Annotated in this window: 46 protein-coding genes (1 of these 46 running past the window's edge); 9 read left to right on the top strand and 37 right to left on the bottom strand. The window is 45.3% G+C overall.

Annotation, left to right across the window (positions count from 1 at the left end):
* A protein-coding gene (locus MKY19_RS03830; RefSeq protein WP_339800495.1) for a hypothetical protein crosses the window boundary here: on the top strand, nt 1-355 show its 3' portion. It extends 104 nt beyond the left edge of the window; 355 of the gene's 459 nt are visible here — the last part of the coding sequence; its start codon lies off the left edge, out of view; its stop codon occupies nt 353-355.
* Between the two features lie 109 nt (nt 356-464).
* Here the strand turns inward: MKY19_RS03830 and MKY19_RS03825 are convergent, their stop codons facing one another.
* The 18 genes from MKY19_RS03825 to MKY19_RS03740 form a co-directional block, all read right to left on the bottom strand.
* Nucleotides 465-1,700: an MFS transporter gene (locus MKY19_RS03825; protein ID WP_339800492.1), complete on the bottom strand. Its 1,236-nt coding sequence runs from the start codon at nt 1,698-1,700 to the stop codon at nt 465-467.
* A 99-nt stretch (nt 1,701-1,799) separates the two neighbouring features.
* The gene (gene gcvPB / locus MKY19_RS03820; RefSeq protein ID WP_149647709.1) at nt 1,800-3,359 is read right to left on the bottom strand and encodes an aminomethyl-transferring glycine dehydrogenase subunit GcvPB; all 1,560 of its coding nucleotides are present in this window, start codon (nt 3,357-3,359) and stop codon (nt 1,800-1,802) included.
* A 26-nt stretch (nt 3,360-3,385) separates the two neighbouring features.
* Nucleotides 3,386-4,786: an aminomethyl-transferring glycine dehydrogenase subunit GcvPA gene (gcvPA, locus tag MKY19_RS03815; protein ID WP_339800483.1), complete on the bottom strand. Its 1,401-nt coding sequence runs from the start codon at nt 4,784-4,786 to the stop codon at nt 3,386-3,388.
* 54 nt (nt 4,787-4,840) lie between these two features.
* Nucleotides 4,841-5,623, bottom strand: coding sequence for an SDR family NAD(P)-dependent oxidoreductase (locus MKY19_RS03810; protein WP_339800480.1), 783 nt, complete (start codon nt 5,621-5,623; stop codon nt 4,841-4,843).
* A gap of 14 nt (nt 5,624-5,637) precedes the next feature.
* Nucleotides 5,638-8,793: a glycoside hydrolase family 2 TIM barrel-domain containing protein gene (locus MKY19_RS03805; RefSeq protein WP_339800478.1), complete on the bottom strand. Its 3,156-nt coding sequence runs from the start codon at nt 8,791-8,793 to the stop codon at nt 5,638-5,640.
* A 73-nt stretch (nt 8,794-8,866) separates the two neighbouring features.
* Nucleotides 8,867-9,679, bottom strand: coding sequence for a carbohydrate ABC transporter permease (locus tag MKY19_RS03800; protein WP_339800476.1), 813 nt, complete (start codon nt 9,677-9,679; stop codon nt 8,867-8,869).
* A complete protein-coding gene (locus MKY19_RS03795) occupies nt 9,676-10,629 on the bottom strand; it encodes a sugar ABC transporter permease (RefSeq protein ID WP_339804150.1) in 954 nt (317 codons plus the stop codon). Before MKY19_RS03795 ends, MKY19_RS03800 begins: the two co-directional genes overlap by 4 nt.
* Before the next feature lie 62 nt (nt 10,630-10,691).
* Nucleotides 10,692-11,957: a sugar ABC transporter substrate-binding protein gene (locus tag MKY19_RS03790; protein WP_076286143.1), complete on the bottom strand. Its 1,266-nt coding sequence runs from the start codon at nt 11,955-11,957 to the stop codon at nt 10,692-10,694.
* A gap of 115 nt (nt 11,958-12,072) precedes the next feature.
* Entirely contained in the window at nt 12,073-13,293 is a 1,221-nt protein-coding gene (locus tag MKY19_RS03785) for a response regulator (RefSeq protein WP_076286142.1), read from the bottom strand.
* The gene (locus MKY19_RS03780) at nt 13,271-15,019 is read right to left on the bottom strand and encodes a sensor histidine kinase (protein WP_339800472.1); all 1,749 of its coding nucleotides are present in this window, start codon (nt 15,017-15,019) and stop codon (nt 13,271-13,273) included. The genes MKY19_RS03785 and MKY19_RS03780 overlap by 23 nt, the downstream gene beginning before the upstream one ends.
* 139 nt (nt 15,020-15,158) lie before the next feature.
* Nucleotides 15,159-16,865, bottom strand: coding sequence for a trehalase family glycosidase (locus tag MKY19_RS03775; RefSeq protein WP_339800468.1), 1,707 nt, complete (start codon nt 16,863-16,865; stop codon nt 15,159-15,161).
* 278 nt (nt 16,866-17,143) lie between these two features.
* Nucleotides 17,144-18,841, bottom strand: a complete 1,698-nt coding sequence (locus tag MKY19_RS03770) for a hypothetical protein (RefSeq protein WP_339800466.1) — start codon at nt 18,839-18,841, stop codon at nt 17,144-17,146.
* Between the two features lie 61 nt (nt 18,842-18,902).
* A complete protein-coding gene (locus tag MKY19_RS03765; protein ID WP_339800464.1) occupies nt 18,903-19,748 on the bottom strand; it encodes a transporter in 846 nt (281 codons plus the stop codon).
* 145 nt (nt 19,749-19,893) lie between these two features.
* Complete coding sequence (locus MKY19_RS03760; protein ID WP_339800461.1) at nt 19,894-21,474, bottom strand: hydantoinase/oxoprolinase family protein; 1,581 nt, start codon at nt 21,472-21,474, stop codon at nt 19,894-19,896.
* The gene (locus MKY19_RS03755) at nt 21,474-22,589 is read right to left on the bottom strand and encodes a DUF917 domain-containing protein (RefSeq protein ID WP_339804147.1); all 1,116 of its coding nucleotides are present in this window, start codon (nt 22,587-22,589) and stop codon (nt 21,474-21,476) included. The genes MKY19_RS03760 and MKY19_RS03755 overlap by 1 nt, the downstream gene beginning before the upstream one ends.
* A 1-nt stretch (nt 22,590) precedes the next feature.
* The gene (locus MKY19_RS03750; RefSeq protein ID WP_339800459.1) at nt 22,591-23,901 is read right to left on the bottom strand and encodes a cytosine permease; all 1,311 of its coding nucleotides are present in this window, start codon (nt 23,899-23,901) and stop codon (nt 22,591-22,593) included.
* 37 nt (nt 23,902-23,938) lie between these two features.
* Nucleotides 23,939-24,520: a TetR/AcrR family transcriptional regulator gene (locus MKY19_RS03745; RefSeq protein WP_076300294.1), complete on the bottom strand. Its 582-nt coding sequence runs from the start codon at nt 24,518-24,520 to the stop codon at nt 23,939-23,941.
* 190 nt (nt 24,521-24,710) lie between these two features.
* Nucleotides 24,711-25,160 carry a VOC family protein gene (locus MKY19_RS03740; RefSeq protein ID WP_339800456.1) on the bottom strand — a complete coding sequence of 150 codons (450 nt, stop codon included), beginning with the start codon at nt 25,158-25,160 and terminating at the stop codon, nt 24,711-24,713.
* A 96-nt stretch (nt 25,161-25,256) separates the two neighbouring features.
* On the opposite strand from MKY19_RS03740, the gene MKY19_RS03735 reads away from it, so the two are divergent.
* Nucleotides 25,257-26,195 carry a YafY family protein gene (locus tag MKY19_RS03735; protein ID WP_339800453.1) on the top strand — a complete coding sequence of 313 codons (939 nt, stop codon included), beginning with the start codon at nt 25,257-25,259 and terminating at the stop codon, nt 26,193-26,195.
* A gap of 2 nt (nt 26,196-26,197) precedes the next feature.
* Here MKY19_RS03735 and MKY19_RS03730 read toward each other — a convergent pair whose 3' ends face one another.
* The gene (locus tag MKY19_RS03730) at nt 26,198-26,872 is read right to left on the bottom strand and encodes a MarR family transcriptional regulator (protein ID WP_339800450.1); all 675 of its coding nucleotides are present in this window, start codon (nt 26,870-26,872) and stop codon (nt 26,198-26,200) included.
* A gap of 168 nt (nt 26,873-27,040) precedes the next feature.
* Here MKY19_RS03730 and MKY19_RS03725 point away from each other — a divergent pair, with 168 nt between their 5' ends.
* Nucleotides 27,041-27,664, top strand: a complete 624-nt coding sequence (locus MKY19_RS03725) for an NAD(P)H-dependent oxidoreductase (protein WP_339800447.1) — start codon at nt 27,041-27,043, stop codon at nt 27,662-27,664.
* A gap of 1 nt (nt 27,665) precedes the next feature.
* On the opposite strand, the gene MKY19_RS03720 is transcribed toward MKY19_RS03725, so the two are convergent.
* Genes MKY19_RS03720 through lpdA form a run of 3 tightly spaced genes read right to left on the bottom strand, consistent with a single transcriptional unit; the run spans nt 27,666 to nt 30,833 of the window.
* Nucleotides 27,666-28,826: an ABC transporter permease gene (locus tag MKY19_RS03720; RefSeq protein ID WP_339800445.1), complete on the bottom strand. Its 1,161-nt coding sequence runs from the start codon at nt 28,824-28,826 to the stop codon at nt 27,666-27,668.
* The gene (locus MKY19_RS03715; RefSeq protein WP_339800443.1) at nt 28,810-29,442 is read right to left on the bottom strand and encodes an HlyD family efflux transporter periplasmic adaptor subunit; all 633 of its coding nucleotides are present in this window, start codon (nt 29,440-29,442) and stop codon (nt 28,810-28,812) included. Before MKY19_RS03715 ends, MKY19_RS03720 begins: the two co-directional genes overlap by 17 nt.
* Nucleotides 29,439-30,833, bottom strand: a complete 1,395-nt coding sequence (gene lpdA / locus MKY19_RS03710; protein WP_339800440.1) for a dihydrolipoyl dehydrogenase — start codon at nt 30,831-30,833, stop codon at nt 29,439-29,441. The genes MKY19_RS03715 and lpdA overlap by 4 nt, the downstream gene beginning before the upstream one ends.
* Nucleotides 30,834-31,029: 196 nt before the next feature.
* Between lpdA and MKY19_RS03705 the strand changes: the two genes are divergently transcribed.
* From MKY19_RS03705 to MKY19_RS03695, 3 genes are all read left to right on the top strand, one after another.
* Nucleotides 31,030-31,596: a TetR/AcrR family transcriptional regulator gene (locus tag MKY19_RS03705; protein ID WP_339804144.1), complete on the top strand. Its 567-nt coding sequence runs from the start codon at nt 31,030-31,032 to the stop codon at nt 31,594-31,596.
* An 85-nt stretch (nt 31,597-31,681) separates the two neighbouring features.
* Nucleotides 31,682-32,674 (top strand): DUF4003 family protein, encoded by a 993-nt coding sequence (locus tag MKY19_RS03700; protein ID WP_149647722.1) that lies wholly within the window; start codon nt 31,682-31,684, stop codon nt 32,672-32,674.
* A gap of 20 nt (nt 32,675-32,694) precedes the next feature.
* A complete protein-coding gene (locus MKY19_RS03695; protein ID WP_339800435.1) occupies nt 32,695-33,153 on the top strand; it encodes a GNAT family N-acetyltransferase in 459 nt (152 codons plus the stop codon).
* A gap of 120 nt (nt 33,154-33,273) precedes the next feature.
* Here the strand turns inward: MKY19_RS03695 and MKY19_RS03690 are convergent, their stop codons facing one another.
* Together MKY19_RS03690 and MKY19_RS03685 are read right to left on the bottom strand one after the other, a co-directional pair.
* A complete protein-coding gene (locus MKY19_RS03690; protein WP_339800433.1) occupies nt 33,274-35,919 on the bottom strand; it encodes an FtsX-like permease family protein in 2,646 nt (881 codons plus the stop codon).
* A gap of 13 nt (nt 35,920-35,932) precedes the next feature.
* Nucleotides 35,933-36,634, bottom strand: coding sequence for an ABC transporter ATP-binding protein (locus MKY19_RS03685; RefSeq protein ID WP_042184895.1), 702 nt, complete (start codon nt 36,632-36,634; stop codon nt 35,933-35,935).
* A gap of 238 nt (nt 36,635-36,872) precedes the next feature.
* Here MKY19_RS03685 and MKY19_RS03680 point away from each other — a divergent pair, with 238 nt between their 5' ends.
* Together MKY19_RS03680 and MKY19_RS03675 are read left to right on the top strand one after the other, a co-directional pair.
* A complete protein-coding gene (locus MKY19_RS03680; RefSeq protein ID WP_339800428.1) occupies nt 36,873-38,684 on the top strand; it encodes an ABC transporter ATP-binding protein in 1,812 nt (603 codons plus the stop codon).
* Nucleotides 38,671-40,446 (top strand): ABC transporter ATP-binding protein, encoded by a 1,776-nt coding sequence (locus MKY19_RS03675; protein ID WP_042184891.1) that lies wholly within the window; start codon nt 38,671-38,673, stop codon nt 40,444-40,446. The genes MKY19_RS03680 and MKY19_RS03675 overlap by 14 nt, the downstream gene beginning before the upstream one ends.
* Before the next feature lie 80 nt (nt 40,447-40,526).
* Here the strand turns inward: MKY19_RS03675 and MKY19_RS03670 are convergent, their stop codons facing one another.
* The 12 genes from MKY19_RS03670 to MKY19_RS03615 all read right to left on the bottom strand — a co-directional run bounded on the left by MKY19_RS03670 (nt 40,527) and on the right by MKY19_RS03615 (nt 55,368).
* Nucleotides 40,527-43,892 carry a HEAT repeat domain-containing protein gene (locus MKY19_RS03670; protein WP_339800426.1) on the bottom strand — a complete coding sequence of 1,122 codons (3,366 nt, stop codon included), beginning with the start codon at nt 43,890-43,892 and terminating at the stop codon, nt 40,527-40,529.
* 171 nt (nt 43,893-44,063) lie between these two features.
* A complete protein-coding gene (yaaA, locus tag MKY19_RS03665; protein WP_339800423.1) occupies nt 44,064-44,816 on the bottom strand; it encodes a peroxide stress protein YaaA in 753 nt (250 codons plus the stop codon).
* 103 nt (nt 44,817-44,919) lie between these two features.
* Nucleotides 44,920-45,171: a hypothetical protein gene (locus MKY19_RS03660; protein ID WP_339800420.1), complete on the bottom strand. Its 252-nt coding sequence runs from the start codon at nt 45,169-45,171 to the stop codon at nt 44,920-44,922.
* 31 nt (nt 45,172-45,202) lie between these two features.
* Nucleotides 45,203-46,759, bottom strand: coding sequence for a glycosyltransferase family 39 protein (locus tag MKY19_RS03655; RefSeq protein WP_339800417.1), 1,557 nt, complete (start codon nt 46,757-46,759; stop codon nt 45,203-45,205).
* A 170-nt stretch (nt 46,760-46,929) separates the two neighbouring features.
* A complete protein-coding gene (locus tag MKY19_RS03650; protein WP_339800414.1) occupies nt 46,930-47,802 on the bottom strand; it encodes an aminoglycoside phosphotransferase family protein in 873 nt (290 codons plus the stop codon).
* Between the two features lie 37 nt (nt 47,803-47,839).
* Nucleotides 47,840-48,226 carry a VOC family protein gene (locus tag MKY19_RS03645; RefSeq protein ID WP_339804141.1) on the bottom strand — a complete coding sequence of 129 codons (387 nt, stop codon included), beginning with the start codon at nt 48,224-48,226 and terminating at the stop codon, nt 47,840-47,842.
* 147 nt (nt 48,227-48,373) lie between these two features.
* Entirely contained in the window at nt 48,374-48,667 is a 294-nt protein-coding gene (locus MKY19_RS03640; RefSeq protein WP_042184881.1) for a hypothetical protein, read from the bottom strand.
* A gap of 293 nt (nt 48,668-48,960) precedes the next feature.
* On the bottom strand, nt 48,961-50,238 hold the full coding sequence (locus MKY19_RS03635; RefSeq protein ID WP_339800410.1) for a GHKL domain-containing protein: 1,278 nt from the start codon (nt 50,236-50,238) through the stop codon (nt 48,961-48,963).
* The gene (locus MKY19_RS03630) at nt 50,235-50,963 is read right to left on the bottom strand and encodes a LytTR family DNA-binding domain-containing protein (RefSeq protein WP_339800407.1); all 729 of its coding nucleotides are present in this window, start codon (nt 50,961-50,963) and stop codon (nt 50,235-50,237) included. Before MKY19_RS03630 ends, MKY19_RS03635 begins: the two co-directional genes overlap by 4 nt.
* A 129-nt stretch (nt 50,964-51,092) precedes the next feature.
* Nucleotides 51,093-51,998, bottom strand: a complete 906-nt coding sequence (locus tag MKY19_RS03625; RefSeq protein WP_339800404.1) for a GNAT family N-acetyltransferase — start codon at nt 51,996-51,998, stop codon at nt 51,093-51,095.
* 175 nt (nt 51,999-52,173) lie between these two features.
* A complete protein-coding gene (gene gnpA, locus MKY19_RS03620; RefSeq protein ID WP_339800401.1) occupies nt 52,174-54,336 on the bottom strand; it encodes a 1,3-beta-galactosyl-N-acetylhexosamine phosphorylase in 2,163 nt (720 codons plus the stop codon).
* 12 nt (nt 54,337-54,348) lie between these two features.
* Nucleotides 54,349-55,368, bottom strand: a complete 1,020-nt coding sequence (locus MKY19_RS03615) for a glycoside hydrolase family 88 protein (protein ID WP_339800398.1) — start codon at nt 55,366-55,368, stop codon at nt 54,349-54,351.
* A 421-nt stretch (nt 55,369-55,789) separates the two neighbouring features.
* Between MKY19_RS03615 and MKY19_RS03610 the strand changes: the two genes are divergently transcribed.
* Nucleotides 55,790-56,731, top strand: a complete 942-nt coding sequence (locus tag MKY19_RS03610; protein WP_339800396.1) for an AraC family transcriptional regulator — start codon at nt 55,790-55,792, stop codon at nt 56,729-56,731.
* A 16-nt stretch (nt 56,732-56,747) separates the two neighbouring features.
* Here MKY19_RS03610 and MKY19_RS03605 read toward each other — a convergent pair whose 3' ends face one another.
* Nucleotides 56,748-57,470 (bottom strand): MBL fold metallo-hydrolase, encoded by a 723-nt coding sequence (locus MKY19_RS03605; RefSeq protein WP_339800394.1) that lies wholly within the window; start codon nt 57,468-57,470, stop codon nt 56,748-56,750.
* Nucleotides 57,471-57,671: the final 201 nt, after the last annotated feature.

Raw genomic sequence — 57,671 nt, 5'->3', positions numbered from 1 at the left:
TAGTACTAATCGCATACCTGACTTCCTGTTCTTCTTTCCAAGAATATGGTTCATCTTTATATTCATTATTATCATATTTTTACTCTATCGATTGCTCAGTTCCAAGAGTATTTCACTTGGCGACAATTATATTATTTCTTTAAATAAGAAAAGATACGATGCGGATGAAATAAGTTCAGTGTTTATCGATGGTAAACGAATTGGAATTAAGACTGTTGACAAAAAGTTGGTTCCACTACATCTGTACTTTACTTTTAAAAAGGAGAATACGGCTAATGGCATAGAGGAAATTAGGGAGTGGGCAAAAAGAAACAACAAACCCATAAGATATAAGTTCTTCTTTGGATGGATTTAAGCAAAGGGGCGTCCTATATCCATTTTACATGGATTTTTGGACAGCCCCTTATATATTTATTCACACTGCTGTCCAGATTGAATTACTTATGAAAATTGTATTCAGCCATTCATTCTTTCAGCCTTTTATCCAGAATTGGGCGGATGAACCAGATATAATAAACCAGACAGAGAAGCAATACTACAGATGTCAGAAAAAAGGGGATTTCATAATCCTGTCCAATCAAAATCCATCCCGTAAGCAGAGCGGCGCCGGATGATCCGAGGCTCCGAAATACGGATCTCATCCCTGCGTAGAGATTCCTCTCCCGCTCCTTAAAGGCAGACATCAACTGACTATCCAGCAGATTAGACAGCATCGTAAGCCCTCCCCCGCGAACCAGAAACACGATTGTGAACATCCAGACCGGCATAGCCCAGGATAATAAGGCGAACACGAGTATGTTAACCAAAAAGACAGATACGATCGCCACATTGTGGCCGAAACGCTCTAATACGTAAGGCGTCATTAAAGAAGCTGCAAACAAAACAACTCCGCTTACCGCCAGCAGAATGGACACTTTATCATCCATCCAGTTCAGTCTATACTTCACAATTACATTAAGAAATGACCCAGTGATGGCTATCGCTCCTCCGAGCAGGGCCATGAATACCGAGAACAGCCAGAGTGTGCCGGAAGGCAGCTTTTTCCTCCAGCTAGAGACTTCACGGTTCACTTCCAGAACTTCAGAGGTTCTAACCGTTTCGCTTTCCTTCCCCTCAGAGGGAAGCCAGAGTCCTCTAATCATACTGTGAACAACGAAAACCAGTGCAGCAAGCAGCAGCGTTAGCCCATACCCATCCCCGCTATCAGCCGAATTCGGCAAGTATCCGGCAGCCAGGGTTCCTACTCCTGTAAAAGCCGTAAACACGGCAAACATCAGGGAGAAGGCACTTGCTTCTTCCTTGCGCGAGGCACAATAGTGAAATAGCAACTGCACCTCAGTCGTCTCCACAAGAGTAAGGCCAATCGAGACCAAAGTTTGAGCCAAATAGAATATGCAGGAATGATTGCCAATCGCATAAAGTGCACTTCCTGCCGCTATAAACATGATGCCGGATACTAGCAGCTTTTTACGACCTATACGGTTTGCCGATATGGATACAGGAATAGCCAATGCACCCATGATCAGTATACCTATGGACATGAGCAGCCCGATTTCATCCTCCTTCATCCCTTTGGACAGCAAGTGCAAATTAAGAACTAGCGAATACATACCGATGCCGATGCCATACATGGCTTCGGTCATAAGAAACCGGCGGACGCCGACAGACAGGCGCAGCAAGTTCCTCATATACCCAGACATACTCATAACCCCTTTCTTTGGTGATACAGTCAAATAGGAAGGGCTCCAAACGGAGCCCCTCTACTTTCAAATGTATATTTTAATTGTAGGGACCAAGCCCTATTCCGGCTGTGTCTTCTTTAGATAAGCCCGCCACGTAATACACCACTTTGCAGGATCATCAAGAGAAGATTCCACATTCCGGTGAACGGTACTGTTGTGCGGAGCTAGTTTGACGATATGCGGCTGCGTGTAAGCTTCATTCGAAATATGGGTCAGCGCCTCGATATATTCATCAAGATCTTCCTTCGAATAAGATTCAGTCGGCTCCAGGGTGAACGGCTGCGGAACGATGTACGGATGATGGGATGTCCAATAATGCAGGCCGAAATCACACATCCGGCGGGTGATGTCTTCTGTCGTTACCCCAGTCTCATCCGTAAGCTGCTTCCAGCTGTACCTTACCTGTTCAAGACGTCGACCTTTGATGTAAGGAGCGCTGGCTCCGCGGATTTGCAGAATTTTGTGATACAGGTAGTTATTATTCAGTACAGCGATTTGGGCCACATTCTTAAGACCGTCTGGCCCCAGGCTCATAATCCAAGCGTAGGAACGAAGTACAGTCTGGGCCACGCCGTGGAAGCTGCGGACTTTGCCGATGCTATCACCGCTTTGCTCTACAAGGACATAACGACTACCGTCCCAGTCAACAAGCGGACCGGGTAGGAAACGCTTAAGGGAATCGGTTACCCCAAGAGCGCCTGTAGCCGGCCCTCCGCACATGTGAGGTGCGGCAAAGGTCTTATGCAGGTTGAAGAAGCACATGTCAAACCCGGCTTCCTTGGCCCGGGTGATACCCAGCAGCCCATTCGCGTTCGCCTGATCGTAGAAGCAGATTCCTCCTGCTTCATGAACCACGTCCGTGAACTCACGGATACGATGATTGTATATACCTGTGTCTTCCGGATTGGCCACGACGAAACCCGCCGTGCGTTCAGAAATGGCATTCTTCAGCTTCTCCAGATCCGGGAATCCGTCTTCGTCAGGATGCAGTGTAATAATCTTATATCCTTTAACAGCTGCGGTCGCCGCTTGGGACGGATGTGAAAAGATCGTCGTAATGATCTCATCCCGCTGTTCTCCCTCGCCACGTGAATCATGATATGCGCGGACAATGGAAGCCATGGCCAGCAAGGCCTGGGTGCCACTGCTTGGCTGGAACGAGAAAGCATTCATCCCTGATATTTCACGCATCGCCTGATCCAGCCTATAGTAGATTTCCAGAATTCCTTGAACGGATCCAGCATCCTGCAGAGGATGCAGTTCCATCAGATTTGGGGTACGTATAAGCATTTCATTGATACGGGGAATATATTTCATCGTACATGTCCCCTGTCCGATCTCTACGTTAAGGTCGGAACCCAAAGTCTCTTGAGAGAGTCTTAAATAATGCCTAAGAACTTTGGCCTGACCGATCTCGGGCAGCGCCGGTGCTTCTTTTCGCCGCATCGCTGATGGAATTCGGGCAGAGCCTAGACCAACAACCTCGGCAATCCCAGCCTCGGTGCCCGGCGGGATCACTCCGCGCTCACCCGATCGGTGAAGCTCGAAGATCACCGGTTCATCCCATTTGGCCTGGTGAAAACGGCGCACCTTATGATCTCTACGAATCCGTTTCATGGCTTTCCTCCTACTCTTCTGTACTATTAATTCTTGCAGACAATGTTCTCGATAGCTGAGGCAAGCCGGTCCAGATCTGCCTGCATATGAATTTCAGTTACGCAGTATAGAGCACATTGTCCCCACTGGGGATAGGCGGAGGATAGATCCTTTCCTCCGAAAATCCCTACTTCCAAAAGACGCTTGTTAATCTCAGCAACAGATATTCCAGTCTTGTTGAAATCTAAGACAAATTCTTTGAAAAAGGCTGTATCTTTAAAGCGCAAAGAGATCCCGGGAATGGCACACAGCTTATTCGCCGCATATTGAGATTTCTGAATAATGGTCTCCCCTACTTCCTGCATCCCCACTGGTCCAAGCAGGGATAGATAGACTCCGGCGGTAATTCCCCACAGGGCTGTCTGTGTTCCCACCGACTCCTTCCCCTTCTCCCGTTGGGCAAAGGATGTACGCTCATAGGCTACATCACCGAAGCCATATTCACCTTCCACTTCAGTAGGAACAATACCGAACAGGCGGGACGGATATTCCATCACATAAGTCTCTTCATCCCGGGTAGCGATGAATCCGGCTTGCCCCCCACCATAGTTCATATGCATGCCCAGCGGCTGCAAATCCCCACAGACAATATCAGCGCCATAACGGCTTGGAGGTTCCAGTACGCCAAGGGAGATCGGATCAACGCCCACAATAGAGATAGCATTTACCGCGTGCACAAGCTCAGATATTTCAGCACCCTGATCCTCAATAATTCCGAGATAACCTGGATTCTCGAAGTAGAACGCCGCCGCTCCTTCCTCAAGCTTGCCCTGCAGATCATCCAAATCTATTTTTCCTGTCACCGAATCAATCTCCACGTACCTTATCTCCATTACAGGTGTACAGTAATTGGTAATGATCTTGGCTTTATCCGGATCGACGGATCTGGAGAGCAGCGCAATCCTGCGGCCTGTAATCCGACCTGCCATTCGGATGGCCGTAGAGGCTGCCTGTGCCCAGTCGAAGGTAGGGACATTAACTACGTCCATATCGACGAGTTCGGCCATCAGGCTCTGATACTCGAACAAGGACTGAAATCGGCCGTGGTCTTCGTAAGGCTCTCCTGCATAAGCCGTCACGAACTCCGAGCGCTGATTAATTTCGTCGCATACAGCCGGAACGAAATGCTGCCAGCAGCCAGCCCCGAGAAAGTTGATATAATCGGCGCCATGCTTGTTCTTCGCAAGCAGAGCCTCGATATGTCGACGAAGCTCATATTCATTCATAGCTGGAGGAAGATTCATCTCCCGCTTAAGCTTCAGACTGTCTGGAATTGCATCATGCAGCTGGTCGACGGAGCTCAGGCCGATTTCCTTCAGCATTGCCTCACGGACTTCCGGTGCTGTATTCGGGATATAGGGATGGGCATAAGTTCTGTGTTCAGACAAGGTTAACGCCTCCGTCCTTAAAAGGTTGATTTAAAGTATTTATTTCTTTAACCGTTAGGCAATGCCGCCGCCATCCACAACAAGTACGCTTCCGGTGACCCAGGAAGACAGATCGCTAGCTAGGAACAATACCGCATTTGCGATATCACGTGGTGTACCCAATCGCTCCAATGGACGTCCCCCAGCAGAGGCTACGAGGAAAGTAGCTTCGTCCTGTTGAAGCTGCTTGGCTTCATCGCGTAAAAGCGGCGTATCCGTGTCACCTGGGGACACGCAGTTCACGCGAATGTTTGCGGAACCGTGGTCAATGGCCATGGCTCGGGTGAGATTGACCACTCCAGCCTTGGCTGCACAGTAGGAAGCGGCACGGTCCCCGCCTTTAAGGCCCCAGCCGGAGCCGGTATTAATGATGCTGCCACCGCCTCCGCGCTCCATCACCGGGATTATATATTTGGAGAGTAGATAAACTCCCTTAAGTGATACATCCATTACCAGATCCCAGTCGGCTTCCTCAAGCTCGACAACGGTCTTACGGCGGATAATCCCCGCATTATTGAACAGAATATCGACCTTGCCGTACGCGTTCTCAATCTCTGAGGCAGCACGCTTACAGTCCTCCGAAGAGGAGACATCGCAGCGGTGGAAGCTTGCTTTCCTTCCCCGCTCTTTCATCTCATGAACAGCCTGCTCCCCTTGCCTTACATTGATGTCCAGCACAACCACATGTGCTCCGAAATCCGCAAGCAGTCCGGCCGTAGCAAGGCCAATACCTGAAGCACCTCCGGTAACAACAGCTATCTTTCCGCTTAAATTGAGTACATCCTGTGTGTGGAGCATTCTGACCCCTCCTCTCATTGATGCGATTGTGGTAACCCGTACAGCATTTGTCTAGCAAGCCACTCTGGCGTGGTATCTTCTGATAAAAACGGAATGAGCAGAATACGGAATGTAAAAGCTTCCGATGTTACCTTATGATTCGGCATCTGGGCAGGTCCACAACTGTTGCTGCCCAGCCCATTCTGCCGGTAATCCAGATTCAGTGTGACAAAGTCACGCGGAACAAGCTCGCTTGCATGTTGTGCCTCTTCAAGATCCTTATCCGTATAACGGCGCGCGCTGAATTCAAGTGTCGGAATACCCGCAGCAAGTAGACCAAGTCCGGATGCGTCTGTGACGGATATCCATCTGACATCCATCCGGTTCCCATTCTCCTGCGGATATATATATGGAGTGAATAGTCCATCAATTGAAGCTGTGTACACTCCAACACGGCATGCCTCTTTGCTGTCCGAATAATTCTCACCAGGTCCCCGGCCATACCATTTCACTCGATCCATGTCGCCTGGAATCTCCATCTGAAGTCCAATCTTAGGCAGCATTTCTGGCGGCTTGCCCTCCGGTGTGCCCTGCACATCCATAGTGATTTGCCCTATACTGGTTACGGTATAGGTGATTACACACCGGAAACCCCAATCAAAAACTGGCGGAGCAATCCTTGAACTCACAGTGATGCGGATGTTCCCTTCATCAAGCCGGGCCCAGCTAACCTCATCAACACGTTCTGTTAGCCGGTCCAGGTGTGCTTTGCGCCAGTCCGGTAGCACATACATGTCATTGTCGATCGGCGCACGCCAGAAATTCAGCCGCGGTCCGGCTTTCATTAGTTCCTTGCCATTCAGACGAAGCGAATCGATTCGCCCGCTCCGCGTGTCAAAGGTCATACGGAAATCCTCATTTGCGAGAATGATCTGCCCAGCAGCTTCTGTGCATTGAAGATTCCGCCTGATCTGTTGACTTCTCATCCCGATAGCAGCATTGGAATGGTCATCTGAATGCCCTGTATGACTATCGCCAACACGATTTCCCAACTCATCCTGCATTAGAAACTGAGCCCAAGCCACTTCATGCCCCTGCTCCGCCCAAAGACAGTCAGCGGCGATCGAGAAGCAGATGTTCAGCCACTGTTCCGCACCCTCACTGCGAAGGAGAGCATCAAGACTGTGGTCATAAGGAATCTCCACTTCTGCCTGTCCGCCCGCTTCAATCTCTGGCAGTGCAAGAACCCCGCTTTGAACGGTACGTCCATCCATGGTGATGCTCCAATCAGCATATAGGTGATCCAGTGTCAGGAAATCATAGCGGTTAATCACATTAACCTTGTTCCTGCTTATATACTCGACGCGAACCGGCTCGATAATTTTCTTATATTCAAGCAGGCCCGGTGATGGCGTTCGGTCCGGGCGGACTAGACCATCTATGACGAAGTTGCTGTTATTGGGCACATCCCCGAAGTCCCCGCCATAAGCATAATCAGCCTTCCCATCCGCCGTCTTCCAGCTCAGCCCGTGGTCAATCCATTCCCACACAAAGCCGCCCTGCAGTCTATCGTACTTGTCAAAAGTATCAAAATAAGGTCTTAATCCACCGGGGCCGTTGCCCATGGCATGCGCGAATTCACACAGAATATGCGGCTTCGGATGATCAGTCAACTGACCGAAGCCTTCCATCTTCTCAACGGAGGAGTACATCGTGCTTACCACATCACAGACCTCAGCTTCGCGATCTTCTTCGTAATGAATAAGCCGTGTTGGGTCAGCTACTCTGCACCACTGCGCCATCGCCCGGAAATTGCAGCCGAAGCCGGACTCATTCCCAAGCGACCAGAAGATCACGGAAGGATGATTCTTGTCGCGCTCAACCATTCGCTGAACGCGCTCCACGTAGGCTTCCTGCCAGGCAGGATCATCGCTGAGTCTGGAAATATTGCCTAGCAGTTCGAATCCGTGTGTCTCCAGATCGGTCTCTTCCATAACATATAAGCCGTACTCATCACACAGATCATAGAACCGGGGATCATTCGGGTAGTGCGCGGTTCTTACAGCGTTAATATTGTGCTGCTTCATCATCTTGATGTCCTGTAGCATGGTGGAGACGGTGACTGTGCGACCTGTATCCGGGTGATGATCGTGACGGTTGACTCCTTTGAGTTGAATCGCCTTTCCATTCACCAAGAATTGTCCGCCGCGCACCTCAACTGTGCGGAATCCAACCCGCTGTGCCGTCATCTCTACCGTATCTCCACTTTCATCCAACAAAGTGATCTTCAGATGGTACAAATTGGGGGATTCCGCACTCCACAGTTCCGGCTGTCCTACCGGCATTATAAGCTGCACATTCTTTCCTGCAGTAACCCGATCCTCAGCCCATGCAACAGATTCACCACTTCGTTTAAGCAGTTCAAGCCGCAGACTGCCCTGTTCAGCAGCTTCCCCTTGTATGTTCACATGAACAGACAAGATCCCATCACGGCTTGATTCATCCAGTTCCGTTATAATCCGATAATCGGCAATGCGGAGCGAAGACGGCTCGGAGAGCAGATACACATCTCTAAAAATTCCGCTCATCCACCACATATCCTGATCTTCCAGATAACTGCCGTCCGACCATTGGTACACTCTAACGGCTAAGGTATTGTGGCCCGGTTTCACATAAGGAGTGAGATCGAATTCTGAGGTTAGGCGGCTGCCCTGACTGTATCCGACCGGTTTGCCGTTTACCCAGATATGAAACGCGCTATCCACCCCGTCGAACTTAATGGCGACATTCCGTCCGTTCCAGGATTCAGGCAGCATGAACTCTCTAACATAACTGCCTGTCGGATTCTCGTCAGGCACATGCGGGGGGTCTGCTGGAAACGGATAATATAGGTCCGTATAATGTGGAGTTCCGTATCCCTGTAGCTGCCAGTGCCCTGGTACCTGAATCTCATCCCAGCCGGAAGTATCATACGCCTCCTCGTAGAAATAATCCGGAGCCCACTTTGGCCCCTTTGCATAATTGAACTTCCATATGCCATTCAAGGATTTGAACCAGGGGGAGCTCCCCCTATTGTAAGTTAGTGCCCCTGACCAGTCAGAATAGGGGATGAAGTAGGCCCGGCTTTTGGCCCGCCCTCGCTGAAGGATGCCAAGATCATCCCAGTCCCTCCCGATAGTTTGCTGTGACATGGTTCATTTCTCCTCTCTTTTCTCTACTCTGCGCTGTGTGCTGTTATTAGATTTCCGAACCCGCTGCGGCGAATCAACCTTTGATGCCCGTAGTCGCAATGCCGCCAACGATGTAGCGTTGAGCGAAAAAGAAGATTGCCAGCGGCGGAATCGAGATCAGAACTGTAATCGCCATAATGGACTGCATATCCACACCGTACATCCCTTTGAACTGTGAGAGCCCTAGGGTCAATGTGTATTTCGTCTGGTCGTTAAGGAAAATGAGCGGACCCAGATAATCATTCCAACATCCCATAACCTGGAACACAGCGACCAGGATCAGCGAAGGCCCCATCAGTGGGACAATAATCCGTGTTAATACGGTCAGCTTATTGGCTCCGTCGATTGTAGCTGCTTCGTCTAGCTCCCGCGGGATGGTGAGAATGAACTGCCGCAGCAGGAAAATGAAATAGGCGGACCCGAAGAAAGACGGTACAATAAGAGCTTTGAGCGTATTAATCCATCCCAGAACGTTGAACAGCATATACTGTGGGATCATAGTGACTTCCCAGGGAATCATCATGGTTGCCAACACAACCAGGAACAGAAAATCCCTGCCCTTGAACTGGAATCTTGCGAATCCATAGGCTACGAGCGTGCATGAAATCAGTTGACCAAACGTCGACAGGATGGTAATAATCAGTGTATTTTTCAGAAACATATTGAAAGGTTGAATGTTCCACGCCTCTGCAAAATTGCTGAACTTCCATACAGAAGGAATCCATTTAGGTGGAAAAAGATACAGCTCGGACTGTGACTTGAGCGCAGTCGTAACCGCCCAGAACAGCGGAGCTATGAACAACAGTGAAAACAAGAGCAGCAGAACGTATACGAGTATTTTCTTCACAAAGAACGTCTCCTTCCTTGAGCCTTCAGCTTCTCCTGAGGATTCTTCTTCATTTCACCTTCGTAGAACACCCAGGCTTCCGAGGATTTGAACACAAGAAAGGTCAAGCCGAGCACGATCAGGAACATGAACCAGGCGTTAGCTGCCGAATATCCCATTTTGAAATACTTAAACGCATTCTCATACATGTACATGGCATAAAAATAGGTTGCTTTCATTGGACCGCCTCCGGTCAGCAATAAAGCCAGAGTCAGCTGCTGGAAGGCTGCAATGATGGATGTAATTAAGTTAAATAAAATCGTCGGAGTGATCATCGGAATCGTCACACTGAAGAATTGTCTGAGCTTACCTGCCCCATCAATGGAAGCGGATTCATAAAGATCTCTTGGAATCCCTTTAAGGCCAGCCAGAAAGATCAGCATCATCGATCCTTGTCCCCAGAGACTTGCAATCACCATCGCTACTAATGACCATTGCTTATCATTGAGCCAATCAGGGCCCTGAATACCGATCAGGGACAGGAAGTAATTCAGAATCCCGTAATCACCGCTGTACACCCAAGACCAGATCATAGCCAGAGCGACACCGGATATAACGGAGGGAATATAAAAGGCGGTTCGGAATATAGCACTGCCCCGTGTCTTCTGATTCAAGAGAATCGCAAGCCCAAGCGCCACAATGATGTTCAATGGAACGAACAGAGCTGCAAATTTGAGGGTGACCCCGAGTGAGGTCCAGAATAACGGGTCATCCGTAAACATTTCCGCATAATTGCCAAACCCGATAAAGTGTACTTCGCCGACAATCGGCCAATCAAAAAAAGAGATGATAAGGGAAAATAACAATGGCCCCAAGGTGAACACGAGGAATCCGAAGATCCAAGGAAAAATGAAGAGGTAGGGAACAACCCTACCCCAACTACGTTTTCGTGTAGGCTTGAGCTGGGCCATAGGCTCCCCTGCTTGATGCAGAAAGGTCTGAGCCATCTCTTAACCTTCTTTCTGTAAATGTGTTATTTCAAATAACGTTGACTATCTTTAACAGCCTGATTCAGCACTTCCTGGGCATTGCTGCCGTGCATAACCGCTTCCACCGCAGCAGAGAGCTGGCGGTTCACTTCATTCCATTTCGGATTGAGCAGGAACGCAGGTGTATTGCTGGAACGCTCCAGCATCGTGTAGTACGGTTTATAAAGCGGGTCCTGATCTTTCTTCAGCTCATTTACGACACTGACCCTTACAGGCAGATCCGCCACACGCATCTTGATCGAATCATTAGACACATAGAATTTCACGAATTCCCAGGCCAAATCTTTCTGCTTCGAATCCTTGGCGATGGACAAAGCGGACTCCGCAAGCACCCCTTTGACCGGTTTTCCTGGGAACGCCGGGATTTCGACCGTACCTACATTTATACCAGCCGTCTTGAACGATTCCAGCGGCCAGATACCGCTCTCCCACATAGCGATTTTACCTGCTTTAAAAATGTCATCTCCGCTCTGCTGGCCTTTGCCTCCGGTCAGCACAGCCGAGCCGTTCTTAACCATGTCGCCGAGCATCTGGATAGACTCAGCTGTCTCTTTGCTGTTCATAAATCCTTCAATCGTTTTCCCGTCATCAGAGATGAACGAGCTTCCGTTGCTCCATACGAAGCTCTGAAGGTCATACGTATCGTTCTCTGCCCGAACCCCGAACCCGTACTGCTTCTTCGACTTATCGCTGAGCTTGGCCGCGATGTCCTGGAACTCCGTCCATGTCCATCCATCCTTCGGATAAGGGATCTTGGCATCATCGAACAACTTCTTGTTGTAATAGACCACACGTGTGGTGAACCCTGCCGGAATGCCATATAGCTTGCCGTCAATTTTGCCATAGTTGAACAATCCCGGATAGAAATCTTCGATGTTCAATTCTTTATCTTTGCTCGAATAGCTGTCCAGTGGTTCCAGGGATTGATGATAGGTCGGGAAATCCCACATATACATCACATCTGGCGGATTGGTTGCCCCGAATCCGGCGGCAAGCTTCTGGTCAAAACCGTCTGCATAAGCCTCTACCTGAACCTTCGTACCCGGATGGGCTGCTTCGAATTTCTTGGCGATGTCTTGCTCAATCTTTAGCGCGTCTCCGGTATCCCATGTCGCAAAACGAAGCGTCTTCGTCTCCCCTGAGCCTGCAGCACCTGTGGATGATGAAGGCTCACTGTTCCCCCCGCAAGCTGTGACCATAGTTGCCATTAACGTAGTGGCAAGTACAATAAGAGAAATTTTCTTTTTCACTGTGGCAGCCTCCCCTTTGAATGAGGTAATAATAATTGAACCGCTTTCATCTTAACTTTTATGAAAGCGGTTCAAAACCGATATCTATTCGAATGTTTGCGTACTTTTGTTCGATTTACAGATCGGGGTGTCCATCTGTTCGAATCACGGCGTCTTTTTGTTGTATGCGGTAATAACTAGGCGTCTGACCCGTGCAGCGCTTGAACCATTTGCTGAAATATTTACTGTCGCCCAGCCCTGTCCGCTCCGCAATATCCTGCATCGTCAACTGCGTATCCCGCAGCAATGCCTTGGCAAGCTTAAGCTTCCTTTTATATTGAAAAGCCACAAAGCTGTCGCCAACCGTCTTCTTAAATAGGATCGAGAAATGGCTTCGGCTAAGTCCCACCTGGCTCGCCAAATCGCTAACCGACCAATCCGCTCCAGGGTTCTCATGCAGAAGCTTCACGGCCTTCCAGATCGGTTCAGGCCAGTCCTGAGACGAAATACCATGCAGCTTCTCCACTTCCGCTTCCTTGTGAAGCGCCATGAAGGCCTTGCTTAAATCTTCAGCGTTGCCCAGCGGTCCTCTCTTAGCCCATTTCAGCTTCTCGATTTGGCTTTTCATCTGAACGAGCAGACTGTCCGCAATTTCCTGCTCGTCACCAGGTACAATCCAGTAGCAAAGGTCCTCACCGTAAGGGATGATAACAGGTGCACTGTGGGGCATCCGGCTATTCTCATCCTCATTAAGCTTGACCAGATCCAGGTAAGTACAATCGCATCCACAGGTCTTGATCAGATAAATGTACAAGGGTTCCCTATTCAGCGGCAGCTTCTCCCTAATGAGCTTATCTATTTCGTCAACAAATTTGCTGCTGTGTCCACTCTGCCAGGCAAACAAGAGAGAGCCTAGACGTTCTCCATAGATTTCGCTTGTTTCAGCATCCGCTACGGGAGCAGACGATGTCAGCTCCCTCTGGAACTTCTCCAGCATTCCTTCCAGCTCTTCATCTTCAAAGGCCGTCTTAAGCAGATATCCTGAAGCCCCAAGCTTAATTCCCTGCTGAGCAAATTCGAAGTCACGGTGACAGCTCAGCAGAATAATCCGGGTGTCCTTATCGACCTCTTTAACTTTGCGTAACAGTTCAATCCCATTCATCTCCGGCATGACGATATCGGTAATCACTATTTGAGGCAGGTGAATCTGATAGGCCTCCCAGGCTTTAAGGCCGTTCGGCGCATCCGCCACCACTTCCATCCCATACTTATGCCAAGGAATTGTAGAGCGAAGTCCTTTGCGCACGATACTCTCATCATCTGCAATTAACACTTTAATGGTCTTGGTTGTCTCCATGCGGACTCTCCTCCTTCTTGGGCCACCGAATTACGATAGTAGTGCCTTCACCTTTCGTAGAATGCACCGTCAAGCCATACTGCTGTCCGAAATGAAGCTTGAACTTCTGATTCGCGTTCTGAACGCCGAGTCCTCCGCGTCTCTGCGGTTTGCTTTCCGGCTTTGCACGCATAAGCGCCTTCAGCTTCTCCTCAGTGATCCCTGCACCGTCATCAGACAATGTTAACAACAGATGCTCGCCTTCCTCCCGTACACTTAACGAAATGTTACCCTCCCCATCTTCAAATCCATGAAAAAAGATGTTCTCGAAGAGCGGCTGAAGGGTCATACGGGGAATCAGATACGGCTTAAACTCTTCGTCACAGGTCTGTTCATAACTGAATGCGGACCCGTAACGGATCTCTTGTATTTTCAGAAAATGCTCAATCATGCGGAGTTCACGGCCAAGCGTGATCAACTCCTGAGAGATATCGAGATTACCTTCGAGCACCATCGTCAGATGATAGAGCATCTGGCGGATATCCTCTGCCCCTTGGAGCCTTGCCTTCCACTGGATAGAATTCAGCGTATTGAAGAGCAGGTGGGGATTAATTTGGTAGTGGAATGCCTTAAGCTCGGCCTCTTTCTTCAGCCGCTCACTCTGCTCCACTTCCTGCACAAGGGATTGAATTCCCCCCACCATACGGTTGAAGCTGGTGTCCAGGCTGCCGAGTTCATCCTTGCCTTCCACCAGAGTCCTCGTGTGTAGCTTGCCAAAGCTGACCTTCTGCATCGAGTCTTTCAGCCTGCGAATTCGAGCTGTGAATTTCGATGAGAATATATAAGCTAGCCCAAAGGCAAGCAGACAAGAAACAATGGCTACAAGTACTGTGTTGGAGCGGATCAGGTTCGAGGAAAAATAAAATGCTTTGGCCGGCAATCTTGCTTCAATCTTCCATCCGTTGGCTGCCAGTGTCCTATTCCACACCACGTCACTACCGTCTGGAGTGAATGGAGAATCTGAATGGTAAACGGGTTGCCCTTCAGAATCAGTTATCGTCAAATGCGCTTTGGTATCTTCTTCAAACATATGGAACATATTTAGAAGAACCTGCGCATTCTCTTCAATTAAGATCGTGCTTCCATGCTGGGTTCCAGCCGGATTATTAATCCGTACAGCGAGCCCCAGTATAGGTTCTCCGGTATCCGAAGCTTCCATGCCATGATTCATAGGATAGAAGCCCAGCCAATAGGGCCCTTTGGATGAATAAGTAAGGGCCCGCCAGGCGGGGATATCATTAAGCTTACTGACATTCAGATTATTCTCTCCATAGTAATAACCAGAGCGGGTAATCAGATAAATACCTCTTGTCAGATCCGTCTTAAGTGATTTAAGCAGCGCCTCGAAGTCATCTTTATCCATAATCTCCTGATACGTAGTTGGAACGTGATCACCTAGTCCTACCCGTGCAGGATCAAGGAGATACGAATAAATTGTTCCTGTCGTCTGATTCATCCGGTTCAAAGCGGAGCTGATCTGCTGATCAAGTTGTGCCACGGTGTTCTCCCCGTATTTCCCGAATTGAGAGTTGATGACTATAGCGGATTGATAATAGTTCAAGGCTCCCAGTGACAGTAGCGGAATAATCGCGACTATAAGAAAGCAAAAGAGCAGCTTAGTCCGGATGCTGAAATAAGAGCGAATAGAGAAGCGATGATATAACTTCTTAAAGAAATGACTCCACATGACTTCTCATCCCCGCCTTATATATTTCATTTTTATAGTTGAAGTGTAGCACGGACTGGCACACTCGGGAATATCTCGGAAAATGGGAAAGCACTTCCCCTCGCGCCGGTCTTGACCAGGAGGAAGTGCCCGTATGTTTTTAAGTTGTATACTCGTGCCCTAGGATTAAGAAGACACTTGAGGTCCAAGTAAACGCCCTGTCGCGAAGCCCTTGCCCCGTCAGGGCATCGAAGTTCTCGGCCATGCCACTCTTGTTCAGCATATTGCAGAATCGGCGGGCTACCTCGCTTGCCAGTTCAACATCCCCCGCCGCGGCCACACCTTCCACGAGCAACATGGTTGATGGCGCCCAAATCGGGCCCCGCCAATAGCCATCCGGCGTGTAGTAAGGGCTCTTCACACTCTCTGTAGCCCAGCCGTTCGGCGTCAAGAAGCGGCTCTCATCCCGCAGGCCATCCAGCAGTGCGCGCAGGATTGGCTCCGGCAGCCGCTTGCCAAGCAGAATGGGCACGAAGAGCAGCAGGCTGTCGCCGTCGGATGCTTCGTGAGTTCCAGAACGGCAAGCGGTGAACCTTCCATTCTTCCAGAAATGACGTAGCATTTTCTCCAGGGTCTCCTCGCCTAATCGTCTCCATGCGGTGCTTTCGTCGGTAAGTCCCAGAAGCCCAGCAATTTCGGCAAGCAGTTCAATCTGCAAGATTAAAAATGCTGCCAGATCCGGACTCTCCACCGGAATCCCGTTATTAAAGGCAGTACTGTTGTCCCAACCCGAATCGTTTCCATGATTGTACTGTGGTATACCGTCCTTGTCGTTATCCCGGTAATGGAACCACCAGTTCGTCCACTTGCTCAAGGGCCCATACACTTCACGAAGATGGGATTCCTTAATATAATCCGTCCGCTGCATCATCCAGGCCAGCGTCCAGCCATGAATAGGCGGTTTGTTGCAGTTCCAAAGCTCGTACTTGTCGTTGATAAAGTCCGGAATCAGGCCACTCTCATCCTGGAGGTCGAAGAAAATCATAAACTGGTCCCAGGCCAGCTCCGGGTGATGTCTGACCAGAGCCATCGCATTGAAGCAGTGATCCCAGCTCCAAATATTCGTCATCCAGTTCTTCGACATATACATTGCTGGCCGGGTCAAACATCCTTCCGCGGGAACCAGGCAGGACCAGGTAATATAAGCCGCCAGTTCACGGCCGTCTTGCCAGCGTTCGGGAACGGTCAAGCTGGCACCCAGCCACTGGTCATATTCCTGTTGCACCGCTAGTACCGCTTCCTCCCATGGTGTCCAGGCATCACGCCGTTCCCATACCGTGCGGAATTCTTCCACCGCGAACTCGGCAATTTCCGTACCCGCTTCAGGGATGAACTCCGCCACAATGCGGGAACTTTTGATTTTGTCCCAAGGTACCTCCATCCGGAGAGCCCCGGTTAACCGGGTGAGCATGAACCGGCATTCATGGGTGAAGCTGTTTACTTCCCAACTGCCTGCGCTGTGTTCATAAGCATAATCATAGGCTGAGGTACGGAAGGTGAGGCGTATGCCACATCCTCTGCTCTTGAAACGGACCGTACGGCCATCTGTGATACAGATCTCCGCATAGATATTGTCGGTATCCGTATTCAAACGAAGCAGTGCAGGCTCTGCCTTAGCCACGTACGGAATATACTGATTACTCTCGTCCATCAGTTCAATTTGAAAAGCTTCACCAAATTTATCATCCCCACCACGCACGGTTCGTAAGTAAAGTCCCTCCGCCCTGACATCCGATTCAGGTAGTTCAGAAATAGCCAGAAAGGTGCCTCTTCGGCTGAAGGGTACCGTGTTAAGATTAAAGTTCATATCGTTGGACTCCTTTCCAAAGGAAGTATGCGCTTTCAGTTTATCCAAGGCGTCAGAATTACGAAACAGACAGGTGTTAGCGATGGGGCGTCATATTGTTGGAGTGAGAAGTCTGAGGCGCACACGGGTGTCTTTTTGTTAGATGATCAGGGGTACAAATGTTAGCACCTCTTTGTAAACGAGCATATCGATAGGGAAACGGCATATGAGTTTGGTAGAAAAAAGGTTATCCGTAATACCTCATGTAGGCATTAACGGGATAACCTTTTGCTGGTAATTTAATTTAATGGAATCGAATAAAACAGTCGGGATCCTTTGTTGTTGGTATACCATACTATTTTGTCGCCGCTAACAATAGGGCTGCTTTCTGATAGTGCAAAGTTCTTAATCGTTTGGATACCACCAGTGGTTGCACCCTCTCCATTTATAAAAACATATTTCAGGTCACCCGGATGATTCTCTTTATCAAACTCCTGCCACAGCACCATCATTTTGTCTTCTGTGATTTTTACTAGTTTAGGAATGGAAGCGATCTGGTTCGTACCAACATATTTAGCCAAGGTGATGTGGTTCACTGCTGTGCTAGACAGGTTGGCTTTTGGTAGAACACTAAGAACGATATCTCTCTGATCCTTCTCCAGTCCCACCATCTCATAAGACGTATATTCTTTGACAAGCGAATGGTCAATCGTATTCATAGCGACAATATAGTTCGCCGAAGACATCTCAAATCCGCCTATAGAAACGCCTGTGGTGTTCGCTCCGATTTTGCCGGGAATATTAAACAGGTCTACCTCGTTATAGCTGGTTCCATTTCCTTTATTCAGCACAATCGAACGAGGATAGGCATCACCATGATCCACTAGAACATGCGTAGCACCATCAAACAATACATATTGATCAAAAGAGTGGCTGACATGATTCTTCTGGAATCTTCCCAGATCATTCGTCACGGTCATTGTTTGGGTATTCACGATAATGGTCAGCTGGGATTGATGATTTAGTTTATCTTCTGTCGTGTATCTTGTACGTGAAGTGTGGAATACAAGCGTATCACCAGCCTCGGCCATACTACCAGAGCCAGAATCAAAAGGGCTAACCGTATAACTCTCGCCACCCTTAATGGAGACACTATCTACTCTATTAAAGCTTTTATCATAACGGACAATACGAATCACTTCTTTGCTATCATTCTCTTCGCGATTCTCTTGTCCAAAAGCAATATAGTTATACTTCTCCCCACTATAGAAACCACCAAATATCGGAAGCTCAAAAGGGATACTCTTATTTCCAGTTAGTTCAAACTTCTCATTATATGATTCAATCGTAACTTCCTTATTCGCCTCAAGGACACTTACAGTCCCGTCATTATTATTCACGAGATAGGAAGTGGCCGTACTTTTCCATCTGGGAAAATAAGAAGATACAGCGTTACTTTCGGTTTTCACCGCCGTCTTTACCCGGTAAGCATGATCTGGAACTTTTGAGAACAAGGATATTCGATCAGACTGAACGTCATATTCGATATCGAATGGAATTTTCCCCGCCAAATCTCGCAACTGAACATAGTTATTCTCGTCAATATTGTACGCCGTAATCGACTGTAGCTGTCCGTTCACTAGCACTTTAGAGGTCGACAGCGTAGCTGAATAATTTCTATTGCGACTATAATAGTTGCTGCTAGCTTTCTTTTCGGGAGTATAGGCTTGCCCGGTTATGATCTCTATCGCATTGTTTGCTTTATTCCAAGTGATATCAAATTGACTGGCTGTTCCCGAGAAATACTCCGCTACATCGCGCAGCCGGAAATAATTGTTGTTCGAGATATTGAATCCGTTCAGGTCCCTTTGTTCTCCGTCAAAATATGTACTGCTCTCGGTTACCTTAGCCTTCACCGTACTGCTCGCAAAGGTTGTAGTGCCTAGCGCTGGTATAACCAGTAATACAATTAGCAAAACACTAAAAATCCTCTTCATCCAACTTTTCCCCCATTTATATATAAATAAAAACACTATAATTTTTATCGGTATTTTATTCCTATTCCTCCACCACATAACTTACAAACGCCAAGCGCTTACTATCCGGAGACCACGAATTCACGTTAATCGTACCTTGTCCTCCAAACAATTGTACTAGTGTGCGATAATCTCCTCCCGTGCTTGCCATCAATCGAATCTCAACATCCTTATTCGCAGGGTGATCGCCAGGATCTACATCTCCTTTGCGGTAACTCAGGTAGGTAATCGTCTGACCATCTGGCGATACATGCGGGAACCAGTTATTACTCTCATCAAAAGTCATCTGTGTTTGCTCAGTGCCATCGGCATTCATTCGCCATATCTGCATCAGCCCTGTACGCACCGAATTGAACCATATATGTCCCCCATCTGGTGAATATTCAGGCCCATCATCCAGCCCAGGCGAATCCGTCAGTTGTACCTCTACTCCCCCGTCTACTGGAATGGTATAAATATCATACTGACCATTGCGCTCTGCACAGTAAGCTAACTCAGCACCGTTTGGAGACCAACCATGTAAATAACTTGGAGCATTCGGTGTAACTAGAACCGGTTCGCCACCCTCCATGGGAAGAATATATATACGAGATTTACCATCTTCTTTCGTATGGTGACTAATTGCGATCTTAGTGTTGTCAAAAGACAGAACATGATCGTTATTACATTCCGCAGCAAACCCCGAGTCAATTTGAACAAGCTCACAGGTTGCGATGTCGAACGAATAGAGATAACCTCGACTATTATAAATAAGACGCTTACCATCGCTAGTCCAATTGGGTGCCTCGATTAAATAATCAAATGAGCGGAGCGCAGTACGTTCCCCAGTCTGTACATCTACGATTTCTAATGTGCTAATCACTTTCATTGTCCTCTCTCCCATCGTTAAAATATGTACATAACCCACTTCGACAGCTATTCTTAATCCCCTTTCTTTCTTGGTAATGCAATTATAAAGACAAAAAGATCTGCCTCGAAGAGAGTTCACTCCTCAAGGCAGATCCATAATCATCTTATAAACGTCCAGCCGCTTTTACTTTTACCAGCAAGGCATTGCCCGGCAAGTATGCAATCGGAATATCCTCAGACAATACGATCTGAACGGTATTGCGATCTGCACCGGCTAGAACAGCTTGCTCTATTGCATGGCTGCGGGCATCTTCCTTAGCTTCATCATAAGACATTTCGTCCAGGGAATAAATTCGCTCTGTCTCCCCGCTCACCTCACCTAACGCAGCGCCAATCGCATTCGCAGCATCATAGTGATCCGGTCTTACAATCCGTGATACACCTTCAAGCTTATCTGCCACAAGAATACTTCCGCCACCGACCAAAATGACGTCAACAGGATCTGAGCTTGTCTTCATCCGATCAATCGCTTCCTCGATATCCCGCGTAATGATCTCATCTGCTCTCTTGCAGATCGATTCATCAAGTGCCTCTGTCTGCGCATCTTTCCACTCGTATCGATTAAGCTTCACCGCCACATCGGTTGCTGTGAGCGTATCACCACCAAAGATGAGGCCGCGCTTCAATAGCTCGTACCCCACGCTATCCGGACCCACTGTTACCTGATCCTGCGTTTCATCTAAGCGAACGATTGTACCGCCGCCGATCCCGATCGATAAGATATCCGGCATGCGGAAGTTCGTGCGAATCCCGCCAATCTCAACCGCAGCGGAGGATTGACGCGGGAAGCCTTGCATCAGGACGCCGATATCTGTCGTGGTGCCACCGATATCAACAACAAGTGCATCATTCAGACCTGACAAGTGTGCCGCGCCCCGAATGGAATTCGTCGGACCGCAAGCAATCGTCAGAATCGGGTAACGAAGCGCATATTCACTGTACATCAGTGTTCCATCGTTCTGACAGATGTATAGGCTCGCGTCAATTCCATAAGTGTGAAGCGCCTCTTCGAAGCCCTTTACGACTCCAGCAATGACGTTAAGTAATGCGCCGTTCAGCAACGACGCGTTCTCACGCTCGAGCAATCCAATACTTCCAATCTCATGAGACAACGTCACAGGCATATCTGCGCCAAGTACTTGCTTCGCTAGTTCTTCGACACGTTTCTCCTGCGAGGTATTCACTGGGGAGAACACACCACAGATCGCAACCGCTTCGACTTCACCCTTCATTTTCAAAAAGCAGTCTAGAATCTCTTCTTCATCCATTTCAACAATCGTGCGGCCATCATATTCATATCCACCATGAACAACATAAGCATGTGGGCAAACCGTTGCCTTAAGTGTATCGTCCCAATCCGCAAGTGGAGGAACCGCAGTTGTTGCCGGTGCCCCGATTCGAATCAAGCCGACTTTCCCCAAGTGCTTGCGCTCTACAATAGCATTCGTACAGTGCGTAGTTCCGAGCATTGCATAACGAATCTGCGCCGGATTCACACTACTCTCTGCTAACAAACGACGGATGGATTCAGTAATGCCTTCATTCACATCACGTGTGGTATGCACTTTTATCGTATGAATGGTGTTTAGCTTGGAGTCGAGCAAGGCTGCATCTGTATTTGTCCCGCCGACATCAATCCCAATGCGGTATATTTCTTCCATGTTGTTTACATTCGTATGAGACATTACTCTGCTCCCCCTTTCTCTGCTGCCAATTGTTCAATTGGAACATAAGGTGCATCATAGCCAAAATATTGTGGACCTACCGTCTCGAGGCCCTTTGGTGAACGCCATTTCGGATCACAAGGGAAACCAACCACACTCACCCGGGCACCGTATTTCAAATTCTCAGTCGTGATTGGCATACCGGTATCCTGGTCAAGCACAGAGATCAGGTCAGGAGTAATAGCAATTGAATGTCCATCTTCTGTGGCAAGAAGGAACTCATTCTGGAAGAACAAAGTCATCGTACGTCCCTTTTTAGCATCTGTACCTTCGAAGATCGCTTCACCGCGTGTAAATCCGCCTTCTGTACGACGGCGAATGTCTACTGCCTTACCCTGGAACAACGCATATCCATTCAGCTGCTTCAGCAGCATTTCAATTGGATTCTGCTTCAATTCCTTGGACTCGAACAATGTTTTTCCGATTTCATACGCAAGCGTCAAAGTATGTGGGATTGCACTTTGCTTTACCTGCGCTCCAGTTACCGGATAATCACAAATCGAAGCTGATCCGCCCATTTGAATCGTAACCGCACGCGCCATCCGCTCTTCCCAAACACCGTCGATCGCATGCATAAGCACACCGTTGCCACGTTCATCTGCCATCGTAATCGGACTGCAGTCAATACCGTCCAAGTAGAACGTCACCATTTGCGATTCTGGAAAAGCCCGTCCCATGGCATCCGCATCTACGATAGGAATATTGCGTTCCGCAGCCGTAATTACGGGAACCAGAGAGTTACCGCCACCGACCTCAATCGGCATAATGGCGCTCACCTTGCGTCCAAGCTCTTTCTCAATCATATCCAAAGGCTTGATCATTTGCTGAATCGAAGGAATCTTCTCATTCATAACCGTAGGTGCGCCAATCATGGATATAGGAACAACCAATGCATCGTCCTCCAGATCCTCAGGACTTAATAAACGAACAGGACCATATTTGCGAATGGCTTCCATCGCCATCAATTTACCAATATGCGGGTCACCGCCCCCGCCTGTTCCAAGAACGGCTGCACCAACAGCAATGTATTGCACCGCTTGTTCATTTAATTCTGTTAGTTTGTGATTTCTCATGATGTTATCCCTTCTTAGTCATGATTTTGCCGACAATCCACTGCACGATAAAGGCGAACATAAACGCATCTAATGCCGGTACGCTCGTGATTTGGAACCATCCAAATCCATCTGGCGCTGCGGTTGTCATAAAAGCGAACAACGTAGCTGCAACCCACACCGCTAAGGAGCGAATCACCCAGTTCTTATTGCGATCCAGACCTTCAAAAGTGAATTTCTTTCGATCTACAAGCAAAAATTCGGACGTGTAGATCCCACCGATTGGAGAGACAAACACCGTAATAATATTTAGGAAAGATAAAAACTTATCATAGATGCCAAGTACGGCAAGCAACGTAGCAAAGATACCTGCCACAATAGTAATTAGCTTTTTCGGAACCTTTTGGAACACGACAGAGAACCCTAGCGAAGCAGAATATAAATTGTTCGTGTTTGTCGTCCATTGGGCAAGGGTTAAGACGATAATGGCTGGAAGCCCAAGTCCTAGCGCAATGAAAATATTCGTCAGATCATCTGTGTCCATAATTCGAGATAGGAAAATAGCTACAATTGTCATGAAGTTATTACCCACAAAAAAGCCGATAAAGGCCGCGGTTATAGCATGCTTCGGTGTGCGCGCCCAACGAGCGATATCCGGTGAAAGTACCGTGCCGACAATAAAGATACCAATAACAAGCGAGATCGCTGTCCCCATCGGGATCGCTGCTCCGCTAATCGGTTCCCACACGGCTGAAGCTCCTTTGGTATGGAACGCGGAATAAATAGCCACTCCGATAAACAAGATAAGCAATGGTACGGACCAAGTGCTTAGTCGTTCAATAGATTGATATCCCCAAATAGCTGTAGACATCATCAAAAGCCCACCTATGAATGAAAGCACCCCTAAGGACAGATGAATATCCCATAATTGACTAAAAGCAGTCTGCATATTCGAAGCGAAGAACCCGACCTGCACCCCAAACCAACCGAGTGAGAAAATACCGAGGATAACCGCTACGACACGTGCACCCATATTTCCGAATAGAAACCGAGAGATCATCGATGTCGATAACCCTGTTTTCGCTCCTACATACGCACATAACGCTCCGATCACCCCTAGGATTAACGAACCGATTATTGTTGCTGTGAGTGAATCCGTCAGATTCATTCCATTGCCAAGCTGAGCACCCAAGAACATCGCTGATAGGTCAATCCCGATGGCGATCCAGACGAGCGACATAGATAGCCATTTTTTACGCAAATGAGCTGGAACCGGCTCTCTCTCAAAATCCCCCGAGCTAAGCTCGTTCCCCTTTACTTCACTTACTTCTGCCATTCTCCCCATCCCCTTGTTGTTATCTTCTTCTGTAGCGCTATGAGGACGCACCCTTCCAATACATTTCAAACGCATGGTTCAGCTTACGCTCATAAATTCCCTTAGAAGTGTAATAGAAATACTGCATGCTTAATCCATCCATCAAGTTGAGAAAAGCATCTGCGAGAAGCTGAACGGATTGATCGCGAATTACTCCCTCTTCCATCCCTTTCGAGATGAATTGTTCAATGCTCTTCGTCAGCATCGCGTCGGACTCTAGAAATGCTTCCTCAATCGTTTCCTTTAAGAATGCCGGTGGGAAGACCACATACCTCAGTACAATTTTGCTTGCTTCAGGACTCTTCTGATAGAACTCATACTGTCTAGACAATATGCCTCGTAGACTTTCCTGGGCACTCAGTACTTTCTGTTCTTCCGACAGCTCTTGAATATAAGTGTTATAGGACTGCATAGCCTCACGAAAGACCGTCATAAACAAATCCTCTTTATTCTCAAAAAAGGCATAGATCGCCGGAGTCTTCACGCCAACTTCCTTCGCAATTTCAGAGAGAGCCGTACCCTCGTAACCCTTCTCTCCGAAAAGTCGCATCGCTACTTCTTTCAACTTGTTTTTGGTCAAGACATTCCACATCCCTTACTTACTTAATTAACGTTAATTAAAAAACACTATACATCTTTATGCATAATAATTCAATGTTTTTCATAAAAAATAGCCATCAATACATACAAAAAAGCCGACCAACATCAGGATAATCCCTGAATTTTGATCAGCTGAACGGTGAACTGGGTTTACTTTAGATACAAAGTTGTTAATGTAATCTTTCATCAAACATGAGTTGAATCTGAATACCAAAGGGATCTTCAATGATACCGTAGGCTTTACTAAACACATTACTAGATAAAGGAGCAATAATTTTCACGCGTTCATCCGTGATTAAGCTTTTATAGAAACCTTCAATTTCCTCTAAGTCAGCACTTTGAATACATAATGAAGTGTTATTACCCACTGTATATTTCTCATTCGTATTCATTGTATCTTCTGCTATCATTATTTTTGTTTTTCCGATTAACAGGACAGAGTGAGTAATATAATCCTTATTTTCATCCGTAAGCTGTATGGAGCTGTCACGTTCTGCTAGTTGTTGATAGGTAACACGTAACAATTCCTCTGCATCAAATTGCTTTTTGTAAAATTCTATAGCTTCCTTGGCTCTTCCCTTCATCGATAAGAAAATAGCTACTTCTAGTGTTGTACTCATAGTGTAAATCTCCTTCGTATATTTGATATGTGATCTTAAACTTATTATCATATATAAAGGTATCAAAACATGACACCTTAATAAGGAGCTTTTTATATGAAGAAATCAGAACGATTAAATGACATGATGAGATACTTAAACGGGCGAGAGTTTTTCAATCTAAGTGACCTTATGGAGAAATACAATATTTCAAAAAGCACAGCGCTACGTGATGTTACTTCATTAGAACAATTGGGTATGCCTATTTTCGCGGAACATGGAAGACACGGACGTTATGGTATTTTGAAAAATAGATTGTTATCCCCTATTATTTTCACGATAGATGAAGTCTATGCACTGTACTTTGCTATGCTGACGCTAGAATCTTATCAATCTACACCTTTTCATTTAAGTGTTAATAAGCTAAACGAAAAGTTCGAGCACTGTCTATCGAGTACACAAATCAACCAGATTCATAAAATGAAAAAAGTTCTACAATTCGAAATGTATCAGCATAAGCATGTCAGTCGTTTTTTAGATAAAATCCTGGCAAGTATTCTAAATGAATGTGCCTGTAACATTGAATACACAAAAAATAACGAGACAAAAAGCTATCCTGTACAATTCTTCAGAATTTCCGCGAAGTTTGGTCAATGGTATGCTACTGGAATAGAGTTAAATACGAATACATATAGAGTGTTTAGAGGCGATCGAATAACCTTCATTGAAGAAGAGGAACGCACAGCCCGCTATTCTATAGAAGAACTTCTTAGTCGTTCCTTAGAATTTTATCAATCCGAGAACAGCATTCACTTTGAAGTTGAGATTGCGGAGCAAGCTAAGGATATTTTTTATAAAGAGCATTATCCCTCTATGAAAATAGAAGCTGGCCCGAAAACAGTCATAAAGGGATTCTATAATCCAGGCGAAGAAGAATTTCTAGCTAATTATTTCATGCGTTATGGTCAGTATGTTAGAGCGGTGAAGCCTGAAGCCTTGAAACAAATGATTCAGGATAAAGTTGAGAATCTCTTAAATCACTATCAGAAATTATAAAACTACTCAAAAGAGGTAAAAAACACATCTTGAAGAATGGCCTTAGCTTTCTTAAGATTGCGTGTATCAAGTTGGTTAAGCATGTCTACGATTTGACTCATTTCATCGGTTTCCATTGCCTCATGAGATTCTCCAGCATTTAATCGTTCTTCTTCAGCAACCGATTCCGGATGAACCCATGATGCTTCTAAAGTATCCTCGAACGCTTGGATCAGAAATAACAATTCATCTGTGTTATATCTCTGTAGAAACCGATTTATCCCTTTATTCATCTCCTTATGTAGTGCTTGATGCAAATCGAATATTTCTTTTCCAAGAGGTGTTGTAAGAAACAGCACTTCTTTTTTATTATCGGGGAGAAACTCCGTGCGAATAATTTGCTGCAGAACTAATTTCCTAGTGATTTTGGACACGCTACCTTTCGGAATTCCGAAATGCTTCGAAATGGTAGTGCCATTCACCGGCTCAAGCTGTCCAATTGCATCGATTACATGCAGCATCATGACTGTGGAGTCTTGGAGGAAATCAATGATAAGGGGATTACTACAGTTCTGAATCAGCCACGCCTTCTCTTCATCATCCTCCGATTGAAATCGCTTTTGTAATTGGGGAATCATATCTATCAATTTTTTTATCATAATATCCTTATTAGGTAAGTTCTCGAAAGAATGCGTCACTGTTAAGTCTCCTCGTAAATTCATCTTATGCTCATTTTAACAAGACACAGCTCATAAATAAAGTTTCCTAGAAATAATATTGACAATAAGGAAACTTAAAACGTATTATTGTTTCCATGGTTAATATTTAATTTCTAGGAAACAATAAAACGAAGAGAAGGTATTTATATGAATGTCTTAGTTATTTTTGATCATCCCTACGGAGCATCAGCGTCCGAGAATATCCCACATCAGCGAAGCTATTCCGCAGCCTTATTAGCCTCCGTAATGCGAGGTCTTACCACCAAAGGTCATACGATTGATCTTATCGATCTGCATGCCGATGGATTTGATCCAGTCATGTCGCGCGAAGAACTTGCTGTTTGGCGACAAAAGAAAACCACCGACCCCCTAGTCGCCAATTATCAGCAACGGCTTTTGGCAGCAGATCATATCGTCTTCCTATTCCCCATTTGGTGGGAGGCCATGCCCGCTCTCACCAAAGGCTTTCTTGATAAGGTATTCGCAAAAGGTATTGTCTACGAGGAAATTAAACCTGGAAGGCCCTTCAAATGCTTGCTCACGAATCTTAAAGGAGTGTCACTGCTGACCGTAATGAACACGCCCGACTTCTTTTATCGCTGGATTTTTGGCAACCCCATCACCAAAATTCTGTTCAGAGGGACCTTCCGCAAAATGGGAATACGGAAGAACCTCCGTTGGTATAATTATGCCGGGATGTCAGATCGCAGCTTAGAAGAACGGGTGAAGCATCTTAATAAAACAGAACAACGTTTTGCACGACTAGAGTAGATTAGATTACTGAAGCTGGGACTGATTTCGAGAGCTGAACCTCGGGTTTGTTCGCTTCCCTGAGCACCAGCAATCCGATGAATAAGGACACAACACCAATAATGATCAGCAGTGCTCCCAGCTCCTGGCTGTAGGCTGTTAACGCCGCATCCCGAAAAGCCATCCCGCGTATAAGGCGATTAAGCCAGTTCATCGGCAATGCCCAAGCGGAAATTTGAAAAAACTCCGGAAACGCTAATGGGCTCAATTGGATTCCAGTGGCAAGAAACGACGGATACAATACGAAATTAGTTCGTAAATTAACTTTGGATACGTCTTTGGCAGTATAACCAATCAACAGGCCCATAAGTGACAGAGCAAAGGCATACACAAACAGCGGAATAATAAAAAGATAAGGCTCTGCTTCAAAGCGCATTCCCCCTACCTGCTTTAATAAGCCATAACACAGGAGCAGCGAGATCGTTGATAAAACAGCGTAAGGTACACTACGAACCCAAATCTGCCAAGGAGACTTCCCGTTTGCAAAAAGTTTCCCCTCCTGCCGTAAGCGAGGGGCAATTGAACCTGCTGCGCTTGTTGTAATCATCAGCACCACAATATTCACAAATCCAATGACCATAAAGCTCACATAACTTGTGGTCGGATTAAACAACATCCGCTGCTGCAGGGACAACGGAGAAGCAAGTCCTTTAGAGGTTTCGGCATCCATCCCCTTTTGGAGGAGACGGGTCATAGAAAGAGTCATATTTTCCGTCTGGATGACTTCCTGAATCGCAGTTCGGATGCCGGTTAGACCTGATGGCATGGTGTTATCCATTAAGATGCCGAGATTCGTTGATATCCCCTGCTGCTGATGCAGCCCTAACGCTTTGGGAAGGGTGATGACCGCGACAGCCTGCTCATTTGCCAATAATGTTTCTGGATCTAAGGAGCTGGCATACACATTAGTTACTTTCATATATGGAGAAGCATTTATTTTAGAGATCAGCTGTCGTGAATACGAGCTGTGATCCTCATCAATGACTACAACATGCGATTCGCTGATTTGATTCTTCGAGAACATCAAGCCAAAAAATATAGCCGCGATAAGCGGACCAATAAAAATCAGGCGTAAATACTTACTGCCCGCCACGTACTTCCACTCGTCAATCAGTGATTTCATCGAGCTTCACCTCCGCTGTCATCCCCGGAAGCAAATCAGCATTCGCATCCATAGCTATACGGACAAGAAACATGCTTAAATCGGCTTGCCCTTTTTCACGTGACATGCGTAAGCTCGCAAATTGAGGGGCGGCTGCGATGGAAGTAACCACACCCGTCACCTCGGCTTTATGGTCCAAATACGGAAAATGAACGTCGATACTTTGATTCACCTTTAGCTTTTGGATTTCGCTCTCCTGTATGTAAAGGTCTGTATAAAAGTTGTTTTTTTGCAAAACCGCCATTGGCATTCCTAGCTGTATTTGATCTCCCGGCTTCACAACAATCCTGTTGACCGATCCGTCATCCGGCGCGAGTACATCTGTTTCTCCTTCTTCAGCGGATTTAACCTTGAACAATACCTCTCCCTGTTTTATAGAATCACCTACAGCCACACTGACCTCTACAATTGACCCTGGACTGTTCTGATAAAAAATAGTCTTTTGCTCTGCATCAAGAATCCCTTGTTTCCTGCTCTCAGCTTGACTGACAGCATCCTTTCCTTTTATAGCAAGTAGCGAACCTCCAACGATTAACGCAATCGCAATTCCAATATATAAACCTGCTTTTATCTTCATTTCCCGCTCTCTCCCCTTACCATTTTTTTAGCCGCATTTTCGGCAGCCTCCATAATCACTTCTCCCAATGTGGGATGAGGGTGAATGGTCATCGCCAAGTCCTCTACGGTTGCTCCCATCTCAATGGCAAGGGCAAGCTCCGACACCAGTGTAGATGCTTCTACTCCAACAATTTGGGCACCAATAACGATTCCCGAGATTGGGTCCGCTACAATTTTGACGAACCCTTCCGTTTCCCTCAAGGCCAATGCTCTCCCGTTAATCCCAAAAGAAGATTTGCCAATAACCAGCGGGATGCCTTTTGCCTTTGCTTCTGTTTCACTTAAGCCAACACTGGCCAGCTCTGGTTCAGAAAAAACAACAAGCGGAATGGCTCTATAATCAACCTCGGAGGAAAGACCGGCAATGGCTTCTGCCGCAATTTTAGCTTCATAGGACGCTTTGTGAGCAAGGGCTGGACCCGACGTAATATCCCCAATTGCAAAAATATTCGGAATAGCCGTTCTGCACTGTTCGTCTGTCTCAAGGAACCCCCTGCTCGTCACTGGCAAACCTATACGGTCCAGCCCTAAAGCGCCGTCTGTATTTGGTTTTCTGCCGACAGTGACTAACACATACTCCGCTGTCACATGCAGCTGCTCCTGATTTTTCAAATAATGCAGTGTAATGGCGTCTGCACTCTGCACTACGTTCACAGCTGTCGCTCCGGTGATCATCTTAATCCCATCAGCTTTCAACTGCCTTCCAACAGGGCTCACAAGCTCCGCCTCAAATCCAGGCAGCACTTGATCTCCTCCCTCCAGAATCGTTACCGTTGTTCCAAATTTGGCATACATTTGCCCCAGCTCAACGCCTATATATCCACCGCCAATAACTACTAGGCTAGTTGGAACTTCACGGAGCGACAGAGCTTCTGTCGAAGACAAAACACGTCCGCCAACTGGAAAGGCTTGCAGCTCAATCGGACGTGATCCTGTGGCTAAGATGGCATTTTTAAAAGAAATGCTTTGCTCTTGTCCAGACTGACTGATAATAGCGGTATGCTCATCGACCAATCTGGCCTCCCCTTCCAAAATGCTCACACCTGCAGTCTTTAATAAATAGCCAACTCCACTTGCCTGCTTATTCACAATTCCTTGCTTGAAATCCTGAGCATTCTTAAATGACACTGCCGCATCCGCAGAGCTGAACGGTCTAAGCAACTCGTAACGATGGGATTCAGCAATTAATGCTTTGGAGGGAATACACCCAACATTAGTGCAGACTCCACCTAGCTGATTGCGTTCAACAATCGCTGTTCTCATTCCAAGTTGTGAAGATCGCAGCGCCGCCACATACCCACCCGGACCTGATCCAATGACCAACGTTTCTACGATCTCAAGATTCCCCATCTCCTGATACCTCCTGTACCTGCTATTTTAAAATATGATGATCGTAATATATTATTACCATCATATTTTAAAATCGTCAACAACCGTGTTTATCCTTTCATAAGCAGACAGTGCTCAGAATCGTTAAATTGACAGGCTTTATTATGATGCATATAATATTTTAAAAGTAGAATTATGAAGCTATGGAGTGATTATGATGCCCTATCCCAAAGGCCATAAAATAAAAGTACGGAATACGATTGTTGAAAGTGCTGCCCAGGCTTTTCGCACCCATGGCATTCATGATGTAAGTGTTCCCTTCATTATGAAGGGAGCCGGATTGACTCACGGCGGGTTTTATTCACATTTTGACAACAAAGAACAACTCGTCGCCGAAGCCTGCCGGTATGCCATCAGCGATACCATCGCACTTTTGCAGAAGGTCGCGGACCAGGAAGAGCAGAACCCCAAAATCAATGCGGTCATTGACTATTATTTAAGTCCGTATCACCGCGACAAAATGGAGATGGGCTGCATTATCCCTGCCCTTTCTGCCGAAATATCTCATTCTTCCGAAGAAGTTCGGCAAGTATTCACCCAGGAACTGGAGCGGATGATTGCTTTTATCTCCGCTCTGGCGGGAATTGAACCCTCCAAAGGTAGCGCACTGTTCAGCACCATGGTTGGCTCTCTAGTTCTTGCAAGGACTGTAAATGACCCTGAACTGAGCGACAGCCTTCTTTCGTCAGGCAAACGGTATGCTAAAGAGCTGGTTACGATCTAAAAACAATAAACACCCCAAACAAATGAATCCAACTCAGAAAATTTTCGTAATATTATGAATTATAGATAACTGAGGGGTGTATCCAATGAATGAGCAGTATGCTGCAAGGGTTGAATTGTTCGCAGAGAACGCGCAGAGGATCAAAAAGGCTTTTCCTTGGCATAATGCAATGGTTAGCCGTTTGGCGGGGTTACTGTACACAGCAGAGAATAAAAGTGCAGATGAGGATGCGATTCGTGCGAGCCACGAGCTTATTAAAGAAAATACCGGAATGTTTTCTTCGTTTAGGGGGAACTCGGCAATCAGTATTGCTACTATGCTCTCTCTTTCTGCTGACAAGGAACAACAGCTTGCAAACACGCTGACCGTGTATGACTTATTGAAGGACATCAAATTTAGAGCCTCTGATTATCTCGTCGTTGCCGCTTATCAAATCGCCGCTAATACGACAACAGATCAGTATCAGCGTACGGTAGAACGCGCAAAGATGTTTTACGATAGTATGAAAGCGAAGCACCGTTTCCTTACCGGACATGATGATTATATCTTCTCTGCCATGCTCGGCCTTTCCGATATCGACGTGGACAGCGGCATCGACCGGATGGAGCAGCTTTACACTACACTAAAGCCTGAATTTATGTCGGGGAACAGTGTGCAAGCTCTGACACAGGTACTGGTTCTTGGAAAAGAAGCTTCAGAAGCAGCGGATCGTGTACTGGCATTACGAGATGCGTTCCGTGCACATGGCATCCGGTTAGATAAGGAATATACCCTTTCTTCGCTGGGCGTGCTAACTTTGCTCTCCTCCAACAATAAGGACATGGTTACGGAAGTCTCAGAGACCTTCGAATTACTGCGTACCAAAAAAGGCTTTGGCAGCTGGTCCATTGTAAAGCAGGAATTGCTACTGCTGTCAGCTGCGCTGGTAGCCTTCAAATATGTAGAGGATGTGCAAAGCGGCATTGTAACCTCGATGCTTTCCACCAGCATCACTAATATTGTGATCGCACAGCAGGCTGCTCTTGCTGGGGCTGCGGCTGCGTCAGCTGCGGCTGCAGCTTCATCTTCTTCAAATTAAGTGGAAATGCGAGGGAAGACATGCACTCGATACAACCAATCACCGCTAGAAATGAAGAATGTTTATACCGTCTACTGAATATTTGGGAATTATCTGTGCGGCATACACATCTATTCCTGTCTGAACAGGACATTGATGCGTTGCGGCCACTGGTTATACAAGGGATGGAGCATATAAGTCATCTGCTTGCTTTTATAGATGACCATGACCAATCGCTTGGATTCATAGGGATTCAGGATAACAAGATTGAAATGCTATTCGTAGAACCTGCTGCAATGGGAAAAGGAATTGGAAAATCACTCGTTGCTTATGCTATACAGACACTGAACGTACGCTACGTTGATGTAAATGAACAAAATCCGCAGGCCTTAGGTTTCTATGAGCATATGGGTTTTCAAGTTTTTGAGCGTTCTGCACTGGATGAACAGGGGAGTCCTTTTCCTATCCTGCATATGAAGTTATCGATCGACTCACGTTAAAAGATTCCATCGCCTCTCAAAGCAAAAGAGACCGCTTCGAGTAGCCATAACAATGGCTGTTCGAAGCGGTCCTTTGTGTTTAAGTAGGATCAACTTTTGTTTTTGGTGTGGAAGCTCCGCTTATTCTACCGACTTCAACGCCTCAATCATATGAATCCGTTTGAGCTTAATATGCATGAAAGCCATGACTATGCCTGAGAACAGCAGTGTTAAGAGTGCGGCATACACATAGCTTGGCCACTTAATAATCGGCGCGAACATCGTCGCATCCAGCTCAGCTGTATTCAAGACGAAGCTGTGCAATATAATGCCAAGACCCGATCCGGCTACAATGCCAAGTAGGCTTAGCAGCATATTCTCACGGTAAATATACAACGTTACTTCCTTATCATAAAATCCCAATACCTTGATGGTTGATAGTTCCCTGATCCGCTCAGAGACATTAATATTGGTCAAATTGTAGAGGACGACAAAAGCTAAAGCAGCAGCCGATACAATGAGTACCAAGGTTACAACATCCATACTCTTCATGGTGTCATCAAAGGCAGTACCTACGTTGCTGGAAAAGCTGACCGCGGCCACTCCCTCATTATCTGTTAGCTTCTCGCCGAACTTGTCCTCCCATGCTTTATCGTGCGTGGTATACTTCAGCAGCTCTGTGTTGAACACCGGTTCTTGTCCAAATACGGAAGAATAATACGCAGGTGTCATATAAACATAGTGCATTACATAGTTCTCTGTAATCCCTATGACCTTAATCTTAAATGTCTCGTTATCCTTGTCCACCACATTCAACTGGTCGCCGGGCTCAAGCCCGTATAATTTAGCCAGCTTCTCCGAGATTATAGCGCCCTCGTCCGAAAGCGTGCGTTTTTCTCCACTCACTCGATCCCGCAGCTCCACATAATCGGATATCGCATCAACAGATGCAGGGATGAACATATGCACATCCTGATCATTTACACCACTGCTGTGCGCTTTCATCGTTTCCTGTGCCACACTTAGTGATCCAGTTATAGTGGACTCGCCAGTGATCAATTGCTCGTAGGCATCCCGCGCATCAGCAGACGCATCTTCATGCAGCGCTACAAGTGCATCATATTTCATAATCGTGCCGAACTGCTGAGGGGCAATGCTGCCGATCGAGTCTTTAAGACCAAACCCGGTCAGAATCAGCGCCGTACAGCCGGCCACGCCGAACACAGTCATGAACATCCGCTGCTTGTAGCGGAATAAATTCCGTGCGGTAACTTTCTGAACAAAGCTCAGCCGTTTCCATACAAACGTAACTCTCTCCAGTAGAATCCGCTGCCCGCTCTTTGGCGCCTTCGGACGCATTAACACAGAAGCATTGCTACGTAGCTCTACACGTGCGGCAATCCAAGCCGTCAATGTAGTGCAGATAAGCGCCACTATAATGGAAATGATGGAATACGACGGATAGAAGCTTTTGATAAGATCCGGCAGATTATAAAGCGAACTGTACGCATTATAGATAATGGTTGGAAACATGGTAAAACCGAGCGCAAGTCCCGCAACCGAAGCCGTCAAGCTGGCAAGTGTACCATAAACCAAGAATTTAGCCATAATGTCACGGTTGCCATACCCAAGCGCTTTAAGTGTCCCGATCTGCAAACGATGCTCCTCGACCATTCGAGTCATAGTCGTCAAGCTGACCAGCGCAGCAATCAGGAAAAAGAATACCGGGAAAGCACTTGCAATTGCCGACAATCGATCAGCGTTGTCTTTATATTCGGCATATCCCGGATTGGCACTTCGGTCAGTGACATAGACCTTCGGGAGCCCTAGTTCTGCAAGCTTTTGCTCCCCTGCAGCTAGTTCCGCCTTGGCAGAGACCAGCCCATCAGCAATGGCTTTCATGTTTGCAGCTTGTCCCTGCTGCACCACTTCTGGCTGGCGCTTTAAATCGGCGAGCTGCTTCTCGGCGGCAGCCACCTTGCCTCGTCCACTGGAAAGCTCTTTCTCGCCTTCCGCGCGCATCTCCGCAAGCCGAGCTTCCGGCACACTGGACATCGCCTGCTCTACTGCCTTGGTATGCTGTTCGATCAATCCCTCATACTCTGGTGAATAAGCCTTCACTCCGGTTGTATCCTTGAAGGAAAGATAGGCTTCCGTATAGACCGGGAGCTTAAAATCTGACTCTGGGATCGCTGCGAATGCATCCGCCGTCCCTTTACCAATTCCGCTGGTGCCCCGGGTACTCTTCTCTATAAATTGAGGACTTCGCACAAAGCCCACAACAGTATAATTCAATGTTTCAAAGTTGTTCGACAACTCCGCATCCGTTCCAGCTCCGCTGAACGTTATTTTGTCGCCCAGCGCATACTTTCCAGCCAGCTTGTCATCCAATACGATTTCTCCGGAATCCTCTGGAAGACGTCCTTCAATCACACTGTACTGGTTAAGAGGTTTATCTGAATTGTAAGAATGGACTTTGAGTATCAAAGCATTATCGCCGCTGAACACATCTGCGCTGTAACCCGGCTGGACTTCATCGATCCCCGGTACATCGCTCAGCAGATCTATGTTATCTTCGGTCAGACCATAGTTGGTCTGCACCTTCAGATCCATTAGTCTCGTCTCTTGATAAAAGGTTCCGGCTGTATCCAGCATATCTGGACCGGCTGACTTGATGCCAGAAAAGAAACTAACGCCCAGCATGATAATTGCAAAAATCGAAATAAATCGGGCCTTAGTGTGCCTAATTTCACGAAAAATATCTTTCCATAACGCACGCTTTTTCATAGATGCCTTCTCCTTACCATTCGATATCTTCAACGGATACTGGCGAAGGATTGGTTACCATCTTCCGTACCTTAGCATTATTAATCTCAATAACCCGGTCTGCCATTGGCGCAATCGCCAAATTATGCGTGATTACGATGACCGTAGTACCTGTGTTACGGCAGGTATCCTGAAGCAGCTTAAGCACTTGCTTACCAGTATTGTAATCTAGCGCACCTGTTGGCTCATCGCAAAGGAGCAGCTTCGGCTGTTTAGCTAGCGCTCTGGCGATAGCGACACGTTGCTGCTCACCACCAGACAGCTGAGCCGGAAAATTATCCAGCCGTGCACCTAATCCCACATCCTCCAGCACCTTACGCGCATCTAGTGCACGCGGGGAAATCTGAGAAGCAAGCTCAACATTCTCCAGTGTGGTAAGATTCGGCACTAAGTTATAGAACTGGAACACAAAACCCACGTCATTGCGGCGGTAGCCCGTCAACTCTTTGGCACTGAACTTGGCAATGTCCGTACCGTCCACAATGACCTGGCCTTCGTCAGCAGAATCCATCCCGCCAAGAATATTAAGCACCGTCGATTTGCCCGCACCGCTGGGGCCGACAATCACTGCAAACTCACCTTTATTTATCTCAAAATCAATTCCGTCGTTGGCAACGATCACACTTTCACCCATTTTGTAACGCTTGTACTCATTTTTGACAGCAACAAAGCTCATTCTCCATCCTCCTGTCTCTATCCAAACCAAGCCTAATCACTTTACATTGTTTCAGTTTATCATAATTAGAACGCCCAAGCCCGAATGGCAAACCCTCATTACTCAAGGATAAATTCACATCATTAATAAGTTCATTTTTTTGTAACAATAATGTAACAAGGAAATTTTACCGTAAACGATACTTAGTCAATTGATAGTGTTATAATCACTTTGTTTTATTCACTCTTTTCAGGCAAGAGTGAAAGAACAAGAACAATCAGAAACAGGTGATCAGATGTTCGAACTGAAATGGCTATGGCAGAACTTAGAGGGCAACCGGACACGGTACATTCTAGCGCTCTGCCTCTCAGTAGTGGGTTCAAGTCTTACGATTGTAAACCCTTACATCAGTCAGCGCATTGTCGATACGTTTATAGCAGGTGACAATGCGCTGCAGAATCTTACACAAGAACGGCAATTATTGATTATGCTCTGTCTGGGCATGATTGGGTTTTCTCTACTGCGCACAGGACTTGCTTATATTACAACCATGCAGTACGAAAGATCCTCGCAAAACATGATGTACAATATCCGTATTTTTTTGTACAACAAGATTCAAGGACAGGACAGAGAATATTACGACCGTAACCGTACCGGGGATCTCATGACCAAGATGACCGGGGATCTGGACATGGTTCGGCACTCGATGGCATGGATTTTCAAAACGATCATTGAATCGCTAACGATCTTCATTGCTGCTGTTATCTATTTTTTCACTATAGATGCTCAGCTAACGCTGTGGATGCTAATCCTGTCACCGCCCATTTTTATCGTGGCTTACATATTCGCTAAACGCGTCCGTCCTATGTATATTGACCTGCGTGAGCGGCTGTCCCAGCTTAACACGACTACTCAGGAGAATATTTCAGGCAACCGTGTGGTTAAGGCTTTTGCCCGCGAGGAGTTCGAAGTTCAAAAATTTACGGAGAAGAATGTCAATTACTCTACAGCGAACAAAAAGGCCGCCCTTGTATGGCTTGATTACTTTCCTTTTCTGGAATCCTTCGCTCAGGGCTTCAACGTCATTCTAATGCTGGCAGGTGGTTTGTTCCTGATGAACGGCCGGATCACCTTCGGTGAATTTACAGCTTTCTCTTCACTGATCTGGGCTATATCCAACCCTATGCGCAACATTGGTATTATTATCAACGACATTCAGCGCTTTTTTGCGAGCTTGTCCAAAATCATTGATATCTATTACGCAAAGCCTAATATCGTAAACGAGCATACGTCTACTGACAAACGCCGTTACGAAGGCCGTATTGAGTTCGATCATGTCCGCTTCAAATATGACAGCGCTATCGTACTTGACGATGTTAGCTTTACCGTAGAACCTGGTGAAACCATAGCAATCATGGGCTCGACCGGATCAGGCAAAACAACAATCATCAACCTGATTCCTCGCTTCTATGACGTAGCCGAAGGACGTGTACTCGTCGACGGCGTTGATGTCCGAAAGCTGGAGCTCGATGAACTGCGTGATAATATCGGCATGGCGACCCAAGATGTGCTCTTGTTCTCTGATACTATCGATGGAAACATCGCCTATGGTGATCCTGATCTTCCGGAAGAAGATGCGATAAGCTTTGCCGAGCTCGCAGCCGCACACGACTTCATTACCAAAATGCCTGAAGGTTATGATACCGTTGTCGGAGAACGAGGAGTCGGCTTATCTGGAGGTCAAAAACAGCGTATCGCTTTAGCACGTGCTTTGGCAGTTCGCCGTCCGATCCTCATTCTGGATGATACGACCTCTGCTGTCGATCTTGAGACGGAGGAGCATATTCAGAAAAGTCTACGCGAGCTGGATTATCCTTGCACGAAGATTATTATCGCGCAGCGTGTATCTACGACCGCGCAGGCTGACCGTATTCTCATTCTGGATAACGGGAAGCTGGTTGAGGAAGGCACCCACGCCGAACTGCTAGCGAAACGAGGCTACTACTATGATGTGTTTAAACTGCAGAACGAGGGTATTGGAAGGCAGGTGACCGCAAGTGGCAAGGAATAAATTCGACGTCGATGAGAATCTGGAATCGCCGTTTAATATAAAACACTTCCGGCGTGCGATGGTATACATCAAACGAAAGAAAACGCCAATGATTGTTGCATTTATCCTCAGTGCACTTTCAGCGGCCATTTCACTATCAGCTCCACTGATCATGCAGCATGTGATCGACGTGACCATTCCGGCAAAAGCGAAGCTTGCGCTACTGGGCTGGGCTGGACTGATGCTTCTGACCATTGTGGTCAGCGTTTATCTGGCTACTATTCGTTCACGTATCATGACGAGTGTTGGGCAGGATATTATTTTTGACATCCGTACAGATTTGTTTAAGCATCTGCAAGAGTTGCCCTTTAAGTATTATGACGACCGTCCGCAAGGCAAGATTCTCATCCGGGTCGTAAACTACGTTAACGCCGTTTCAGATGTGTTATCCAACGGTATTATCAACTTTATTCTAGAAATCGTGAATTTGCTCTTTATCGCAGCCTTCATGTTCGCTGTTGACGTACGTCTATCATTTGTCATCCTTGCAGGGCTGCCAGTATTCTTTGTCATCATGATGCTGATCAAAACTCGGCAACGCCGGGCTTGGCAAGCAGTATCCAATAAAAGCTCCAACCTAAACGCCTATTTGCAAGAAAGTATCAGCGGTATTGGTGTGACGCAAATGTTCTCCCGGGAACAACGCAACGAAGGAATCTTCACACGTCTCGCGGGTAATTTCCGTACAGAATGGATGAAGGCTCAACGTTACAACTTACTTATTCCGTTCTCCGTAGACAACTTGTCTACGATCGTTACATCATTGATTTTCCTTGTAGGCCTACTAACACTGAGTCCACAAGATATGACCCTCGGCGTCATTCTGGCGATGAGCAGCTACGCTGCCCGCTTCTGGCAGCCTATTCTGAATCTTTCGAACCTGTACAATAACTTCATCAACGCCGTTGCCTATCTCGAGCGTATCTTCGAGACGCTGGATGAGCCCGTTACCGTCAGTGATATTCCGGATGCGAAGACACTGCGGCCTGTAGAGGGCCATGTCACTTTCGACGATGTGACCTTTGCCTATGACCCAGGACTCAATATTCTGGAGAATATCTCCTTTAAGATCAAAGCGGGAGAAAGCATCGCTCTAGTGGGACCAACAGGTGCAGGCAAAACTACGGTCGTCAATCTGATCTCGCGCTTCTATAATATTTCAAGCGGTAAGATTCTTATCGACGATCAGGATATCTCGCAGGTTACGCTGAAGTCCCTGCGCAGCCAGATGGGGATTATGCTACAGGACAGCTTCATCTTCTCCGGTACGATCTTGGACAATATTCGTTACGGTAAACTCGATGCCACCGAGGAAGAAGTGATTGCTGCGGCGAAAGCCGTGTGCGCCGACGAATTCATCCGTGAATTCGATCAAGGCTACATGACGGAGGTCAACGAGCGTGGCTCCAAGCTGTCTCAGGGACAGCGGCAGCTCATCTCGTTCGCAAGAACGCTTTTGGCTGATCCGAGAATTCTCATATTAGATGAAGCCACTTCATCGATCGATGCGAAGACTGAGCGTTTGCTGCAAAAAGGTCTGAATGAGCTCCTTAAAGGACGTACCTCATTCATTATCGCGCACCGCCTGTCCACCGTAAAAAACTGCGACCGCATTATGTATGTGTCTAACAAAGGTATCGCAGAAAGCGGCTCACATGATGAGCTTATCGCACAAAAAGGTCTTTACCACCGCCTTTATACGGCGCAGAAGATGGAAGCTTAATTGAATAAACACCAAAAAAGCTCAGGCCGAATTGTAGCCTGAGCTTTTTTGGTGTTTATATTTTATTAAAACTATGAAAACTAATCTATCACCGTCCAAATATTTAGCGCAAGTGAGCCAACCGCAATATTCGTGTGATTTCTGTACACCCTCAAACGCTCTGCAGGCTCTGGACTCCAGAGTAGAGCACTTCCGGCAACCTCAAGCAACGAAAGTCCAATATACTGAGATTCGTAACTCCCCTCAGACCCTAGCACATCTACAATTTCCAATAAGGTCTCCGGACTCCAGTAGCCTGTGCTGTCTTTTAAATTATAAGCAACCTGCTTGTAGGCGTCGCTCAACAGCTGCGGCTGATTTGAAATACAGTTAACCATCTGATTCAGATAAGCGGCGGATTCCTGCACATTATTCCAGTCTATTACTGCTATATACAGCTTCATCACAACTTGCTGTAAAGTCTCATCCGATGTTAGACACTCAATCAATCCCGTATACAAAGGTTTAAGGTGCACCCGGGTGATTGTTGGCAAAGCGTTCAGCTGGTTGATAAGTTTCAGGAGACGTTGCCGATGAGGCAAATCTCTACTGGTAGTTGCATTCCATTCATCCCTTATCGCCGCACTAGCTAATTTCTGACAAACGCCGATTACAACCTCATTGATCTTACCATCGCGGCAGGTTTGTATTAGCGTGTTCATGGCAAATTCCCATCTGTTGCTGTCTTCCAAATCCATAATAGCCTGAGCGGTGGCAGCTGCAACAATGCCTTCATTTCCATTGGTCCACCACATCATAGAACTGAAAGCATACTTGCCGACAAACCCATCCGGATGATTTCCGATTTCAATGATTAATTTTAAATAGCGAAGTCTATAGTCTAGCGGAAGATCATTAGGCTGTTGGGATAACAAGCTTCTTGCGATATCACTTTCTGATGAAGCAGCCATTGCACTTAAAATCTCCCAAGTGCGCTCATCATCTAAAAGCTGTTTTGCAGCATGCCCTATGGCAATGATTACATCCTTGTGTGCATTTGGTTTCTCGAACTCGTTCATCAATAGCGGAATGCTGTCATCGCTTCTATAAGCACCCAGTAAGCGGATGGCCTCTTTTCTGACAGTGATCTTCAGCTTATCCCGATTCAGAAGCTCTTTCAGCATGGTAACCAGTAACACCGGATTCACCCTGCGGATGCATCTGGGTATCGAGTACATGGCTACACGTGCCCGGTCCCCATCCAGATTCTCCAGCAGAATGGGAAGTGCCTTCTCCGGTTCTTCCATAAGTGAAAAGGCATGAAGTGCAGCTTCTACTACAGTTACTTCCTTATCCTGCATAAGCCCAAGTAACCTATCCGAACCGAGATCAGGCATGCTTGCCATGATCTTAATAACTCTTGCACGCTCCCAAAGATTACGTTTGGCATCGTATGCAATTTTTTCTAATAAGGCACTTAAAGCTTGTTGCTGACGTGGCAGCCATCTGTGGAATCCATCCGCGGCCGGCACAAGATAGATCGTTTTGCCTGATAGGAACTTGCCCTTAATGACAGCCCCTGAAATAAAAGGATCGAGCCATTCTTGACGCTTCAGATGCAGATGCTGGAATACTTCATGGATCGTAATATACGATTTATCTAAAGCTAATAATTCCTTAACTCTGGCATCACGTGTTGTACGAGGCGCAAGCCAGTATCTGGCCGCTTGTATGGCTGTAGAATCTGCCTTTGCCCTCGTTGCTTCCTTTAACAAATTCTGAAGTTTTATGATGCCGTAACCTCTTTTACCAAATGAGCTAGCCAGGCTAAGTAGCAGATTGTAGTCTTCTCTTTTGTTGCCCTGTACAGCTAATGTATAGATTTCATCAAAGATGACCTCTTCTACTCCTTGGGGTAAATTCTTCTCCAATGATGGAAGTGAAAGCTGTCCGTTCTGCTGGGCCAGTTTCCGGATCGTATTTAAAGAGAACTTGAACAACTTACTGTGAGGATTTAATGCGTTATGCCGGAGAATAGCAAATGCCAGTTGTTGAACGGAAAACTTCGTACCATATGAAGTATCTCTGGCATCTATAACACTTTCAACAAGCATAGTAAGTTCTTGTACATGGGCATCGGTGAACACAGATGCAGGACTTTCTGAAAGCTCCTTAAACACAAAACCTCGAACAGGATCTTGCTCATTTCTAATCCGGCCCAAAAATACCAAAGTCTCATGCATACCCTGTCTCGACAGAACCGTACTTCTGATCAGTTGCATAAGCGCCGTGGAACGTTCTTCTGAACTGGATACCTTTGTTGCTTGTTCAAGCCCCGCTCTTGAATGAAGAATCGAACGGCAAGCGGTGAGTCTGATTGTTCTCTCCCGGTCATCATTGATTTCACGAAGGCCAAGCATCCGGGTGGCTTCCTTGTCACGCAAGGCATGCGGTAATACATAAAGTAATCTTTCCGGAAAAACACGGTCTTGGCGTTTATCTTCTTCATACACGGCATCAAAAATCACTTGGCGGTTGGAAGGTGCAATATTATGCAGCAACTTCGCTAAATGCATCGGGTGATCTGCGAGTAATTTCGCTATCTCAATCCATTGCTCCATGGATAAATATTTTTTTCTTTTTAGAACCCCTTCAGGCACACCATAAGAAATCAGATCGCTCCGCGACTCCGTTCGAGTCAGCAGCTGATACACCATATTCGGATTTTGGCGTACTAGCGTGCCAAGTTGTTCCTTTAACGCAGGATGTATGATACCCTCGGGTCCATGATTCATCGCACACACAAGTACCAGATCCGCCTTCAGATTACATAGGATCTCCATAGCTGATGAGAACCTCCACCAGACATATCCTTTTTCCCTGGGTGGTGTGCTTTCTAGCGTTGTTTCAAAGTATTCCGCTACTACGTCAAGATGCCTGCTGGCTAGTTTCTTCCAGTCTTTTATGGCATATCCGATATCTGCAAGCCACTTACTAACTGTTTCCGAATAACAGGCCTGCAATATAATCGCGGCTTCCTCCGCCCCCCACCGGGCGTACACCATAGGCAATAAACGTTCCGCCAATTCCTGACGGTTAATCTGTGAAATACTGTGCAGCAGCTTACGGCGGCAATCATATGATAAATGTGGGAGCTCACGTTCAATATCAGTATCTGAAGCCACCTTTGCCAAAAGACCCGCAGCCGTATTTCTGATACTTGCCATGGGATGCCGCAGTGCTGACAGAATAATAGGGGCATCATGTGTTGCAATGGCACCGATTAAGGCAAGACGTGCTTCATAAACGCCATCCTCCAGCAAGGAGGCTAGTAATTGGGAGTACTGGACAGATCCAAGATGATCACGGCCTAATATCGCTACTTTTTTGACTCTGTCGGAATAGCCTAGTGAATCCAATTCTTTAAGTAAGCTCTGTTTGTCCAATGGATCTCTTTTAAAAATCATAAGCCCTCCTCTTTCACCTGTTCTTATTCCATCCGAACTTTATTCTCTATACTGCAATCTATCCCCTTTAAAAAACTAGAATTCCCCATATAGTTTCGCTAATCAAAAATAAAGGTAACCCTGAAGCTGGTTGTTCAACCACCTCCAAGATTACCCGTAGTACTACTAACTCTATTCATTCTTTTTTTGTATAAACACATACGTACTCTCATTCGACAGCTCCTCAGCAAAGCTGAAATCAAACCCGTCGAAGCCTTTGATATCCTCCACACAGGTGATTTGCCGCTCAGCCATGAAGCGTACCATTTCACCTCTGGCCATCTTGACCAGGGTCGCTCTCTCAACGATCTTACCGCCGATTTCTTGCCCGAATACACAGCTAATCATTTGAACGTTTCCGCCAACATACGGGGAGATGCACTTGCTGTATTCCTTAGAGGCCAGATTCAGAATGATATCACTCTCCGAAAATAGCTGATCTGCAAGCTTCCTGTTCCAGAACTCATAGATAGACTTGAAACCTGGTCCGCTAAGCTTAGCCTGCATCTCCAGCCTGTACGGAACAACGCCGTCAAACGGCCGGACGATTCCATAGAACCCGGACAATATCCGCAAATGCTGCTGAAGATATTCCAGCTCCTCCATTTGAAGTACCCCGGGTGCCATGTACTGGTACTGGATACCTTCATAGGAAAAGATAGCCGGTGTAAGATTCTGTGTTACATCCATATCCCGAATCCGTTCCACATTTAGCGTGGCGATGGCATCATTGCATTTCCATAGCGATTTGGCTTCTTCATAATTCAACTTTTGTAATAAGGCCAGAAGCGTCTGCGACTCGCTTATGAATTGCGGCATCTGGCGGCAATCCATAAAATCCGTATCCATCTTCATCTTCTTGGCAGGCGATATAATGATTCTCATGTTGCTCCCTTTTCTCTTTTCTTACCCCCGCGGGGAATTTAAATGTAATCTTATCCTATCACACTTAATCTTCGTAGGCTTGGGGCAAGTTCATGAAATTTGTTCACTGTCGCCCACTTTGCCCGCTAACTCCTCCATCTGTACCTTGGCTGCCGTTTCTTCTTGTCCCACCATTTATGCCGGGAGAGCTACCTCCATCTTTACCCCGACCACCGTTAAAGCCCTGTCCCCCGTTCGCCCTTGAACCAGAATCTGTACTTGATATCTTCTGAGCGGTGATGGCGTCACAGGAGATGAGCACCATGGAACAACTAAGCACTACTATGAGCAAAGTGATATATCGCTTGATCCGCATCTATGAACCCCCTCTTTCCGAGCAAACATGGTCAACGTGGAAAATATCTTTTTAACATATAATCATATACATCTTTAAAACCCATGTAGGATAACACGATCAGCAGCGGATATACCGGGTAAATATATCGAGACTTAATCTCCCATAGTAGATAAAATCCGATAAAGCCCAGCACCACAAGAATCAAAGAGGTCTCTTCAAATCTTTTGGCTCTTATTCCACCGATTAAGCGAACGAGTATAAAAACATACATCAGAAAATTCAGGACATACAGCAACCACAGTAGCCCGCTGCGGTAGCTCGAATCCCCCTTAAATAGATCCGTAGCAGCATTAGTGTAGCTATAACGGTCCATGACAAAGCCCATTCTTCCACCGTTACTGGATGATCCATCATTCCCAAGTCCATATCGTTCCATCTGGTATGTTCCTTCTGTCCAGGTCCAAACGATTTTTTTATAATACATTTTCACTACGTCGCTTAGGCTCGCCTCGGAGAGTTTATGGCTGATTTCCTCTTTAAATAGCTGCGTACTTTCTGTCTTATTATAATTGGCATCCTGCTGATAGATCGTATAGCTCTGCCAGTTATCCCAGAATCCAAACGTCTCCAGATTGATCCCCATATTCATCCACATATAGACCGGTGCGGAATTTTCGTTAATCGGTTCATCTACGACATTCGTCGCCTGCAGCACAGCATTTTGCGCCCAACCTGGAACATTAAACAATAAAGCCGTAATAAACAAGGCGCTTAGAGCCTTTTTCACCCCGATCGCACGCATGTTGAACAAAAGACTGACTACCACAGCAATCAGAAAAATAACACCGATACTTCGGAAATAGTTGCCGACTGCCAGGAAGATGGCTGCGAAGACAATATCCTTTAAGGACTTTCTTTTGATAAATTTCACGGCAAAATATAAAGCACTTGTTAAAAAGGCGGTAGCGATCACATCGTTATAAATTAAATTACTCATAAACAAAGAAGGGATATAGGTAGCGGCAAATACGAGAATGCCATAATCATGATCCTCAGACTTACCCTTGAGCTCTTTATACAGCAGGTAAATCATTAACGAGGTTAAGAGTGTAAATAGAATATTGAATACTTTGATCACCAAGTAATTATCCGGAAATAACTGTAGCAACGTCTTTAAGTACACAACAATCGAGAAGTTAAACGGGAACATATGCAGATAACCTGTCGTGTCAAAAGATGAATAATCATTCCTGTACAGCATATCGAGTGCCAGTGAAAGCACCGTCTGCGAATCATCCGTCGGCAAGCGAGGAAATAGAAAAATGATCACGATCTGAATAGCAAAGGAACATAGCAATATGGCTGGAATTACGATTTTCCAACTGTACTGATTAAGCTTCAGGCATATTTTATACAAAATAACGCTTAACGCCAGCACCACCACAATCCCTAGAATAAAAAGGCCCAGCTGTTGCTTCTCCAAAACTGGCGTGTCCCCATGTACGAAATAATTATATTTCGCCCGGATAAAAAAGGAGGAAGCGATAAACAGTCCTATGAAGCATGCCAGTATGAGATACAATGTTTTTTGAATTGCCCTTACCATGGAAAACCTCCTTTTCACAGTCGAAGTCTATACAAGCACATCCCCCGATTCATAAAAAGCATTATAAACACCCAAACTGAATATTGAATGAAAGCAGCGAACAAACGTAAATAGACCGCCTCCCTCGCAAAGGGTTGCGGTCTGTATTGTAATTCTTTTTAAGATGAAGTTCATTTAAACCCTTGGAAATCCAAATCTTTCAGGAAGCGATTACTTCCTAGTATGCTTTTTACCCTCTTCGATACATTAGGTCCTTTAGGTGTACTGCCTCGTCTATTCAGTAAGATCCATCTTAGACAAGCCCATGCTTCGAATACCTCAAGCTCTTCCTGCTTCATAAAATTGTCCAATAGATAAGCAGAACGGAACATATCAGCGTAACGCTCGGAGATGTGGACTTTCAGCAGAATAAGTGACCATGCAAAATCATATCTAGGGTCTCCCAACTGGCCGTTCGTCCAATCGATGACGGTAAATCGCTGTTGTTCCTCTACTATATTCCCTAAATGAAAATCTCCATGAATGATACGATCTTGTCTCATTGGAGTTTGCTCCACTAGAGAAATCAGAGCTTGATTAAGGTCTGTATGCTCTCTCCCTTCAGGAAAAAAGTAGTCGATGAAATCGTACTTAGGTAGTTGTATATGTTCCAGCTCAGCGATATCTATTTGATGAATTCTGGCTAAAATGCTCGCGAGCTCCTTCATTGTCTTATTATTCACTTTATGAATTGGCGTTCCGTCAAAGCTTGTTAACAACACCTTATTCCCGTCCGGATTGATTCCCCAACCCACTGGTTTAGAGACGGCTACCCCTCGTTCGGACAGGACATCCAATAAACGATATTGAAACTGAACATCTGGTTTGGAGCTCTTACTCCATGTTTTCAAGACATAGCTTTCCTGATCTAGATTGATCTTTAGAACCTCAGCTTCAAAGCCATCATCCATCGGATGCGTGGTTAAGCTGGCTTCATGATAGAGTAGCTCATCCATGATTTTATGGTGTTCAAGCCAGTTTACATTAGTTATAGGGGTTCTCAAGAGCAATTCTTCCTTTCGGGTGATTGTATATATCCAATTATTCTTGTGGAATGCCAGCTACGATCTCAAGCAAATTGCCTTCTGGGTCAGCCACAACAGCTTCACGCAACCCATAGGGCTGTGAAATAGGTTCTTTTATAGGAGTTGCACCTGCCTTCACCAGACGCTCAAATTCCTTGTCGACCTCTTCAGGTGAGGGAACGCCAAATGAGACTTCCATTGTCCCATTCAACCCATTGGGATAACCTAGTCCTGAAATACTCAGCGCATCCCGCTGACACAAATTAAAAAATACACCACTCTTTAGCTGAACCCCGGTAAATACGCCACCATCCCATTCTATAGCCATGTTCATGACATCCCGATAGAATGTGGCCATCTTTTCCATGTCTTTTACAATCAAAGTTACAGCACCGATTTCCATTAAATCCACCCAATCTTCTAAATTATTCCTTTTATGATCGTAGACATAGTAACATAGGCGGTAAAATATTGAAATGAATTATAACAATAATAAAAAGCTCTGTAGAAACTCTACAGAGCACTGTCAGCTTAAATCTAACTTCTCTACTTATGTCACTGAATAAAATGCTAATCCGATACTTGAAAAGATAAGCAACAGTATGGTAATAAAAACCGCAGATCCTATATACTTATTCTTTCTAGACTTACCCGTAATTGATATTCCTCTTTTTCCAATAAGAGAATATAAAATGAATCCCAATATGGGAGTGGTCGCAATCATTAAGAATACCCAAATCCAAGGATTTATTCCTCGATACAAACAATCATTGTAGAGCCATAGACATGATAACGTTATAGTCAATAAAGCAAATACAACCACTAATACAACTAATGGAATCATAACGTTCTCCCTCCTTTCCTATTTGATTTAGAATTCACATGTCCCAAAAAAGAAATGGATACAGTTTGCATAACGAAAGCCCGCGCAATGGCGACTCTTTGCTCCCCCCTATTTCACTTTTCTTTTGTACTTTGGAATATTCATGCCCTTGATAACCTACATTGAAATCATAAACCAATATTTTTTTTGTTTTTTGATGCTCGTTGTAATCCGCACAATACTCGTTGTAATCTGCAAAATAAAAAGGCGATTTCTCATTCGATTTTTGAATGGAAAGTCGCCTTTTTGTTGTCTTACGGAATTGGTAGAACTACGATTGAATTAAAATAGCCCTCATCGTACGAAAAGTCTAAGTATCCTTTTAACTTTTTGACTCGTTCATTGATGCTGCTGATTCCAATGCCGTACCTATTTTTCCCTTTTTCAGAAATTAATCGCCCATAGGAGAAATCCACATTCACATGATTCGACGAATTTACAATGATTATGAATAATTTATCCTCACTAAACTTTATGTTGATTTCAATTTCCTTTTTTATTTCTTCTGTTAATCTAAGCACTGCTTCTACTGCATTATCTAAAAGATTCCCTAATATGGCCGCTAGGTCAATGGTATGTTCTATAAATAAGTCATGAGGAACTTGGAGGTCTAAAGTGCATTCTATATTATACTTTTTGGTTTGTTCTAGCTTACTATTAAGAATGGCATCGATGGGTATACACCCGGTTAATAATCTATATGAGAATACATTGGTTTTCAATAACTCCTGTAGCTCCTCTTTTACCTCGTCTGTTTTTTTCCTCTCCAATCCATAGGCTATATTTAATAAAATATTTTTCAGATCATGTTTTAGCTTAGACATTTCCCTTTGATTCTCTAAGCTCTCTTCGTAATATTTATTTTGTGTCTCCATTATGGAGTACTTATGTATAAGAAAATTTTTCCCTTCTAAACTATTGTAAATCAGCATAATGCACACATTCACAATTAACAAAAAAACACATGGAACGAATTGATTGATATCTTTATACTGAAAAACCCAATATATACTCATTAAAGATAGACAAGGCACAATACTTAATAACAAACATTCCTTATTACTTAATCCGATCTCATTATCAGATCTAAAATAGAGTAACAGCTTTGCCGACAACATCACAATTAACAACGATAAAAAGTTTGCACTAAAATATACGACTAGCATAATGAATAACTGGCCTTCAAATTTTTGATCATAATTATATGTAATAATAGACAACGCCAAGTCTGCAAGTGTAGTGATCAGCGTAAAAAAGATAATGTGATAGATCCTTTGAGCCATTGATCCGTAGAACGAATACAGTATACAGATACTCAAAAGAACAACAAATAAAAACAACTTAACCATAGAGTTTGTATCACTAGACAATAATTTTATTACTCCCATAGCGAGAAATGTTAAGGAATAAAATTTATACTTTGAAATTCTGAGGTTAAGGAATCCATTGAAATAAATAGAAATAGATGTTACCTGAACAAGCGTATAGAGAATAGCTAGAACTGCAATGCTAATAACCTCAATATTTCTCAATAGCCAATCCTCCTTTTTATGAAGTTGTTATAAGCATCTTTAACTACCTTTCTCTGACCTCTACTAATTGCGAAATTTTCTTTATTGGTGAGAATAATATCGGTTCCCGAAACAATATGTACATAATTTAGATTCAAAATGGTGCCTTGATTTACTTTTATAAAGGACAAGGGATCAAGCATTTCTTCAATCTCTTTTATCGTGCCATAAAATGAAAACTCGTCATCAACGGTTACAACATGTATAATCCTACCTTTCTCAGATGAAATGAATAGAATCGTCTCACTTTTGATTTGATAGTTAAGATTTTGAGTTTTGAAGAATAAGTACTGGTTATTCCTTCTAACCTCATCGATGGCGTGGAGTAATATTTTGCTTATATGTTCGTCTTGAATAGGTTTAAGTATGTATCGAAAAGGTGAAACTTCAAAGCTTTCCATGGTGTAATTGTCATAGCTGGTAACGTAAATGATAATCATATTTTTATCTATTTTTCTAATTTCCCTAGCGACTTCGATTCCATTTAAAAATTCCATTTCAATATCTAAGAATAATATTTGATACTCTTCGTTTCTAGCTTTTAAAGCATTCAACAATGATTTTCCGGATTCGTAAATGTCTATATCTAGCTCAACGTTTTGATACTTACCTGCACTATCCATAATAATCTTCTCTAACTTGGAACTATGTAATTGCTCGTCGTCACAAATGCAGATTCTAATCATTCCTCTAAACTCCCTTTTTAAATAAACATATTATTTTGAAAATAATACCTTATTAGTAATAATTCAATAAAGAAGATCAGTAGTCCTTGTAAATAAAAAAGACGACCGAAGTCGTCTAGTAAATGCTTATTAATCGATTTCATAGCCAACGGTAAATCTTGAACCGCACAACTCATACCCGATCTGAGTGTATAGCCTAATAGCTTTCTTATTATCACCGTGCGTGCCCAAAGTGGCGGTTGTTTTTCCCTGCTGTTTTAGATAGTTCAGAGCGGTGCAGATGATGTTACGAGCGACACCTTTTTTCTGCCATTCAGGAATGACGAATACATTCTCCGTTGCACTCCTCTCGTCCGTGATTCTCCAGGTTGAGGTGTTGCCGATCAATTGATCGCCATGAAACGCGCAGAAATTAACGATTTCGGGAGATCCCTGCATCCACCCCAAATGGTTCAGACTCCACGCCACACCGTCAAAGGCTGCGAGTTCAGCATGACGATATTGTTCCTGAGCTTCACTATTGTTCAGTGCAGTTGGCTTCACCAGAACCCCTTCTGGTAAAGGATACTTAGGAATCTCCCTACTCAAGTCAAATTTAAACACGACAATCGTATCGCAAATCGTAAATCCACGCGCTAGACAGAAGCTCAACTCTTCGAGATCATCTGTGTCGAGATATTGAGCCATGATAATGCGCTTCTCTTGATACCCAGCTTTAATTTCTCTGGCCCGTCCGATTAATGCTTCAATCAGTGCAGCTTTGATACCTTCATCCTCGGCATTCTCTGCAAATATAATTTCGTAATTAAGATATCGTTTGAAGTTTGGGTCTTCATCATGTCCAACCGCATGAAAAGTATCATGCTCCATCAGATGAGCAACGGCCAGAACCTCTCCGTCGCCACTCACTGCACAGAACATATTCCGCTTATCCAGATCTCCATGATACAGATATAGCATTTTTAGAACAAAATCCATGCTTTCAATTTGCTCCGCATCTTCATCCTTCGGATTTCGGCTTACAAAGTCCCTCATGAATAAACATCGTCTCCAATCTTTTATGGCGCTGCAAATCATTTCTTAGTTAAATAATGGATGAGGCAGGCCATGCTCAGCAAGGGAGAGTTTAGTTATAGTCATTGTTGCGAGGGATATTGTGAACATAAGCATCGGCAGGATAGCCACAGCTTGAGCTTTTTATTCAATCTTACTAGTCACCAATAGTTCTAATAATCGTGTCATACGGATCTAATTCCAGGGTTTGTTGTCCATATTCCGTATGAATCGTAGTGCTTTGAAGCTGATCGCTATTGTTAATGACCACGAGTATTTTGCTTTCCGGATAATAAGCACACTCTGTATATAAGTTGTCCGTAATGTACTTGGTCTCCGTGAACTCATTACCCGCAAAACGAATCAAATTCAGCAGCAATCTTGTATTCTCAAAGCTGAAGGTGAAAGAAGGCAGATAGATCCCCTTTCCTTTACCGAAAGCATGGGTGGACAGTGTTATTAGACCATCCGTTTCATTCACAACCGCTGCTGCTCCATCGGTAAGATAAATGTTATTTTTGGGTGTTATGCTAGCCCCAATAGGCACTAAACCAAGCTCATCCTTCACTTCATATGTCCATTTTCCATGCGCTACTCTGGAGCCTGTATCCTCATCTACACCAAGCAAATGTGCCATTCTGAAAAAGCTGTCATACCCTTCAAGCGCTGAAGGCTGATTCACGCCTATAAAAGTACCACCTTCAAACACCCACTTTGTCAGTAAGTCCACACACTTGTTGTCCCTCCAGCGTTCTCCACCACTCCATGCTGAACCAGCCGATCCGGCATTGATCACTACATCACAATCTTTTAAAATTCCCTGACGGATATCCTCAAAATCAATGAACTGTACTTCAATCGGCAATCCGGATAAAGCCTCGTTGATATGAATCAAATCATGCATATACGTTTCATGGAAATGCCCGGACAAAGTCCACGATCTCCATTTGCCCCAAGCGTGCAGAATGGCCACCTTCGTCTTAATGTGATACGGTTTGCCTTTATGATGCAGCTCTTTAATTTCTCTGAATTCACCCGCAATCTTTTCGATGTAATCACAAAAATCCGGATAAGGCTCTACAAGATGCAAATATCCACCCAATCCAATTCGATCTATAGGCTCTCTGAGCAGAGCACGCCGAATATTGATCCAATATTTTTTGGCATCTAGTGTAGGGTTCCCTCCCTCCATAAAGGTAGGAAGACCACCTAAACCAACCGGAAACAAGTAGGGATGCAGCCGAATCTCATGGGTATCTACTTTTACACCTGAACACATTCTTGCCTCGAACCCTGAGAACACACATTTAATCATCCCGTCGAAGCCAAACTCCTCGAAACGATCATTGTAAGGCTCCATGCCAACCCAACTGTCATCATAGAAGACATATGCCAGCTTGTCGTACCCATGCACAATATCAATTAATTTCTTACTAAATTCGATGACAAAATCATTGATAAATGCCATCCAGTCCAGCTTGCGCTGCTGCGGCGGGATATGACTGACACGATATTTTCCACCATTCACAAAATCCTCGGCCGTGAGCGAATACCCATATTTTTGAGCAAACAGATCAAGCGCTCTTGAGCTTACCGTAAAATCATATGAACCCCAGTCCGAGAACAAATGGCGATTGCGCTCATTGCTGCCCCAGATCCAGGCGAAATTATAAAATAGGGACGTAAACCGAACCACCGTTGTTTCCTTATGCTTACGGCACCAATCTTCAATCCAATGGAGCAAATACTTTTGCGTTTCAACATAGATGGGATCAATCTGCATTAAATGTTCTTTTTCCCAGTGATTCGTGGTGTGATTGTACATGGAGATCTCTTCCCAAATCCGGTAGACCATGAAGCTGACCGTATATTTATGCCAAGGCGCAATTCCAGTAATGACTACATTTCCTGATTCCCGTTCATAATTCCACTGTTCTTTTGGAACCTCTTCACCAGTAGTTCGGTCAAAAACCTGCCAGTACTTAAACGCCTCTTTGGAATCATTTACTCGGAATTGCTCAGCGAAAAAGTCCTCCATCAAATAGATGGATAAATAATCTTCGACCGCTACCTTCGGATTAGTAATTAAAAAGCTTTGCTGTAGCTTATCAGGGTTTTGAGATGCCCATTCATTATGATCTCTGATGATACAGATTGTAGAATAAATGCCGTATCCTGCGTTGATAATCTCATCGGACAACTGTGTACCGTCACTGTCACGGATGACATCGGCACCCCACCGTTCAGCTAACTCTAAGGTCAGTGCCTCATAACCGGATTCGCCCGGTAGTGTAAAGGCCCCCGTTGTTTGCTTGGACAACTTGGATCCCTCCTATTTGAGCATATCGGACAGAAACGAGAGTGCTAAGCCTTGGCCCCAGCCTTGAATCCAGTCTTTTGGAATATTGCGATAGCCTTCCCGGTCTTTCATAACCGCTGTTCCACCCGATACACCCAGTACTCGTCCATCCTCGCTGATATTGCTTAGAACACCCTTCAGGGCCTTTTGCACATACTTGGTATGCAGCGGGTTGCCGTTATTGATCATTGCAGCCGCTATCCCGCAAGAGGCAGATACTTCTTCATAAGATTCTTCGTCATCAAGCACTGTCCGCCACAAGCCGTTCTCCGTTTGCACAAGCTTGAGTGCCGCCAATTGATCGCGCAGCGAACACTCCACGTCCATACACGCCGGATACAAATACCATTCTTTCAAAAGCTTTTTGACTTGCGACATGGTATATGCGCCCCAAGCATTTGCTCTGCCCCAATATAGTCCGGACATATGATCCTGCTTCACATTATTGTAGCCATGGTACCAGAGGCCGCTGCTAGGGTCTTGCAGGTATTTGATATGCCAGTAATATTGATTCAGGGCATCCTGGATCATTTCCTGATCGTTTAATTTACTTCCAACACGGAGCAGAAAAAACGCCGCCATAAACAATGTATCTGCCCATGCCTGCTCTGGAAAATCATTCGAAATAGAAACGGTATGCTGCAGCACATGATCTCCGAATCTGAGCGCATGGTTCTGCAGATAATCCACCTTGCTCATTACAATATCCCAATATTTCTGATTGCCTGTTTCTTCATACAAGGTGATCAGCATATGCCCCATGGCACAGGTGTTTACCGTCCAGTCCGGCAGGCCCAGCTCAATATATTCATCTGCCCACTGGACAAGCATATCCAAATACTCTTTATTACCTGTCGTTTTATAAGCTCTGGATACCCCATAATAAGCCACACCACAAGGCCAGTCCCATGTTAAATCCATCGTCATTGTTTTTCTAACGACTTTGTCGATAACGCTTAGAATCTCTTCTCTGTCATAAGTTAATTGAAGCATCTTGATTCTCCTCTCTTTCGCACACGCCCCCATTGGCGCTGAGAGCTGTCCGTCCTATGTAAACGCTTTACTAACTCTATTGTAAGGAGTAAAATGGTCTGATTCTAAGCATATTCATAACTAAATTGTGCAATTTCAACCATTAACTAGTGGTTCTTATATTTCGGGATTGGCCGTGACTACAGAGAATGTTTGGACTTCCGGCCGCTGTTGTCTGCAGATTTCTTGATTTTATACCGCTCTTCGCGGTGGAAATCTGCAGACAAAGGCGGACGCTAACGCTCCTACAGTTCCAAACTTCTCCTCCGCCACTTTTTTCCTAAATTGTATAATATCAAGTTCTCTTTATATAGTTGAATTTGATATAACGTTAACCTATAATCTACTCAACCTACGTAATAAGAATGGGAGTATTGAGAATATGCCCAGAAAAAAGAAACCCGTCATCGAATATCGCCACTACAGCTTGCCGATAAACTTCCCTATTCTACTGTTAAGCGGTGAACGTTGGAAGATTTCCGATATTAAAAGTGAGCATCTCCATTTCCATAACCATTTAGAGATTGGCATTTGTCATTCGGATAGCGGCATCATGGAGATCAAAGGTGAATCCGTACCCTTTAAAGCCGGAGATGTGACCTTCATCCCTAGGTATCTGCCTCATACCACGTATAGTTCGCCAAATGAGGCCAGTCTTTGGTCTTATATCTTTTTCTCGCCAGAGGAGCTCTTTCAGCATTCATTCAAAAGCGCTTATAGTGACTTCGAGCCAAATTTGTGGGCGATCAAGGGAAAGAATTGTATTTTGAACAAGGAGGAACATCCCAAGGTTTATACCCTTGCGACATCGATTGTAGAGGAATTGAAGCACAAAAATCCTTACTATCAGGAAAGTGCTTACGGCTTACTATTATCCCTTTATATAGAACTGCTTAGAATTCATTCGCGGAATGAACCCTTAGTAGAGCAAGAAACAGAGCATAACCTGAAAGGAGATTTTGTCATCTCTCCGGTTCTGGAATACATCACTAAAAACTACATGATGCCGATTACCATCAATGACCTAGCTGATCTGTGCCATCTAAGCACCACTCATTTTCGCAGAAAATTCCATGAGATCATGGGGACTGCACCTCTCGATTTCCTAAACAGCACCCGCATTGAAGAGGCCTGCAAGCAGTTAAAAAGCACGGATGCTTCCATCCTCTCCATCTCTGAACAAGTCGGTTTTCAGTCTATTTCCAGCTTCAACCGATGTTTCTCCAAGCTTATGGGCGAATCTCCCAAACAATGGCGTAAAGCCGCACATTCCGAAACCCAATCTGCAAAAGCATCTATATTGGAGTTTACGGGGTGGGTATAGGGAAAGGGAGTCCCTGTTACTTCACTTCACAAAATCTACTTAACACATGAATGATTTGCTCCTTGCTCATAGGGGCGTCGTGCCCTGGGATATACGTAGTGAATGAAAGATTTTTTAAAAACTCAACATATTCCTTCATTTTTATGGGATCAATTTTACCTTCTCCATGATAATAATCTCCACTATGTGCATCACCTGCAAATAAAACCTCTGCTTCTTTAACATATACAACACAAGAGTCGGCTTCATGCGGCCCTCCTACCTTGAGGATTTGGCAAGTGATGCCCCCTAAATCCAATGTTAAAGAATCCTCGAAAATAATCGATCCTGTGCTGACCGAAATCTTATCGAACGTATCATATTCTTTGTTCATACAGTTATAGGCGAATTCTATTTCTTCTTTTGTCTCTAAACGTTTTATAACGGACTCTTCATCCCATTTCCACGCTTTCAATCGTTTTAGTACCTCATTCGTTGCTGAAGATACTATGGTTTCCCCTTCAAAGGCATGCATGCCAAAGGTATGATCCCAATGCCAGTGCGTAATCAAAGCATATTTGGGACGAGGTAGATTGTGATCATCCAAACCCTTTATAAAGGCATCAAAATGCGATTTTGAATTTCCACAATCAATCATAATTGAAAAGTTCTCACCTACAACATATCCCAAAACAGGTCTGTCTGTTTCTCTAACATTTTCTAAATAATAAATCGATTCATTTATTTTTTTTAGTTCCATAAGATTGTTTTCTCTCCTTTAGATCAACGTGTTATTTTGTAATTTAATAATGGATCCGCAAGACTTTTTGAGCAAGGGAGAGTTTAGTTTTAGGCGTTCTCACCAAGAGCACAAGTCAATCCAACTCCAAAAAAAGAGAGTCGCCCGGTAGCCACTTTTTTATGGCTACTAGGAGACTCCCTCACAATTAGGTTTTTGCTA

The sequence above is a fragment of the Paenibacillus sp. FSL R5-0744 genome (genome assembly GCF_037972555.1).
Taxonomy (GTDB): Bacteria; Bacillota; Bacilli; order Paenibacillales; family Paenibacillaceae; genus Paenibacillus_AQ.
The sequence above is the reverse complement of the archived record's forward strand: the minus strand, read 5'-3'. Positions and strand labels throughout refer to the sequence as shown.

What these genes read in the sequence shown, in the direction of transcription:
- MKY19_RS03825 (WP_339800492.1), bottom strand. Translation starts at nt 1,700, where the DNA reads ATGTCTGGGTATATGAGGAACTTGCTGCGCCTGTCTGTCGGCGTCCGC.
- gcvPB (WP_149647709.1), bottom strand. Translation starts at nt 3,359, where the DNA reads ATGAAACGGATTCGTAGAGATCATAAGGTGCGCCGTTTTCACCAGGCC.
- MKY19_RS03810 (WP_339800480.1), bottom strand. Translation starts at nt 5,623, where the DNA reads ATGCTCCACACACAGGATGTACTCAATTTAAGCGGAAAGATAGCTGTT.
- MKY19_RS03805 (WP_339800478.1), bottom strand. Translation starts at nt 8,793, where the DNA reads ATGTCACAGCAAACTATCGGGAGGGACTGGGATGATCTTGGCATCCTT.
- MKY19_RS03795 (WP_339804150.1), bottom strand. Translation starts at nt 10,629, where the DNA reads ATGGCCCAGCTCAAGCCTACACGAAAACGTAGTTGGGGTAGGGTTGTT.
- MKY19_RS03785 (WP_076286142.1), bottom strand. Translation starts at nt 13,293, where the DNA reads ATGGAGACAACCAAGACCATTAAAGTGTTAATTGCAGATGATGAGAGT.
- MKY19_RS03780 (WP_339800472.1), bottom strand. Translation starts at nt 15,019, where the DNA reads ATGTGGAGTCATTTCTTTAAGAAGTTATATCATCGCTTCTCTATTCGC.
- MKY19_RS03775 (WP_339800468.1), bottom strand. Translation starts at nt 16,865, where the DNA reads ATGAACTTTAATCTTAACACGGTACCCTTCAGCCGAAGAGGCACCTTT.
- MKY19_RS03770 (WP_339800466.1), bottom strand. Translation starts at nt 18,841, where the DNA reads ATGAAGAGGATTTTTAGTGTTTTGCTAATTGTATTACTGGTTATACCA.
- MKY19_RS03765 (WP_339800464.1), bottom strand. Translation starts at nt 19,748, where the DNA reads ATGAAAGTGATTAGCACATTAGAAATCGTAGATGTACAGACTGGGGAA.
- MKY19_RS03760 (WP_339800461.1), bottom strand. Translation starts at nt 21,474, where the DNA reads ATGTCTCATACGAATGTAAACAACATGGAAGAAATATACCGCATTGGG.
- MKY19_RS03750 (WP_339800459.1), bottom strand. Translation starts at nt 23,901, where the DNA reads ATGGCAGAAGTAAGTGAAGTAAAGGGGAACGAGCTTAGCTCGGGGGAT.
- MKY19_RS03740 (WP_339800456.1), bottom strand. Translation starts at nt 25,160, where the DNA reads ATGAGTACAACACTAGAAGTAGCTATTTTCTTATCGATGAAGGGAAGA.
- MKY19_RS03735 (WP_339800453.1), top strand. Translation starts at nt 25,257, where the DNA reads ATGAAGAAATCAGAACGATTAAATGACATGATGAGATACTTAAACGGG.
- MKY19_RS03725 (WP_339800447.1), top strand. Translation starts at nt 27,041, where the DNA reads ATGAATGTCTTAGTTATTTTTGATCATCCCTACGGAGCATCAGCGTCC.
- MKY19_RS03720 (WP_339800445.1), bottom strand. Translation starts at nt 28,826, where the DNA reads ATGAAATCACTGATTGACGAGTGGAAGTACGTGGCGGGCAGTAAGTAT.
- MKY19_RS03715 (WP_339800443.1), bottom strand. Translation starts at nt 29,442, where the DNA reads ATGAAGATAAAAGCAGGTTTATATATTGGAATTGCGATTGCGTTAATC.
- lpdA (WP_339800440.1), bottom strand. Translation starts at nt 30,833, where the DNA reads ATGGGGAATCTTGAGATCGTAGAAACGTTGGTCATTGGATCAGGTCCG.
- MKY19_RS03705 (WP_339804144.1), top strand. Translation starts at nt 31,030, where the DNA reads ATGCCCTATCCCAAAGGCCATAAAATAAAAGTACGGAATACGATTGTT.
- MKY19_RS03700 (WP_149647722.1), top strand. Translation starts at nt 31,682, where the DNA reads ATGAATGAGCAGTATGCTGCAAGGGTTGAATTGTTCGCAGAGAACGCG.
- MKY19_RS03695 (WP_339800435.1), top strand. Translation starts at nt 32,695, where the DNA reads ATGCACTCGATACAACCAATCACCGCTAGAAATGAAGAATGTTTATAC.
- MKY19_RS03690 (WP_339800433.1), bottom strand. Translation starts at nt 35,919, where the DNA reads ATGAAAAAGCGTGCGTTATGGAAAGATATTTTTCGTGAAATTAGGCAC.
- MKY19_RS03685 (WP_042184895.1), bottom strand. Translation starts at nt 36,634, where the DNA reads ATGAGCTTTGTTGCTGTCAAAAATGAGTACAAGCGTTACAAAATGGGT.
- MKY19_RS03670 (WP_339800426.1), bottom strand. Translation starts at nt 43,892, where the DNA reads ATGATTTTTAAAAGAGATCCATTGGACAAACAGAGCTTACTTAAAGAA.
- yaaA (WP_339800423.1), bottom strand. Translation starts at nt 44,816, where the DNA reads ATGAGAATCATTATATCGCCTGCCAAGAAGATGAAGATGGATACGGAT.
- MKY19_RS03660 (WP_339800420.1), bottom strand. Translation starts at nt 45,171, where the DNA reads ATGCGGATCAAGCGATATATCACTTTGCTCATAGTAGTGCTTAGTTGT.
- MKY19_RS03655 (WP_339800417.1), bottom strand. Translation starts at nt 46,759, where the DNA reads ATGGTAAGGGCAATTCAAAAAACATTGTATCTCATACTGGCATGCTTC.
- MKY19_RS03645 (WP_339804141.1), bottom strand. Translation starts at nt 48,226, where the DNA reads ATGGAAATCGGTGCTGTAACTTTGATTGTAAAAGACATGGAAAAGATG.
- MKY19_RS03640 (WP_042184881.1), bottom strand. Translation starts at nt 48,667, where the DNA reads ATGATTCCATTAGTTGTATTAGTGGTTGTATTTGCTTTATTGACTATA.
- MKY19_RS03630 (WP_339800407.1), bottom strand. Translation starts at nt 50,963, where the DNA reads ATGATTAGAATCTGCATTTGTGACGACGAGCAATTACATAGTTCCAAG.
- MKY19_RS03625 (WP_339800404.1), bottom strand. Translation starts at nt 51,998, where the DNA reads ATGAGGGACTTTGTAAGCCGAAATCCGAAGGATGAAGATGCGGAGCAA.
- MKY19_RS03615 (WP_339800398.1), bottom strand. Translation starts at nt 55,368, where the DNA reads ATGCTTCAATTAACTTATGACAGAGAAGAGATTCTAAGCGTTATCGAC.
- MKY19_RS03610 (WP_339800396.1), top strand. Translation starts at nt 55,790, where the DNA reads ATGCCCAGAAAAAAGAAACCCGTCATCGAATATCGCCACTACAGCTTG.
- MKY19_RS03605 (WP_339800394.1), bottom strand. Translation starts at nt 57,470, where the DNA reads ATGGAACTAAAAAAAATAAATGAATCGATTTATTATTTAGAAAATGTT.